Source organism: Streptomyces sp. XY006 (assembly GCF_002237655.1).
Taxonomy (GTDB): domain Bacteria; phylum Actinomycetota; class Actinomycetes; order Streptomycetales; family Streptomycetaceae; genus Streptomyces; species Streptomyces levis.
On the sequence record NZ_NOKT01000035.1, the window covers coordinates 1 to 55,786 of the forward strand.

At 72.7% G+C, this 55,786-nt stretch carries 54 protein-coding genes and 1 pseudogene (1 of these 55 cut by a window edge); 16 read left to right on the plus strand and 39 right to left on the minus strand.

Translation table 11 applies throughout. The features are described 5' to 3' along the window. The 7 genes and pseudogenes from CHR28_RS31700 to CHR28_RS31730 form a co-directional block, all read right to left on the minus strand. A pseudogene (locus tag CHR28_RS31700) lies at window positions 1–810 on the minus strand (nicotinate-nucleotide--dimethylbenzimidazole phosphoribosyltransferase); the annotation flags it as partial. 367 nt (window positions 811–1,177) lie between these two features. Continuing rightward, a complete protein-coding gene (cbiE, locus tag CHR28_RS31705) occupies window positions 1,178–2,398 on the minus strand; it encodes a precorrin-6y C5,15-methyltransferase (decarboxylating) subunit CbiE (protein ID WP_094057164.1) in 1,221 nt (406 codons plus the stop codon). Between the two features lie 145 nt (window positions 2,399–2,543). Continuing rightward, window positions 2,544–3,176, minus strand: coding sequence for a GNAT family N-acetyltransferase (locus CHR28_RS31710; protein WP_094057165.1), 633 nt, complete (start codon window positions 3,174–3,176; stop codon window positions 2,544–2,546). Between the two features lie 139 nt (window positions 3,177–3,315). Further along, window positions 3,316–4,137 carry a MetQ/NlpA family ABC transporter substrate-binding protein gene (locus tag CHR28_RS31715; protein ID WP_094057166.1) on the minus strand — a complete coding sequence of 274 codons (822 nt, stop codon included), beginning with the start codon at window positions 4,135–4,137 and terminating at the stop codon, window positions 3,316–3,318. 61 nt (window positions 4,138–4,198) lie between these two features. Next, entirely contained in the window at window positions 4,199–4,906 is a 708-nt protein-coding gene (locus tag CHR28_RS31720) for a methionine ABC transporter permease (protein ID WP_094057167.1), read from the minus strand. Then, complete coding sequence (locus CHR28_RS31725; protein ID WP_094057168.1) at window positions 4,903–5,937, minus strand: methionine ABC transporter ATP-binding protein; 1,035 nt, start codon at window positions 5,935–5,937, stop codon at window positions 4,903–4,905. Before CHR28_RS31725 ends, CHR28_RS31720 begins: the two co-directional genes overlap by 4 nt. A 373-nt stretch (window positions 5,938–6,310) precedes the next feature. Further along, window positions 6,311–6,961, minus strand: a complete 651-nt coding sequence (locus CHR28_RS31730) for an HAD-IA family hydrolase (protein ID WP_094057169.1) — start codon at window positions 6,959–6,961, stop codon at window positions 6,311–6,313. 69 nt (window positions 6,962–7,030) lie between these two features. Here CHR28_RS31730 and CHR28_RS31735 point away from each other — a divergent pair, with 69 nt between their 5' ends. Both CHR28_RS31735 and CHR28_RS31740 read left to right on the plus strand, forming a co-directional pair. Continuing rightward, on the plus strand, window positions 7,031–7,390 hold the full coding sequence (locus CHR28_RS31735) for a hypothetical protein (RefSeq protein ID WP_094057170.1): 360 nt from the start codon (window positions 7,031–7,033) through the stop codon (window positions 7,388–7,390). Next, a complete protein-coding gene (locus CHR28_RS31740) occupies window positions 7,371–7,802 on the plus strand; it encodes a hypothetical protein (RefSeq protein ID WP_094057171.1) in 432 nt (143 codons plus the stop codon). Before CHR28_RS31735 ends, CHR28_RS31740 begins: the two co-directional genes overlap by 20 nt. A gap of 67 nt (window positions 7,803–7,869) precedes the next feature. Here CHR28_RS31740 and CHR28_RS31745 read toward each other — a convergent pair whose 3' ends face one another. From CHR28_RS31745 to CHR28_RS31755, 3 genes are all read right to left on the minus strand, one after another. After that, on the minus strand, window positions 7,870–8,367 hold the full coding sequence (locus CHR28_RS31745) for a GNAT family N-acetyltransferase (RefSeq protein WP_094057172.1): 498 nt from the start codon (window positions 8,365–8,367) through the stop codon (window positions 7,870–7,872). A 57-nt stretch (window positions 8,368–8,424) separates the two neighbouring features. Next, on the minus strand, window positions 8,425–8,919 hold the full coding sequence (locus tag CHR28_RS31750) for an RNA polymerase sigma factor (RefSeq protein WP_094057173.1): 495 nt from the start codon (window positions 8,917–8,919) through the stop codon (window positions 8,425–8,427). An 88-nt stretch (window positions 8,920–9,007) separates the two neighbouring features. Then, the gene (locus CHR28_RS31755) at window positions 9,008–10,198 is read right to left on the minus strand and encodes a glycerophosphodiester phosphodiesterase (RefSeq protein ID WP_094057174.1); all 1,191 of its coding nucleotides are present in this window, start codon (window positions 10,196–10,198) and stop codon (window positions 9,008–9,010) included. Window positions 10,199–10,585: 387 nt separating this feature from the next. Here CHR28_RS31755 and CHR28_RS31760 point away from each other — a divergent pair, with 387 nt between their 5' ends. After that, entirely contained in the window at window positions 10,586–11,260 is a 675-nt protein-coding gene (locus CHR28_RS31760) for a lysophospholipid acyltransferase family protein (protein ID WP_094057175.1), read from the plus strand. 202 nt (window positions 11,261–11,462) lie between these two features. On the opposite strand, the gene CHR28_RS31765 is transcribed toward CHR28_RS31760, so the two are convergent. The 4 genes from CHR28_RS31765 to argH form a co-directional block, all read right to left on the minus strand. Continuing rightward, window positions 11,463–12,998 carry an MFS transporter gene (locus CHR28_RS31765; protein ID WP_094057176.1) on the minus strand — a complete coding sequence of 512 codons (1,536 nt, stop codon included), beginning with the start codon at window positions 12,996–12,998 and terminating at the stop codon, window positions 11,463–11,465. Next, window positions 12,995–13,546 carry a TetR/AcrR family transcriptional regulator gene (locus CHR28_RS31770; protein ID WP_179272623.1) on the minus strand — a complete coding sequence of 184 codons (552 nt, stop codon included), beginning with the start codon at window positions 13,544–13,546 and terminating at the stop codon, window positions 12,995–12,997. The genes CHR28_RS31765 and CHR28_RS31770 overlap by 4 nt, the downstream gene beginning before the upstream one ends. Before the next feature lie 85 nt (window positions 13,547–13,631). Continuing rightward, on the minus strand, window positions 13,632–14,603 hold the full coding sequence (locus CHR28_RS31775) for an aldo/keto reductase (protein ID WP_094057178.1): 972 nt from the start codon (window positions 14,601–14,603) through the stop codon (window positions 13,632–13,634). Window positions 14,604–14,776: 173 nt separating this feature from the next. Next, entirely contained in the window at window positions 14,777–16,210 is a 1,434-nt protein-coding gene (argH, locus tag CHR28_RS31780; protein ID WP_094057179.1) for an argininosuccinate lyase, read from the minus strand. A 291-nt stretch (window positions 16,211–16,501) separates the two neighbouring features. Between argH and CHR28_RS31785 the strand changes: the two genes are divergently transcribed. From CHR28_RS31785 to CHR28_RS31810, 6 genes are all read left to right on the plus strand, one after another. After that, the gene (locus CHR28_RS31785) at window positions 16,502–17,446 is read left to right on the plus strand and encodes a hypothetical protein (protein WP_094057180.1); all 945 of its coding nucleotides are present in this window, start codon (window positions 16,502–16,504) and stop codon (window positions 17,444–17,446) included. A gap of 132 nt (window positions 17,447–17,578) precedes the next feature. Beyond that, window positions 17,579–18,166, plus strand: coding sequence for a pyridoxamine 5'-phosphate oxidase family protein (locus CHR28_RS31790; protein ID WP_094057181.1), 588 nt, complete (start codon window positions 17,579–17,581; stop codon window positions 18,164–18,166). 3 nt (window positions 18,167–18,169) lie between these two features. Continuing rightward, complete coding sequence (locus CHR28_RS31795; protein ID WP_094057182.1) at window positions 18,170–18,865, plus strand: L,D-transpeptidase family protein; 696 nt, start codon at window positions 18,170–18,172, stop codon at window positions 18,863–18,865. 128 nt (window positions 18,866–18,993) lie between these two features. Next, the gene (locus tag CHR28_RS31800; protein ID WP_179272624.1) at window positions 18,994–20,376 is read left to right on the plus strand and encodes a ferredoxin reductase family protein; all 1,383 of its coding nucleotides are present in this window, start codon (window positions 18,994–18,996) and stop codon (window positions 20,374–20,376) included. 40 nt (window positions 20,377–20,416) lie between these two features. Then, on the plus strand, window positions 20,417–21,487 hold the full coding sequence (locus CHR28_RS31805; RefSeq protein WP_094057183.1) for an FMN-binding protein: 1,071 nt from the start codon (window positions 20,417–20,419) through the stop codon (window positions 21,485–21,487). After that, complete coding sequence (locus CHR28_RS31810) at window positions 21,480–22,283, plus strand: FAD:protein FMN transferase (RefSeq protein ID WP_256984516.1); 804 nt, start codon at window positions 21,480–21,482, stop codon at window positions 22,281–22,283. Before CHR28_RS31805 ends, CHR28_RS31810 begins: the two co-directional genes overlap by 8 nt. A 174-nt stretch (window positions 22,284–22,457) precedes the next feature. On the opposite strand, the gene CHR28_RS31815 is transcribed toward CHR28_RS31810, so the two are convergent. From CHR28_RS31815 to CHR28_RS31840, 6 genes are all read right to left on the minus strand, one after another. Next, window positions 22,458–23,003 (minus strand): arginine repressor, encoded by a 546-nt coding sequence (locus tag CHR28_RS31815; RefSeq protein ID WP_031114708.1) that lies wholly within the window; start codon window positions 23,001–23,003, stop codon window positions 22,458–22,460. A gap of 7 nt (window positions 23,004–23,010) precedes the next feature. After that, window positions 23,011–24,210, minus strand: coding sequence for an acetylornithine transaminase (locus CHR28_RS31820; protein ID WP_094057184.1), 1,200 nt, complete (start codon window positions 24,208–24,210; stop codon window positions 23,011–23,013). Then, complete coding sequence (argB, locus tag CHR28_RS31825; RefSeq protein ID WP_094057185.1) at window positions 24,207–25,118, minus strand: acetylglutamate kinase; 912 nt, start codon at window positions 25,116–25,118, stop codon at window positions 24,207–24,209. The genes CHR28_RS31820 and argB overlap by 4 nt, the downstream gene beginning before the upstream one ends. After that, window positions 25,115–26,266, minus strand: coding sequence for a bifunctional glutamate N-acetyltransferase/amino-acid acetyltransferase ArgJ (gene argJ, locus CHR28_RS31830; protein ID WP_094057186.1), 1,152 nt, complete (start codon window positions 26,264–26,266; stop codon window positions 25,115–25,117). The genes argB and argJ overlap by 4 nt, the downstream gene beginning before the upstream one ends. Next, a complete protein-coding gene (gene argC / locus CHR28_RS31835) occupies window positions 26,263–27,291 on the minus strand; it encodes an N-acetyl-gamma-glutamyl-phosphate reductase (protein WP_094057187.1) in 1,029 nt (342 codons plus the stop codon). Before argC ends, argJ begins: the two co-directional genes overlap by 4 nt. Before the next feature lie 130 nt (window positions 27,292–27,421). Further along, the gene (locus tag CHR28_RS31840) at window positions 27,422–29,905 is read right to left on the minus strand and encodes an alpha-L-arabinofuranosidase C-terminal domain-containing protein (RefSeq protein ID WP_094057188.1); all 2,484 of its coding nucleotides are present in this window, start codon (window positions 29,903–29,905) and stop codon (window positions 27,422–27,424) included. A gap of 137 nt (window positions 29,906–30,042) precedes the next feature. On the opposite strand from CHR28_RS31840, the gene CHR28_RS31845 reads away from it, so the two are divergent. Then, window positions 30,043–30,483, plus strand: coding sequence for a DUF6314 family protein (locus CHR28_RS31845; protein WP_094057189.1), 441 nt, complete (start codon window positions 30,043–30,045; stop codon window positions 30,481–30,483). Window positions 30,484–30,538: 55 nt separating this feature from the next. On the opposite strand, the gene CHR28_RS31850 is transcribed toward CHR28_RS31845, so the two are convergent. The 3 genes from CHR28_RS31850 to CHR28_RS31860 all read right to left on the minus strand — a co-directional run bounded on the left by CHR28_RS31850 (window position 30,539) and on the right by CHR28_RS31860 (window position 33,123). Then, complete coding sequence (locus CHR28_RS31850) at window positions 30,539–31,132, minus strand: histidine phosphatase family protein (protein ID WP_094057190.1); 594 nt, start codon at window positions 31,130–31,132, stop codon at window positions 30,539–30,541. Window positions 31,133–31,205: 73 nt separating this feature from the next. Then, window positions 31,206–31,646, minus strand: coding sequence for a GNAT family N-acetyltransferase (locus CHR28_RS31855; RefSeq protein WP_094057191.1), 441 nt, complete (start codon window positions 31,644–31,646; stop codon window positions 31,206–31,208). A 40-nt stretch (window positions 31,647–31,686) separates the two neighbouring features. Next, window positions 31,687–33,123, minus strand: a complete 1,437-nt coding sequence (locus CHR28_RS31860) for an aminotransferase-like domain-containing protein (protein ID WP_094057192.1) — start codon at window positions 33,121–33,123, stop codon at window positions 31,687–31,689. On the opposite strand from CHR28_RS31860, the gene CHR28_RS31865 reads away from it, so the two are divergent. Beyond that, the gene (locus CHR28_RS31865; RefSeq protein WP_094057193.1) at window positions 33,122–34,042 is read left to right on the plus strand and encodes a DMT family transporter; all 921 of its coding nucleotides are present in this window, start codon (window positions 33,122–33,124) and stop codon (window positions 34,040–34,042) included. The genes CHR28_RS31860 and CHR28_RS31865 overlap by 2 nt on opposite strands. A 92-nt stretch (window positions 34,043–34,134) precedes the next feature. After that, complete coding sequence (locus tag CHR28_RS31870; RefSeq protein ID WP_010045242.1) at window positions 34,135–34,335, plus strand: DUF1918 domain-containing protein; 201 nt, start codon at window positions 34,135–34,137, stop codon at window positions 34,333–34,335. Between the two features lies 1 nt (window position 34,336). On the opposite strand, the gene CHR28_RS31875 is transcribed toward CHR28_RS31870, so the two are convergent. Beyond that, window positions 34,337–35,566: a glycoside hydrolase family 10 protein gene (locus CHR28_RS31875; RefSeq protein ID WP_094057194.1), complete on the minus strand. Its 1,230-nt coding sequence runs from the start codon at window positions 35,564–35,566 to the stop codon at window positions 34,337–34,339. Between the two features lie 179 nt (window positions 35,567–35,745). Between CHR28_RS31875 and CHR28_RS31880 the strand changes: the two genes are divergently transcribed. Together CHR28_RS31880 and CHR28_RS31885 are read left to right on the plus strand one after the other, a co-directional pair. Continuing rightward, a complete protein-coding gene (locus CHR28_RS31880; protein WP_094057195.1) occupies window positions 35,746–36,621 on the plus strand; it encodes a 3-hydroxybutyryl-CoA dehydrogenase in 876 nt (291 codons plus the stop codon). A gap of 291 nt (window positions 36,622–36,912) precedes the next feature. Continuing rightward, window positions 36,913–37,170, plus strand: a complete 258-nt coding sequence (locus CHR28_RS31885; RefSeq protein ID WP_094057196.1) for a hypothetical protein — start codon at window positions 36,913–36,915, stop codon at window positions 37,168–37,170. Between the two features lie 14 nt (window positions 37,171–37,184). Here the strand turns inward: CHR28_RS31885 and CHR28_RS31890 are convergent, their stop codons facing one another. The 10 genes from CHR28_RS31890 to infC all read right to left on the minus strand — a co-directional run bounded on the left by CHR28_RS31890 (window position 37,185) and on the right by infC (window position 48,061). Then, window positions 37,185–37,730 (minus strand): NUDIX hydrolase, encoded by a 546-nt coding sequence (locus CHR28_RS31890; protein ID WP_094057197.1) that lies wholly within the window; start codon window positions 37,728–37,730, stop codon window positions 37,185–37,187. A 106-nt stretch (window positions 37,731–37,836) separates the two neighbouring features. Next, the gene (locus CHR28_RS31895; RefSeq protein ID WP_094057198.1) at window positions 37,837–39,177 is read right to left on the minus strand and encodes a transcriptional regulator; all 1,341 of its coding nucleotides are present in this window, start codon (window positions 39,175–39,177) and stop codon (window positions 37,837–37,839) included. A 295-nt stretch (window positions 39,178–39,472) separates the two neighbouring features. Then, window positions 39,473–40,468 carry a PP2C family protein-serine/threonine phosphatase gene (locus tag CHR28_RS31900; protein WP_373453408.1) on the minus strand — a complete coding sequence of 332 codons (996 nt, stop codon included), beginning with the start codon at window positions 40,466–40,468 and terminating at the stop codon, window positions 39,473–39,475. 233 nt (window positions 40,469–40,701) lie between these two features. Further along, window positions 40,702–43,215 carry a phenylalanine--tRNA ligase subunit beta gene (pheT, locus tag CHR28_RS31905; RefSeq protein ID WP_094057200.1) on the minus strand — a complete coding sequence of 838 codons (2,514 nt, stop codon included), beginning with the start codon at window positions 43,213–43,215 and terminating at the stop codon, window positions 40,702–40,704. Beyond that, complete coding sequence (gene pheS, locus CHR28_RS31910; RefSeq protein ID WP_094057201.1) at window positions 43,215–44,342, minus strand: phenylalanine--tRNA ligase subunit alpha; 1,128 nt, start codon at window positions 44,340–44,342, stop codon at window positions 43,215–43,217. Before pheS ends, pheT begins: the two co-directional genes overlap by 1 nt. A 154-nt stretch (window positions 44,343–44,496) precedes the next feature. Next, window positions 44,497–45,639, minus strand: a complete 1,143-nt coding sequence (locus tag CHR28_RS31915; RefSeq protein WP_094057202.1) for a sensor histidine kinase — start codon at window positions 45,637–45,639, stop codon at window positions 44,497–44,499. A 53-nt stretch (window positions 45,640–45,692) separates the two neighbouring features. Next, window positions 45,693–46,553 (minus strand): TrmH family RNA methyltransferase, encoded by an 861-nt coding sequence (locus CHR28_RS31920; RefSeq protein ID WP_094057203.1) that lies wholly within the window; start codon window positions 46,551–46,553, stop codon window positions 45,693–45,695. Window positions 46,554–46,641: 88 nt separating this feature from the next. After that, window positions 46,642–47,025 (minus strand): 50S ribosomal protein L20, encoded by a 384-nt coding sequence (gene rplT / locus CHR28_RS31925; protein ID WP_010045263.1) that lies wholly within the window; start codon window positions 47,023–47,025, stop codon window positions 46,642–46,644. 94 nt (window positions 47,026–47,119) lie between these two features. Beyond that, window positions 47,120–47,314 (minus strand): 50S ribosomal protein L35, encoded by a 195-nt coding sequence (gene rpmI, locus CHR28_RS31930; protein WP_003977225.1) that lies wholly within the window; start codon window positions 47,312–47,314, stop codon window positions 47,120–47,122. Between the two features lie 108 nt (window positions 47,315–47,422). After that, window positions 47,423–48,061 carry a translation initiation factor IF-3 gene (gene infC, locus CHR28_RS31935; protein ID WP_218829481.1) on the minus strand — a complete coding sequence of 213 codons (639 nt, stop codon included), beginning with the start codon at window positions 48,059–48,061 and terminating at the stop codon, window positions 47,423–47,425. A gap of 396 nt (window positions 48,062–48,457) precedes the next feature. On the opposite strand from infC, the gene CHR28_RS31940 reads away from it, so the two are divergent. Then, complete coding sequence (locus CHR28_RS31940) at window positions 48,458–48,814, plus strand: DUF1844 domain-containing protein (protein WP_094057204.1); 357 nt, start codon at window positions 48,458–48,460, stop codon at window positions 48,812–48,814. 4 nt (window positions 48,815–48,818) lie between these two features. Here CHR28_RS31940 and CHR28_RS31945 read toward each other — a convergent pair whose 3' ends face one another. The 3 genes from CHR28_RS31945 to CHR28_RS31955 all read right to left on the minus strand — a co-directional run bounded on the left by CHR28_RS31945 (window position 48,819) and on the right by CHR28_RS31955 (window position 51,732). Further along, entirely contained in the window at window positions 48,819–49,547 is a 729-nt protein-coding gene (locus tag CHR28_RS31945; protein ID WP_094057205.1) for an SseB family protein, read from the minus strand. A gap of 102 nt (window positions 49,548–49,649) precedes the next feature. After that, entirely contained in the window at window positions 49,650–50,828 is a 1,179-nt protein-coding gene (mycP, locus tag CHR28_RS31950; protein WP_094057206.1) for a type VII secretion-associated serine protease mycosin, read from the minus strand. 16 nt (window positions 50,829–50,844) lie between these two features. Further along, on the minus strand, window positions 50,845–51,732 hold the full coding sequence (locus tag CHR28_RS31955) for a hypothetical protein (RefSeq protein ID WP_256984521.1): 888 nt from the start codon (window positions 51,730–51,732) through the stop codon (window positions 50,845–50,847). 1,422 nt (window positions 51,733–53,154) lie between these two features. On the opposite strand from CHR28_RS31955, the gene CHR28_RS31960 reads away from it, so the two are divergent. After that, window positions 53,155–54,357 carry an amino acid deaminase/aldolase gene (locus CHR28_RS31960; RefSeq protein WP_094057207.1) on the plus strand — a complete coding sequence of 401 codons (1,203 nt, stop codon included), beginning with the start codon at window positions 53,155–53,157 and terminating at the stop codon, window positions 54,355–54,357. 12 nt (window positions 54,358–54,369) lie between these two features. Here the strand turns inward: CHR28_RS31960 and CHR28_RS31965 are convergent, their stop codons facing one another. Continuing rightward, window positions 54,370–55,278, minus strand: a complete 909-nt coding sequence (locus CHR28_RS31965) for a DUF2510 domain-containing protein (protein WP_094057208.1) — start codon at window positions 55,276–55,278, stop codon at window positions 54,370–54,372. Between the two features lie 47 nt (window positions 55,279–55,325). Further along, on the minus strand, window positions 55,326–55,786 hold the 3' portion of the coding sequence (locus tag CHR28_RS31970) for a 3-oxoacyl-ACP reductase (protein ID WP_094057209.1). The gene runs 325 nt beyond the window's last position; the window shows 461 of its 786 coding nt (coding positions 326–786); its start codon lies beyond the right edge, outside the window — the gene reads right to left on this strand; it ends in the stop codon at window positions 55,326–55,328.

The following is a 55,786-nucleotide window of genomic DNA, read 5'->3' on the forward strand; positions in this document are numbered from 1 at the left end:
CGCAGCGGCCGGGGCCGCCTCGGGCACCTGCGCGTGCGCCACCGGGCCGGCCCCCGGCGCCTGCGCCTGCGCCGCCAGGTCGGCCCCGGGCGCCTGCGCGGTCACCGCCGGGTCGGCCCCCGCCGCCTGCGCGTGCGCCGCCACCTCGGCCTCGGCCTCGGGCGCCGTCAGGCCGGTCTCGGGTGCCTGCGCCGGGATCGTCTGGGCCGCCTCGGACGCCACCCGGGTCACCACGGCCTGGGCCGCTCCCACCGGTTCCGGAGTCGGAACAACCGTTTCGGCAGGCGCCGCCCCGGCGCTCGACTGGGGGTGCGGTACGGGCTGTGCGCCCCAGGGCGCCGCCGGGGCCGACGGCATCTCCGCGCCGCGCGCGGCGTCGAGGTACTCGGGGCCGGGCGACGGCACGGGCTGGCGCACCGGCGCGTCCGCGGGGCCGCGGTCGGCCAGCGAGCGGACCGGGCTGGCCGAGCTGTCGGGCAGCGGCGGCCCGAGGTGCAGCGGGCGGCGCGGGGTGATGGGCGGGATCGGCGGCGGGTCGGGCAGGCGGACGCCGCTGAGGTCGACCGAGCCGCTGTCGCGGCCGGAGAGCTCGTGCGGGCCCGGCTGGTGCGCGGTCTCGACGACCGGCTCCGGCGCGGGCGGGGCGACCTCGTGACCCCAGGCGCCCTGGGCGCCCGGCAGCAGGAGGTCTTCGTCCTCGGCAGCGGGTTCGGAGAGGTAGGTGTACGAGCCGTGCGCGGCGCCCGGCTCTTCCACCATGCCTGAGTTCTCCGGCAGTCCCTCGCCCGGGACCTGGCCGGTGTCGGTCATGCGTACCCCTCGCCCATCGGTTAGTGCTCCTACGACCAGCTCACCCGGAACGGCGCACCGACCGCCCCACAGTGAAGAACGAGCGTGCGTCCCCAGCGGCACGAGCGGCTCGCCTCGAAAAGGCGACAAAGCCATTCACTGGCATTGTTGCGGCCGTGGCACCCTCACGGCAGCTTGATCCGCGACGGTTCCGCTGTGGACTGCGCCACGTTGCGCCTCCTCCGGTTCTGCCGTACCACACCCACCCCAAAAGGGGCGGGTTTTCCGGACATTGGCCGACGAACTGCCGGACGTCCGCGTGCGGTGCAGCGATCGGCCAGCCTACCGCGCGCAGTACGACAAACCGATCACGGGGACGGTCGCGGAGTCAGCCGCCGCGCTTGGGCAGAACGCCGCTGAGCAGGAACGCGACGCTCCGTTCCTTCTCCGACCAGGCCCTGGTGTCGAGTTCGACGGACTGCAGCAGGGCGCACTCGACGCCGTAGCCGTGCTCGGTCAGGTCGCGGCCGATGAGTTCGGCGGCGTCGCGGGTGGCGGCGTGCGTGACGATGCGCTGCGGGCGCCGGTCGGCGACCGCCGAGACGACCGCCGCTCCCCCGCCGCCGACGCGCACGACGTCCGGTTCGGGGAGGTTCTCCAGGACGTGCGGGGCGGTGCCGTGCACGATCTGGAGCTGGACGCCGAGGCGGCGGGCGGCGGCGTCGGTGCGGGCGCAGGCGGCCGGGTCGCTGTCGACGGCGAGGACGGCGGCGCCGGCGCGTGCCGCCTCGACGGCGAAGGCGCCGCTGCCGCAGCCGATGTCCCACACGAGGTCGCCGACGCGGGGCCCGAGGCGGGCGAGTTGGGAGGCGCGCAGCAGCTGGGTCTCGCCCTCGCCGAGGTCGCCGCCGTAGGCCTCGGCGGGCAGGGACCAGCCGCGCGGCCCGGCGGAGGGGTCGCGGCCGGCGAGCCAGCCGCCGGTCTCCCCGGCCGTGTCGGGCCGGGTCGGGCCGCCGAGGACGATGACGACGTTGGGGTCGCGCCAGGTGTGGTCGGCGGCCCGGTCGGAGGTGACGATGGTGACGCGCTCGTGGTCGGTGCCGAGTTCCTCGCAGATGACGAAGGAGCGGTGGACTCCTTCGAGGAGCAGACCGAGTTCGGCGGGGCCGGCGCCGGGTGAGGTGAGCACCGCCACCTTGGGGTGGGCGCGGCACACGTTCACGGCGCGGCGCAGCGTGCGCGGGTGTGCGACGACCACTTCCGCGTCGTCCCAGGGCATGCCGGCGCGTGCGAAGGCGGTGGCGACGGAGGAGACGGCGGGGACGACCTCCACCTCCAGGCCGAACTCGGGCGCGCGCAGGGTGCGTACGACGCCGAAGAAGCCGGGGTCGCCGTCGGCGAGCACGACGGCCGTGCCGCGGTGGGCGGCGATGCGGCGGGCGGCGAGGGCGACGCTGCCGAGGCGGATGCGCTCGGCGCCCGCGGGTACCTCGGGCAGTGCCAGGTGGTGGGCGGCGCCCGCCACGAGTGTCGCGGCGCCCAGGGCGGAGCGTGCCGCGGCGGTCAGCGGCGAGCCGTCCCAGCCGATCACCGTGACCCGGTCGGCCATCGTCGTCAGTCTCCAGGGGTTTGCGCAGGTCGTCTGTGTGTCGTGTCGGGGTGCAGCCCGCGGGCGGGCTCCGTGAGGGTACCCGGTGGAGGTTGCGGCGGGGGCGCCGGTGGGGGCGTCGCCGTCGCCCGCCGGGGGGTTCCGGTCAGTTCCAGTCGCCGAAGGAGGTGAATCCGCCGGGCAGCTGGTCGCCGACGCCCTCCAGGTCCTCCGGGAGCAGGCTCCACACGATGAGGTCGGTGCGCACCTCGGTCCACTCGCCGTTGTCGGTGCGGGTCCGCGCTATCCAGGCGCCGCGCAGCACGCCCTCGCTGATACAGCCGATCTTCTGGGCGACCTGCTGGGAGGCGGTGTTGTCGGCGGCGGTGCGCAGTTCCAGGCGCTCGAACTTCTGGTCGTTGAACAGCCAGCGCGCGGTGACGAGCGCGGCCTCGGAGGCGTAGCCCTCACCCCGGGCCCACGGGGCGATGACGTAGGAGATCTCGCTGGAGCGGATGCGCCAGTCGGTGTTCTTGAGGTGGACGATGCCGACCAGGCGCTGGGTGAGGAACTCGGTGACGGCGAAGACGATGCCGCGGCCCTCGGTCCGTTCGGCGGGGGCCTGTTCGGTGATCCAGGAGCGGGCGTGGGCCTCGGTGTAGGGGTGCGGGACGGAGGTCCAGGCGGTGACGAGCTCGTCGTTCATCATGTCGGCGAACGCCGGGATGTCCGGCTCCTCGAAGGGGCGCAGGACCAACCGCTCCGTGTTGATGGAGACGTTGGGGAAGGTGCTCGTCATGCGCCGCTCCGTAACCTTCGGGAACCTTCGGGGCCTGCTGAACTGCCCAGCATGCAGCATGAAAGCACTGATCCGCACCACGGGGTCCTCCCCCACCGGGTGAGGGAGGACCCCGAGTTCACGGCTGCCGGGCGGGGGCTCAGAAGGAGGCGAGCACCGAGCCGGCGTACTTGTCCTGGATGAACTTCTTCACCTCGGGCGAGGTGAGGAGCTTCGCGAGCTTCTTCACGCGCGGGTCGTCCTCGTTGCCCTTCTTCACGGCGAGGAAGTTGCCGTAGGGGTTGTTCTTCGGCGACTCCAGGACGAGGGCGTCCTGCGCGGGCTTGAGGTCGGACTCGATGGCGTAGTTGCCGTTGACGACGGCGGCGTCCACGTCGTCCAGGGAGCGCGGGGTCTGGGCCGCCTCCAGCTCCTTGAACTTGAGGTTCTTGGGGTTCTTGGTGATGTCGGAGGGGGTCGCCTCGTTGCCGACGCCCGCCTTGAGGGTGATGAGCCCGTTGGCGGCGAGGAGCTTGAGGGCGCGGGCCTCGTTGACGGTGTCGTTGGGGATGGCGACGGTCGCACCGCTCTTCAGGTCGTCGGTCTTCTTCACCTTGTGGGAGTAGAGGCCGAGCGGCTCCAGGTGCACCGTGACGACGGGCACGATGTCCGTGCCGTTCTTCTTGTTGAAGTCGTCGAGGTACGGCTTGTTCTGGAAGTAGTTGGCGCCGACGGAGCCGTCCTGCGTCGCCGTGTTCGGCGTGACGTAGTCGGTGAACTCCTTGACCTCGAGGTCCAGGCCCTCCTTCTTCGCCAGGTTGTCCTTCACGTAGGTGAGGATCTCGGCGTGCGGGACGGGGCTGGCGGCGACGATCAGAGGGCCGTCGGTGGAGGAGGAGCTGTCGCCGCCGCAGGCGGTGAGCCCGAGGGTGAGGGCTCCGGCGGCGAGGACGGCAGTGGTGATCTTGGCGGTGTTACGCACGAAAAGTGCCTTTCCTTATGGCCTTGCGAGGGTGCGACCCCGTTGTGGGTGAACGGGGGGTCTAGGAGGCGGCTTTGAGCAGCCGCAGTCGCGGGGCGGGTCCCGAGTGGGCGCCGCGGCGGTGCAGGGAGCGGGCCGCGTAGTCGCCGGCGAACTGGATGAGGGAGATGACGACGGCGAGGATCGCGACGGTGATCCACATCAGCCCGGTCTCGAAGCGCTGGTAGCCGTAGCGGATGGCGATGTCGCCGAGGCCGCCGGCGCCGACCGTGCCCGCCATGGCCGAGTAGCCGATGAGGGCGACGACCGTGGTGGTGGTGCTGGAGATCAGCGACGGCAGGGACTCGGGGACGAGGACCTTGCGCACGATCGTCCAGGTGTTGCCGCCCATGGCCTGCACGGCCTCGACGAGCCCGTGGTCCACCTCGCGCACGGCCGTCTCGACCAGCCGCGCGAAGAACGGGATGGCGCCGACGGCGAGCGGCACGATGGCGGCCTCGCGGCCGATGGTCGTGCCGGTGATCCAGCGGGTGAAGGACATCAGCGCGACCATCAGGATGATGAACGGCAGGGAGCGCGCGATGTTCACGATCTGCCCGATGACCTTGTTGGCGGCGAGGTTCTGCAGTAGGCCGCCGCGGTCGGTCAGGACCAGCAGGATGCCGAGCGGGAGGCCGCCGACGACGGCGATGAGCGTGGACCAGCCGACCATGTAGAGCGTGTCCCAACACGCCTGCTCCAGCAGCGGCTGCATCTCGGACCAGGTCACTTGGCACCTTCCTTCACCAGCGCGGACTCGTGGCCCGGGACGTCGATCTGCAGGCCCTTCTCGCGCAGGAAGCCGATCGGCACGACGTTGTCCTCGTAGCGGCCGGGCAGTTCGATGCGCATCCGGCCGACCTGGAGGCCGCCGACGGTGTCGATGGCGGCACCGAGGATCGATATGTCGATGTTGTAGGTGCGGGCGAGCTGCGAGATGACGGGCTGGGTGGCGCTCTCGCCCTGGAAGGTGACGTCGACGACCGTGCGGTCGGCGCCGGAGGCCTCGCCGTCGAGCGGGAACAGCGCGGCGGCCAGTTCGGAGCCGGGGGTGGCCAGGAGGTCGCTGACCGTGCCCGACTCGACGATGCGGCCGTTCTCCATGAGGGCGGCCGAGTCGCAGACCGACTTCACGACGTCCATCTCGTGCGTGATGAGCAGCACGGTCAGGCCGAGCTGCCGGTTCAGGTCGCGCAGCAGGGCCAGGATGGAGCGGGTGGTCTCCGGGTCGAGGGCGCTGGTCGCCTCGTCGGAGAGCAGCACCTTGGGGTCGCCGGCGAGGGCGCGGGCGATGCCGACGCGCTGCTTCTGCCCGCCGGAGAGCTGCGCCGGGTAGGCCTTGGCCTGGTCGGCGAGGCCGACGAGGTCGAGCAGTTCCAGGGCCTTGCGGGAGCGCTCCTTGCCGGTCTTGCCGAGGATCTCCAGGGGCAGTTCGACGTTGTCCTGGACGGTCCGGGAGGACAGCAGGTTGAAGTGCTGGAAGACCATGCCGATCCGGCTGCGCGCCCGGCGCAGTTCCTTCCCGGCGCGCGGGCCGCGGCCGGCCAGGGCGGTGAGGTCCTGCCCGTCGACGCTCACGGTGCCGGAGGTGGGGCGTTCCAGCAGGTTGACGCAGCGGATGAGCGAGGACTTGCCGGCGCCGGACTGGCCGATGACGCCGTACACCTCGCCTTCGCGGACGTGCAGGTCGACGCCGTCCAGGGCGGTGACCTCGCGGCCGCGTGCACGGTAGACCTTGGTGAGGTCCGTGGTGGTGATCACGTGGGTTTCCGTCACAGTCGAGTGCGCGGGCGTGGGTGGTCCCGGGCACGGGTGCGTTCGTTCGGGGACGCAGCACGGTTCTCGCTGGAGCGTGGAACCGGAGAACATGTGCGCGGGCGGCTCGGTGTCGCGCGGCGCTCAGAGCGCGCGGACAGGCCGCGGTCTCGCTTCGGGGCGCGAGCTCAGGGTGGTGCGGGGGCCCTCTAGCAGGCGCACATTCGACACATACAACGAGCACCGGGCGTCATGGTCGCCTCGGTCGCCGGAATGCGGTCGCTCGTCGTGGTCATGCGGTCAGTAAAACACGCGTACGGTCCTGACCGGCCGCCGCTGTCCGGATGCTGGACAGCGGTGGGACGGGAGCTGTGGTGCGTCAGGGGCGCGGGGCGATCTCCACGCCCTGCTCGGTGACCAGTGCGGACAAGGCCGACAGGTCCTTCACCACCAGGTCGGCGTGGAGTTCGTCGGCCCGGTGGGTTGTGGTCAACGCCACGGTGGTCATGCCGGCGGCGCGGCCGGCCGCGAGACCGGCGGGGGCGTCCTCGAAGACGACGCAGTCGGCGGGATCGACGCCGAGCGAGCGGGCGGCGAGCAGGTAGGGCTCGGGGTCGGGCTTGCCGCGCGTGACGTCGTCGGCGGCGACGAGCGTCTTGGGCAGGATGCCGACGGCCTCCAGCCGGGCCTCGGCGAGGCGCCGGGTGGCGGAGGTGACGACGGCCCAGCGCTCGGCGGGCAGGGAGTCGAGGAAGGCGCGGGTGCCGGGCAGCAGCTCGACCCCGCCGCCGGGGACGTCGTCGACCTCCAGGTCCTCGATGCGCGCGACGGCCTCCGGGACGATGCCGGGGGGCAGCAGGTCGGCGGCTATCTCGGCGGCCGGACGGCCGTGCAGCTCGACCCGCGCGAAGGCCTCGGGCGTGATCCCGTACTCGGCGGCCCACCGGGCCCAGCAGCGGTCCACCGAGGCGAGGGAGGAGACCAGGGTTCCGTCGTTGTCGAACAGCAGGGCGTGCGCGCGGATCTTCATGTCCTCGACCCTACGGTGCGGGCCAGGGGCGGAGGCATCGGGCCTTTTCGGCCGTAATAAGGTCGCTGCATGCTCACTGTCCTGACGCTGGTGACCGGCGTCGCCGCGCTGCTGCTCGCCGCCTGGTGCGGCTGGGCGGCCTACCGTGACCAGCCGACGAAGGACTGGCACTTCATCGGGATGGCCGTGGTCACGCTGCTGTCGCTGATCCAGCTGGTGACCGGGATCGTGCTGCTGGCGCGGGGCGAGCAGCCGGAGCAGGGCACGACGATCTTCGTGGCGTATCTGCTGGGGGCGTTCGCGTGTGTGCCGGCGGCGGGGTTCATGTCGCTGGCCGAGCGCACCCGGTGGGGTTCGGTGACGGTCGCCGCGGGCGGCGTGGTGCTGGCGGTGCTGGAGGTGCGGCTCTATGACATCTGGGCGGGCTGAGGTGAGCCGGCGGCGCCTGGCGTCCGGTCCGGGGACGCTGCTGGTGTGGCTCTACGGCGTGATGGTCGTGGGCGCGGTGTCGCGGTCGGCGTACCAGATCGCGACGGAGTTCGACCGGGCGCCGCTGGCCTACTCGCTGTCGGCCGTGGCCGGGGTGGTGTACGGGTTCATCACGTACTCGCTGGTGCGGGGCGGGGAGACGGCGCGCAGGGCGGCACTGGCGTGTTGTGTCGCCGAGCTGGTGGGCGTGCTGACGGTGGGGACGTGGACCTTGATCGAACCCTCGGCGTTCCCGGACGCGACCGTGTGGTCGGACTTCGGGATGGGGTATCTGTTCATCCCGGTGCTGTTGCCGGTGACCGCGATCTACTGGCTCCGGCGGTCGCGTGCGCGACAGGGGGATGCGGGCTGAGGGGCGCCGGCGCCTGCGGGTGCGTCGTGGTTGTCCGCGCAGTTCCCCGCGCCCCTGAGGGCGTGGCTCAAGCCGTCGCCGCGTAGGTGCCCGCCGGCTTTTCCAGGACGATCATCGGTACGCCGTCCGCGCCCTGGGACGTGCCCACCGTCTCGTAGCCGACCTTGCGGTAGAGGCGGAGGTTGCCCTCGCTGCGGTGGCCCGTGTGCAGGCGGAAACGGGTGGCGCCGTGCTGGTCGGCCAGGGCCGACTCGGCCGCGCGGAGCAGCCGGGCGCCGATGCCGTGGCCCTGGAGGCGGGGGTGGACGCAGAGCTTGCCGATCGCGGCCGCGCCGTCCTCGGTGACCGAGCCGCGCACCGAGCCGACGACCTCCTCGCCGAGCCGGGCGACGAAGACGCAGTCCCGCGCGACTTCCTCGCGGACCGAGTCGAGGGTTTGGACGAGCGGGTCGATGCGGTAGTTCCCGTACAGCGCCGCCTCCGTCTGGAAGCACAGGTACTGCAGCCTGAAGATCTGCTCCGCGTCCTGCTCGGTCGCCGCAGAGATGGTCACGCTCATGCCCATGTGCGCACGCCTCCCGCTCATCTGATCACCGGTGGTCCCTCACTCCTATCCCCGTCCTCAGCGGGCCGCAACCTCCGGTGTGAGCAATCTGCGCAGACATCCCAGGCATCTGGAACGTTCCGGGCCAAGACTCCCCTGTGAGATACCCAACTCCCCTGCGATTTCCCGGTATGTCAGGTCCTCGGGCGACAGCAGGGCCTCCATCAGCCGGGGGCAGCGGCCCGGGAGGCGGCGGACGGCCGCGCGCAGGGCCCGGCCGCGGGCCGCGGCCAGGGCCAGCTCCTCGGGGTCGCCGCCGCCGTCGTCCACCGGTTCGAGGGCGTACGGCCGTTCGAGGCGGCTGGCGCGGCGGCTGCGGCGCGCCTCGGAGCGGACGGCCCGGCGCAGCCACTCCTCGGGGTCGACCGGCGGCCGGTCGGCGTCGAGGCGCTCCAGCAGGCGGAGCCAGACCGCCTGCTCCAGATCGCCGGGCTCGGTTCCGGCGGCATATGCCTCGGCCGAGGCCTCGGCGGTGAGCAGGGGGCGCAGGGCGGTGACCAGGTCGTGCGTCATATGCGGAGCGACGCAGCCGCCCGGGCGGCGGGTTGCCCGGGCGGCCGAACCTCACTCGAACGGCGGGGGCGCGCTCGCGTATTGACGCTCAGCCGTTGCGGAAGTCCTCCCGGGCCAGCAGCCCGGTGTCGGGCTGGTCGGTGAAGACGCCGTCGATGCCGGTCGCGAAGTACGTCCGGTAGGCGCCGAAGACGTCGCCGTAGGCGTCCGCGTCCGTGCCCTTGCGGAAGTCCGCCGGCAGGAAGGGGTTCTCGTTGCGCAGGGTGTACGGGTGCAGGATCAGCCCGACCTTGTGGGCGTCGGCGACGAGCGTGGTCGGCCGGGTGAGGTTGCCCTGGGCGTCACGCGGGATGACCAGGTCCAGGGTCGGTCCGATGCCCTGCGCGTAGGAGGCGATCTCCCGCAGGCCGGCCGGCTTGACCAGGTCGGCCACCGTGCGCGGGTCGCCGGTCTCGACGAAGTCCCAGGGGCGCGAGTCCGCCGACGACAGCAGCACCACCAGCGGGTTGTCGACGAGCTTGTTCAGCCGCTCGATGCTGGTCGGCTCGAACGACTGCAGGATGACCGGGGAGGTGCGCCGGTCCTTGCGGTACTTGCGCAGCAGCTTGGCGACGCGCTCCTCCAGGGCGAGGCCCTGCTTGCGGAAGTAGGTGGGGTGCTTGAGCTCGGGGTAGATCCACACCTGCTTGCCGCGCTTGCGGGTCTGCTCGTCCTGCCAGCGCAGCACCTCTTCGAAGGTGGGGATCTCCCAGCGCCCGTTGTACAGGGTGTTGTGCGGGCGGTTGGCCGGGATGCGCTCGATCGCGCGCAGGGTCTTCAGCTCGGCGAGGGTGAAGTCCTCGGTGAACCAGCCGGTGGTGGAGACGCCGTCGAGGACCTTGGTCTTCCTGCGGCCGGCGAACTCGGGGTGGGCGGCGACGTCGGTGGTACCGCCGATCTCCGGCTCGTGGCGGCAGACCAGGTGGCCGTCCTTCGTCGGGACCAGGTCGCCCGCCTCGACGATGTCGGCGCCCATGTCGAGGGCCAGCTGGTAGGAGCCGAGGGTGTGCTCCGGGCGGTAGCCGCTGGCGCCGCGGTGGCCGATGATCGTCGGCTTGGGCAGGCTGCCGACTCCCCCGCCGCCGTGCCGGGCGCCGTCGGCCCGGGCCGGGCCGGCCATGCCGAGGACCGCTCCGCCGGCGCCGAGCACCGCCGCGCCGAGCAGGGCCCGCCGTCCGGCCCCACCCGTCGTTCCGCCCGCGATTCCGCCCGTAATTGCGTTCGACTCCTGCGTTCCCATGAGCGCCCTCCCTGCCGTCGGCTCGTCAGTGCGGGCCGATCGTAGGGGCGCGTACATGACCGGCGGGAGACCGCGGGCGGAACACGCGGGTGACTGGGAATGTCACTAGTGGCTGGTGAGGCCGCTGAACTGACGGTTCATCGCCTCCCGCCGGATTCGGCGCGGCGGTTGCGGGAACGCGTCCGGCAGGCGCCTCAGGCGATGTGTGTCACACCATGTCGACCGCGTTACGGACCGTCGGCGGCGTGCCACCGCAGGTAAACACGCGTCAACAGTGCGTAAGGCCTCGGTGAAGTCGCCGTGCCCGATGTGCGCGATCCCGGGGCCCGCGAGTATCGTCCTCACCTGCACAGACTCATAGTGAATCCCTTGACACCGGAGGGCCCGTTGTCCCGCTTCGCGCTCATCAAGGCAGTGCTCGGCCCGGTCATGCGCCTGATGTTCCGCCCACAGGTGGAGGGCGCGGAGCACATTCCCGGCGACGGTCCCGTCATCCTGGCCGGCAATCACCTGACCTTCATCGACTCGATGATCCTGCCGCTGGTCTGCGACCGTCAGGTCTTCTTCATCGGCAAGGACGAGTACGTGACCGGCAAGGGCCTCAAGGGCCGGCTGATGGCCTGGTTCTTCACCGGCGTCGGCATGATCCCGGTGGACCGGGACGGCGGCCGGGGCGGCGTCGCCGCGCTGATGACCGGGCGCCGGGTGCTGGAGGAGGGGCGGGTGTTCGGCATCTACCCCGAGGGCACGCGCTCGCCCGACGGCCGGCTGTACCGGGGGCGGACGGGGATCGCCCGGCTGACCCTGATGACGGGGGCGCCGGTGGTGCCGTTCGCCATGATCGGCACGGACAAGCTGCAGCCGGGCGGGGCGGGTCTGCCCCGGCCGGGCAAGGTCACGGTGCGCTTCGGCGAGGCCATGGAGTTCTCCCGCTACGAGGGGATGGACCGGGACCGGTACGTGCTGCGGGCGGTGACCGACTCGGTGATGGCCGAGGTCATGCGGCTGTCCGGGCAGGAGTACGTCGACATGTACGCGAGCAAGGCGAAGGAAGCGGCTTAGGTTCTGCCGGGGCGCCGCGGGCTCGGAGGGCCGTGGAGCGTCGGCGGCTCGGGGGGCCGTGGAGCGTCGGCGGCCGCGGGTTGTGGTGGGCTTGTCGCGTAGTTCCCCGCGCCCCTGAGGGCATGACCCCCGGGGGCGTTCGGCGTGTGGGCCCCGTGCCCCTGAGGGCGTGACCCCCAGGGGCGTTTCCTGGCTCGGCGTGTCACGGCTGTTTCGTCGGGCCGCCTTCCAGGCTCTGGCCTCGTAGCAGGAACCATGCCGCCACCGCCGCCGCCAGCAGGACGGCCGCGCCGGCGCCCGCCGCGAGCGCCAGCCCGTCGACGAAGGCCGTGCGGGCCACGTCCAGCATCGCGGCGGCACTGTGCGCCGGCAGGGCCTCGGCCGCCTCGACGGCGCCGCCCAGCGACTCGTGCGCGGCGTCCGGCGTGCCGGCGGGGCCGGTGAAGCCGCGGTAGACGCCGGTGACGATCGAGCCGAGTACGGCGATCCCGAGGGCCGCGCCGAGTTCGTAGGCCGTCTCGGACACGGCGGACGCGGAGCCCGCCTGTTCCTTGGGCACGCTGGAGAGGATCACGTCGGCGGTCACGGTGAAGGACAGGCCGGCGCCGACGCCGACCACCAGCAGCGCGGCCCCGAGGAGCGGGTAGCCGGTGGACTGGCCGATCACCGTGAGCGCGGCCAGCGCGAGGCCGATCGCCGCGAGCCCGCCGGAGACGACGACGCGCACCGAGAAGCGGCGGGCCGCACGTCCCGCGATCAGACCGGCCACCACCGCGCCGATCGCGGCGGGCAGTTCGGCCAGACCCGCCTCGAACGGGCGCCTGCCCTGGACGAGTTGCAGGTACTGCGAGAGGAAGAACACCAGGCCGGACAGGCCGAGGATGGTCAGCAGGTCGGCGAGCACCGCCCCGCTGAAGCCGCGGTTGCGGAACAGCCGCATGTCCAGCAGCGGGGCCGGGAGCCGCAGCTGACGGCGGACGAACCCGTACAGGGCCGCCGCGCCCAGCAGACCGGCGGCCAGGGTGCTCCAGGCGAAGCCGTGGGTCGCCGCCTCCTTGACGGCGTACACGATGCCGATCATGCCGAGCAGTGACAGCACCACGCTGACCAGGTCCCAGGGGCCGGGGTTCGCGGTGCGCGACTCGGGCAGCAGCCTGCTCCCGACGAGCACCAGCACGATCATCACGGGCAGGTTGATCAGGAAGACCGAGCCCCACCAGAAGTGCTCCAGCAGGAATCCGCCGACGATCGGCCCGACGGCCGTACCGGCGGAGGCGGTGGCGCCCCAGATGCCGACGGCGAGACTGCGCTCGCGCGGGTCGTGGAAGAGGTTGCGGATCAGCGCGAGGGTGGCCGGCATCAGGGTCGCGCCGGCGACGCCGAGCAGCGCCCGGGCGACGATCATCATCTCGGGCGTGGTGGCGTAGGCGTTGAGGACGGATATCGCGCCGAACGCCGTGGCGCCCACGAGCAGGATCCGCTTGCGGCCGATGCGGTCGCCGAGGCTGCCCATGGAGACGAGCAGGCCGGCGATGACGAACGAGTAGACGTCGCCGATCCACAGCAGCTGCGTGCCGGACGGCTTGAGGTCCTCGCTGATGTAGGGGGTCGCGAGACCGAGGACGGTCGCGTCGACGGCCACCAGCAGCACGGCGAGCACGAGGACGCCGAGCGCGAGCCAGCGGCCCGGGCGCTTCACCGCCTCGGTCGTGGTCGTCGGCTGCAGGGTGCTGGTCATGTTTCCTCTCTCCTGAGTGCGCCGCCGAGCAGCAGCTCGACGATCATGTGCGGGAAGTCCTTGGGGGCGCCCTTGCCGCTCTGCACCAGCCAGGCGCCGGAGGCCAGCAGGCCGTACAGCGCCTCGGTGAGCCAGGCGGGCGTGAGGTCGATGCGGAACTCGCCGTCGAGCTGGCCGCGCCGGAACACGGCGGAGATCCGCTCGTCGATCAGCGCCCAGCCGGCGTTCTGCTCCTCGCCCTCGAACAGCTGGTTCTCGGTGTAGAGGAAGGCGAGCAGTCCGGCGGCGGGCTCGATGGCGCCGACGAGCCGGCGTACGGCGTCGCTCGCCGTGCCCTCGTCCAGCCGTGCCGCGTCCAGCGCGGCCTCGCACTCGGCGATGCCGAGCGACTCCAGCGCGCGGACGAGCGCGTCCCGTCCGGCGAACTGCCGGTGCAGCGTGGCCCGGCTGATCCCGGCGGCCTTGGCGACCTCGTCCATGGTCGCGGTGGATTTGCGGGTCAGCAGGGCCGCGGCGGAGCGCAGCACGTGGTCACGATCGACAGCCATGAGACAACGGTACCCCATGTGAGACATCAATGTCTCACTCTGGGCATGCGTGACTCACGGCTGTCGGGTCAGGAGGGGTGAGAGATCAGTGCCAGGGCAGCTGTCCGCGCCGCTCCCAGTAGGCGCGCGGGTCCTCGGCCAGGGTGGCGAGCCGGGTCAGCTGGGCGTCGTCGAGGTCGACGACGGCGGCGTGCAGGTTCGAGGCCAGCTGCTGGGTGGTGGCGGCACCGGAGAGGACGACACCGGCCCAGGGCTGCCGCAGGACGACGGCCAGGGCGACGGCGTCGCAGCCCAGGCCGGTCTGCCCGGCGATCTCCTTCAGGACGTCCGGGGCGTGCGGCCCGGCGAGGCGCCCGTTGGCCATGCCCTCCTTGACGATCACGGTGAGCCCGGCGTCGTGCGCCTCGGCGAGGGCGGGGCCGGCGGAGGTCTCCAGCGCGTTGTACGTGGACTGCACGGTGCGGAAGAGGGGTTCGCCGTCAACCGTCACGGCGAGGGCGGCGCGGATCGCGTCGGCCTGGGCCGGGCCGCTGGTGGAGAAGCCGACGGTCAGGCCCCGGGCGGCGGCCTCCGCGAGCTTCGCGTGCAGTTCCTTGTCGGTGAGGGCCGGGCTGTCCGGGGTCACCGAGTGGATCTGGTAGAGGTCGAGGCGGTCGCCGAGCAGGGCGTCGGTCTCGGCGCGCTGCCGCTCGTAGGTGGCGAGGGTGTGGTCCTTGACCTCGTGCGTGTCGGCGTCGGTGGACCAGTCGGCGGTGTAGGTGTAGCCCCACTTGCTGCCGACGACGATGTCGTCCAGGCCGGGCCGGTTCTTCAGCCAGTCGGCGAGGAACTCCTCCGAGCGGCCGTAGGAGCGGGCCGCGTCGAAGTAGCGGACGCCCTGGGCGTAGGCGGCGTCGAGCAGTTCGTGGGTGCGGGCGCGGAGGGCGTGGACGCTGCGGTCCTCCCCGAGGTCCTCGTCCCGGTTGAGGTTGATGTAGCCGGGGCGTCCGACCGCGGCGAGGCCGAGACCGATGTGGCAGGTGGGGGTGGTCGCTGAGGCCAGGCGGGCGAAGGGCATCGGGGGCTCCGTTCGGTCGGCTCCGGTTCGGCTCCGGTAGGGCTCCGGTTCGGCTCCGACCCAACGTAACCCGCGATGACCTTCGCCTCAGGCTCGGGACGGGCGGTGTTCCGGCGGGTGCGGGAGGTGTGCGGCTGGTCGCGCGGTCCCCGCACACCTGAGGGGCGTACCCCTCAGGTCCGCTGCCCGGCCACCGCCCACTCGTGCTGGGCCGCCACGTCGGCCTTCACCTCGGCCAGCTGGACGGCCACCGCGCTCGGGGCCGTGCCGCCCCGGCCGTCGCGGGAGGCCAGGGCCCCGGGGACGTTCAGGACGGAGCGGACCTCGGGCGTCAGGTGGGACGAGATCTTCGCGAACTGTTCGTCCGTCAGCTCGTCCAGCTCCTTGCCCTCGGCCTCGGCGGCCTTCACGCACTCGCCGGCGACCTCGTGGGCCACGCGGAACGGCACGCCCTGCTTCACCAGCCACTCGGCGATGTCGGTGGCGAGGGAGAAGCCGGCCGGGGCCAGTTCCTCCATGCGCTCACGGTGGACGGTGAGGGTGGCCATCATGCCGGTGAAGGCGGGCAGCAGGACCTCCAGCTGGTCGATGGAGTCGAAGACCGGCTCCTTGTCCTCCTGGAGATCGCGGTTGTAGGCGAGCGGGAGGGCCTTGAGGGTGGCCAGCAGGCCCGTCAGGTTGCCGATCAGGCGGCCGGACTTGCCGCGGGCCAGCTCCGCGATGTCCGGGTTCTTCTTCTGCGGCATGATCGACGAGCCGGTCGAGAAGGCGTCGTGCAGGGTCACGAAGGAGAACTCCTTCGTGTTCCAGAGGATGACCTCCTCGGCGATCCGGGAGAGGTTGACCCCGATCATCGCCGTGATGAACGCGAACTCGGCGACGAAGTCCCGGGAGGCCGTGCCGTCGATCGAGTTGGCCACCGAACCCCCTTCGAACCCGAGGTCCTTCGCCACGGCCTCCGGGTCCAGCCCGAGGGAGGAACCGGCCAGGGCGCCCGAGCCGTACGGCGACACGGCCGTGCGCGTGTCCCACTGGCGCAGCCGCTCGGCGTCCCGGGAGAGGGACTGGACGTGGGCGAGGACGTGGTGCGCGAACAGGACCGGCTGGGCGTGCTGCAGGTGCGTGCGGCCGGGCATCGCCACGTCGGGGTGGGCCTCGGCGAGGCCGATCAGCGCGTCCTGGAGCTCGGCGATCAGGCCGCCGATGACCCGGGCGTGGTCGCGCAGGTACATCCGGAAGAGCGTGGCGACCTGGTCGTTGCGGGAGCGGCCCGCGCGGAGCTTGCCGCCGAGGTCGGGGCCGAGGCGCTCCAGCAGACCCCGCTCCAGCGCCGTGTGGACGTCCTCGTCGGCGATCGTGCCCGTGAAGGAGCCGTCGGCGACGTCCGCCTCCAGCCGGTCGAGGCCGGCGATCATCCGGGTCAGCTCGGCGTCCGTGAGGAGGCCGGCCTGGTGCAGCACGCGCGCGTGGGCACGCGAACCGGCGATGTCGTACGGCGCGAGCCGCCAGTCGAAGTGGACGGACGCGGACAGCTTCGCCAGGGCCTCGGCGGGACCGTCGGCGAAACGGCCGCCCCAGAGCCGGACGTCACCGCTGTTGCTGCTCACCTGCTGCGCTCCTCACTGGGTGGGATGGGCACCGCCACGGGCAGTGTACTGCATGATTATGCAGAGTTCTGCATGATTCGTCAATCGAGGGGATCGAGGCCTGAACCAAGGGCGCGGACGAGGGTGCGGACGAGGGTGCGGACCGAGGCCGCACCCGGGATCGGTTTCCGGCCAGAGCAGGGGAATTCGCGGGCCCGTTGAACGCGGGAAACCGCTTACCCGTACCTCTCGCCGAACGCAGGCGCCGCGTTTGTACACCCACGACCCACCGACCCCTAGTGAGGCACCCCCATGTCCAGGGCTCTTCCGAAGTACAACAAGCGCCGCGTCGCGTTCATCGGCGGCGCGGCCGCGGTGGCGCTGTCCGGCACGGCGATCGCCGGCTTCGCGCTCGCCGGGGAGACGTCCGAGAACGGCGGGACGAACGCCCGGACGCTGGCGGGCCCCGGCACCATCACCTGCCCCGACGTCACCCCGCAGCTGCCCGACATCCCCGCCTCGGCCCGGGCGGAGGTCGACAGCAACCTCGCCCAGCTGAACACCCAGATCCAGGAGGCCAACAAACGCCTCGTCGACACGGTCGGGCAGGGCGGGCCCAACTTCGTCCAGAACGCCATCCTCGGCCCGCTGGAGGACAAGCGCGTCGCCGCCCTCAACCGCATCGAGACCGCGATCGGACGGGCCGCCGCCAAGCCCGAGGGCCTGGAGGCCTTCGCGGCCTGTCAGCTCAGCGCCGACGGCGGTGCGGGAGCGGGCGAGGCGGGCGCCGGGGCCGGAGGTGACGCCGGGGCGGAGGAAGGCGCCGGCGCGGAGGAAGGCGCCGGAGGCGAGGCCGGTGCGGGTGCCGGTGCCGGTGCCGGTGCCGGAGAGGGTGGCGCGGGCGCCGAGGAAGGGGGCGCGGGTGCCGAAGAGGGCGGTGCGGGTGAGGCGGGCGGGGCCGGTGCCGGCGCGATCAGCTGCCCCGACGTCGCCTCGCGGCTGCCCGCGATCCCGGCCTCCGCCCAGGCCGAGGTCGACCGCAACCTGCGTCAGCTGGACACCCAGATCCAGGAGGCCGACAAGCGCCTCGTCGACACGGTCGGACAGGGCGGGCCCAACTTCGTCCAGAACGCCATCCTCGGCCCGCTGGAGGACAAGCGCGTCGCGGCCATCAACCGCATCGCCACCGCCATCGGCCGCACCGCCGAGCGGCCGGCCGGTCTGGACTCCCTGGCCGCCTGCACGCTCACCAAGTGACGTGACAGGCGCCGTGGCCGCCCCGTGGGAGCGCCGGCCGGGGCGGCCACGGTCCGGGCGGGATCCGGCAGAGGTGACCGGATCCCGCAATTCCTTAGACAGTCAAAAGACTTGCTCCCATAATCGTTAGACATGGGAAAGACTTATGAGGGGATAGACGGCCGGCTCCGCTCGTTCATCGAGGCACAGCCGGTCTTCTTCACCGCCACCGCGCCCCTGTCCGCCGACGGCACGATCAACCTCTCCCCCAAGGGCCTCAAGGGCTCCTTCGCGGTGCTCGACGAACACACCGTGGCCTATCTGGACTTCGCCGGCTCCAACGCCGAGACCATCGCCCATGTGCGTGAGAACGGGCGGATTACCCTGATGTGGTGCGCCTTCCAGGGCCCGCCCACCATCGTGCGCGTGCACGGCAGGGGCGAGCCGGTCTTCCGCGACGACCCCCGGTTCGCGGAACTGCTCGCCCGTTTCCCGGACATCGACCCCGCCCCGCACGGCCTGCGCGCGATCATCGTCGTCACCGCCGAACTGGTCCGCGACACCTGTGGCTACGCGGTGCCCTTCATGGCCTACGAGGAGGACCGGGACCTGCACGGCAAGCGGTTCGCCCGGGAGGACGACGCCTCGCTCGGGGCGTACTTCGCCAAGAAGGAGCACGTCGCCACCAGCCTGGACGGACTACCCGGGCTGCCGTTGCCGCTGCCGCCCTCTACGGTCTGAGGCATGCGCCCCGGTGCCGTCGCCCTCGCCGTCTGTGCCCTTCTGCTGCTCGGCGCCGGGCCGCCCGCGCCGCCGCTGCCGGCCCGGATGGCGGACACCGGCGGCGGCACCCAGCTCATCACCGCGGTGGCCCCGCGGAAGAACGCGACGACGGGCATGGTCACCTGGTGGAACCGGACCGGGGGCGGCCGGTGGGTGAAGGCGGGTTCCGCACCGGCGCGCTTCGGGGCGAACGGGCTGGTCGACGGCGGCGCCCGCGAGCAGGGCACCGAGACCACGCCGACGGGTCTGTACGACCTGCCGTACGCGTTCGGCATCGATGCGGCGCCGCGCGGGACGGCGTATCCGTACCGCCGGGTGCGGCAGGACTCCTGGTGGTGCCAGGACAACGACTCGCGCTCCTACAACCGCTGGAGCGAGCCCCGTGCCGCCGACTGCCGGGCCGCCGAGTCCGAGCATCTGATCACCTACCGGACGCAGTACGCGCACGCGCTGGTCATCGGCTTCAACTACGAGCGTCCCGTGCGGGGACGCGGCGCGGGCATCTTCCTCCATGTCCACGGACGGGGCCCGACGGCCGGCTGCGTGTCCGTCTCCCGGGCCGCGATGCGGCGGATCCTGGCCTGGGCGGATCCCGAGCGGCGGCCGCACATCGCCGTCGGAACGGAGAGCGGGAGCACGGCTGTCACCCGCTGGTGAACAGTCGCGGGACGAGCCGGGGTTACCACCGGTCACGGCTGGTTCGCACACGACTCGGTGCACGGCTGAACACTCCCGTGTCCCGGCACGTATCTGTGGGCCAAGGGTCAAGTCCCCACGGAGGAACCGTGACCACCACGCTCGCAGGCGGCCGTGCCGCCCGCCGCCAGACGATGCGCCGCATCCGCCCGCGCCGCTCCCCGGCCGTTCCGCTGCTGATCGCCCTGTGGGCGGGAGCGGCGGCCGTGCTGTGGCTGTGGTGGGACAACACACCGTCCCTCGCGGACACCACGAGCAAGATCGTGGCGGCCGGCCGGATCACGGGCCTGCTCGCCGGCTATCTGATGGCGCTGGTGGTGCTCCAGATGGCGCGCGTGCCGGCCCTGGAGCGACGGGTGGGCACCGACCGGGTCGCGCGCTGGCACGCCATGACCGGCCGCTACACCCTCTGCCTGGTCCTCGCCCACGTCTTCCTCATCATGTGGGGCTACGCCCTGCAGGCGGGCAAGGGGCTCGGCGACGTCGTGCAGCAGACCGTAGACTCCGTCAACCAGCTGCCGGACATGGGCAAGGCGGCCATCGGCACCGGTCTGCTGTTCCTCATCGGGATCCTGTCGATCGGCGGCGTGCGCCGGCTGATCGGGTACGACACCTGGTACCACGTGCACCTGCTCACCTACGCGGCGGTGTACCTGACGTTCTGGCACCAGATCACCACGGGCAACGAGTTCGCCGTCGAGCCCACCGCCAAGACCTTCTGGTACGGGCTGTACGGCGTGGTGACGGCGCTGGTGGTCTGGTACCGGATCCTCACCCCGATCCGGCTGAACCTGCGGCACCGCATGCGCGTCGAGGCGGTCATCGAGGAGACCCCGGGCATCGTGTCCGTACTGATCGGCGGCCGCAAGCTGCACCGGATGGGCGCCGAGGCCGGGCACTTCTTCCGCTGGCGGTTCATGGCGCCGGGCATGCGCTTCAGCTCCCACCCGTACTCCCTGTCGGCGGCGCCGCGCCCGGACATGCTGCGGATCACCGTCAAGGCGATCGGCGACCACACCGAGCGGCTGCGCGATCTGACACCCGGCACCCGGGTCTGGGCGGAGGGCCCCTACGGCGCGATGACCGCGCAGCGCCGCAGCCGGGGCAAGGTGCTGCTGGTGGCGGGCGGTGTCGGGATCACCCCGATGCGGGCGCTGTTCGAGACGCTGCCCGGCGCGTCCGGTGACATCACGCTGCTCTACCGCGCCAACAGCACCCAGGACCTGGCCCTGTGGGGCGAGCTCGCCAAGATCGCCGACGAGCGCGGCGCGCGGCTGATGTACGCGGTCAACAGCCCGGACGGGGAACGCCCCGACATCTCCGCCGAGTCCCTCCAGCGGAAGATCCCGGACATCGGCGACCACGACGTCTTCATGTGCGGGCCGCCCGGCTTCGCGCAGTCCGTCTACGAGGCACTGCGCGGCGCGGGAGTCCCCGCCCGCCGTATCCATCACGAGTCGTTCGAGATGTGAGCGACGGGACATCAACGGCCCTTCAGGAGTTTGGGAAACGATGAGGAAGTCTCACCCCGTCCGGCGTGCCGTGCTCGCCGGCGCAGCCACCGTCTCCGGCATCGTGCTGCTGCTGTCGCTGAAGCCCGCCTCCGACCCGGGATCCGCCCAGGCGGCGGGCGGCCAGCTCCCGCCGGCGGCGGCCGGGCAGGCCCCGCAGGGCGGCGTGAACGGCGCGGTCACCGGTGACGCGGCCCAGACGCAGTACGGTCCGGTCCAGGTCCGCGTGACCATGAGCAACGGCAAGATCACCAAGGCCGAGGCGGTCCAGACCCCCAAGGGCGGCCAGAGCGACCAGATCACCGCCAACGCCGTGCCGCGCCTCAACCAGGCGGCCGTCGCGGCGCAGAGCGCGGACATCGACGCCGTGTCCGGGGCGACGTACACCAGCGCCGGCTACAAGAAGTCACTGCAGTCCGCCCTGGACAAGGCGAAGGCCTCGGCGGGCGCCGCGCAGGGCGGGGGCGCGGGCACGGCCCGGACCGTGACGGGCGATGTCGCGCAGACGCAGTACGGGCCGGTCCAGGTCCGGATCACCGTCGCCGGCGGGAAGATCACCAAGGCCGAGGCGGTCCAGGCCCCCAAGGGCGGCCGCAGCGACCAGATCACCTCCAGCTCCGTCCCCCGCCTCAACCAGGCCGCCGTCGCCACCGGCACCGCACAGATCGACTCCGTCTCCGGAGCCACCTACACCAGCGCCGGCTACAAGAAGTCCCTCCAGTCCGCCCTGGACAAGGCCCCGTCCGGGGGCGGCTCCTCGCAGGCCGCAGGTGAGGGAGGCGGCCGGGAGCAGACCGGGACCGGGACGTTCACCGGCAGCGTGGCGCAGACCGAGTACGGGCCGGTGCAGGTCCGGATCACCGTCGCCGGCGGGAAGATCACCAAGGCCGAGGCGGTCCAGGCCCCCAAGGGCGGCCGCAGCGACCAGATCACCTCCAGCTCGGTCCCCCGCCTCAACCAGGCCGCCGTCGCCACCGGCACCGCACAGATCGACTCCGTCTCCGGAGCCACCTACACCAGCGCCGGCTACAAGAAGTCCCTCCAGTCGGCGCTGGACCAGGCCGGTGGCTGACACGGTGGCCGACTCCGCGCAGGCTCCCGCCGCGGTGCGTCACGTGGAGGAGACGATGGGGACCGTCTTCTCCCTCGACGTCCGCGGCGGGGATCCGGCCGCCGTGCGCGCGGCCCTGGACGAGGTCGTGGCCGGGCTGCACCGCGTCGACGAGGTGTTCAGCACCTACCGCGAGGACAGCCAGGTCTCCCGGCTGCAGCGCGGCGAGGTGAGCGTCGGGCAGTGCGATCCCGAGGTCGCCGAGGTGCTGGAGCTGGCGGCTCAGGCGGAGCGGGTGAGCGACGGCTGGTTCAGCATGTCGTACCAGGGCCGCCTCGATCCGACCGGCATCGTCAAGGGCTGGGCCGTCGAACGGGCGGCGCGGCGGCTGGCGGAGGTGCCCGGGGTGTGCGGGGTGAGCGTCAACGGCGGCGGAGACGTCCAGCTGCTGGGGACGCCGGAGCCGCAGCGGCCCTGGCGGGTCGGGGTGTCGGACCCCCTGCGCCCGGGCGGGCTGGCGGCGGTCGTCTCCGCGGCCGGGGTGCGGGAGCTGTCGGTGGCGACGTCCGGTACGGCGGAGCGGGGCGCGCACATCGTCGACCCGCGCACGGGGCGTTCGGCCGTGACCGACCTGGTCGCCGTGACGGTGGTGGGGCCCCGGCTGACGTGGGCGGACTGCTGGGCGACGGCGGCGTTCGCGATGGGCTCGCGGGAGGGCCTGGCCTGGCTGGAGTCACTCCCGGAGGTGGAGGCGCTACTGATCACAGCCGGCGACGAGGTCCGCTGCACAGCCGGCCTGGCAGCCCGCCTAGGCTGAGGACGCCCCTCAGGACGCGCCCCTCAGGGGCGCGGGGAACTGCGCGAACAGCCACAACGCACCCCCACCCACCCACCACCTCAGGCACCACGCCGCCGAGGGGCGCGGGGAACTGCGCGAACGGCCACAACGCACCCGCACCCGCCCGCCCACCGTCACCCGTACGGCGGGCGCTCAGTGCCCGTTCTGCGCCAGCCGCAGCAAATGGTCGGCCAGGGCCTGCCCACCCGTAGGCTCCCGGCTGATCAGCAGCAGCGTGTCGTCCCCGGCGATCGTCCCCAGGATGTCGTGGAGCTCGGCCTGGTCGATCGCCGAGGCCAGGAACTGCGCGGCCCCCGGAGGGGTCCGCAGGACCACGAGGTTCGCCGAGGCCTCCGCGGAGATCAGCAGCTCCTGCGAGAGCCGCCGCATCCGCTCCTCCTTCGCCGACCCGCCCAGCGGCGCCCGCGGCGTGCGGAACCCGCCCTCGCTCGGCACCGCGTAGATCAGGTCCCCGTCGGTGTTGCGGATCTTGACCGCGTTCAGCTCGTCCAGGTCCCGGGAGAGCGTCGCCTGCGTGACGCTCAGCCCGTCGTCGGCGAGCAGCTTCGCCAGCTGGCTCTGCGAGCGGACCGGCTGCCGGTTGAGGATGTCCACGATCCGGCGGTGCCGTGCGGTGCGGGTCTGCGGCACGGCGGGCCCGTTCGCCCCCGGCTGCTCGTGGTCCTGCGCCTGGCTCATCGTCGTCTCATTCCCCGGATCGTCCGTCCCCGTTCACTGCCTGGAGGATGCCGGGAAGTGCCCCCAGGAACGCGTCCACCTCGGCGTCGCGGAGGTTCAGCGGCGGCATCAGCCGGACGACGTCGGGGGCGGGCGCGTTCACCAGGAAACCGGCCTCCTGAGCCGCCTGGCGCACCTGCGGCGCGAGCGGCTCGGTGAGCACGATACCCAGGAGGAGTCCCGCGCCCCGGACGGAATCGATCAACTGGTGGCCGAGGCCCTCGATTCCGTCCCGCAACTTCTCGCTCTGCCGCTTGACGTTCTCCAGCAACCCCTCGTTCTCGATGGTGTCGAGGACGGCGAGTCCGGCGGCGCAGGCGACGGGGTTGCCGCCGAAGGTCGTGCCGTGGTGGCCCGGCTGGAGCAGCTCCGCGGCGCGCCCGAAGGCGACGGTCGCGCCGAGCGGCAGCCCGCCGCCGAGCTGCTTGGCCAGGGTCACCACGTCGGGCAGGACGCCCTCGTGGGCCTGGTACTCGAACCAGTGCCCGGTCCGGCCGATGCCGGTCTGCACCTCGTCCAGGACGAGGAGCGCCCCGGTCGCGGCGGTGATGGCCCGGGCGGCCTTGAGATATCCGGCGGGCGGGACGACCACGCCGAGCTCGCCCTGGATCGGCTCCAGGACGACGAGCGCGGTCTCATCCGTCACCGCCGCGGCCAGGGCCTGGGCGTCGCCGAACGGCACGTGGGTGACGTCGCCGGGCAGCGGCAGGAACGGTTCGCGCTTGCCCTGCTGGCCCGTGAGCGCCAGGGCGCCCATGGTCCGCCCGTGGAAGGCGCCCTCGGTGGCCACGATGTGGGTGCGCCCGGTCAGCCGGCCGATCTTGAAGGCGGCCTCGTTGGCCTCGGCGCCGGAGTTGCAGAAGAAGACCCGGCCGTCCCGGCCGAAGAGCCGCAGCAGCCGTTCGGCGAGCGTCACGGTCGGGTCGGCCATGAAGAAGTTGGAGATGTGGCCGAGGGAGCCGATCTGCCGGGTCACGGCCTCGACGATCGCCGGGTGGGCGTGGCCGAGGGCGTTGGTCGCGATGCCGCCGACGAAGTCCAGGTAGCGGGTGCCGTCGGCGTCCCAGACCGCGGTGCCCTCGCCGCGGACGAGGGGCAGCAACGGGGTGCCGTAGTTGTTCATGAGCGCGCCCCGCCACCGCTCGGCGAGTTCCTCGTTGGCGGTCATGCCGCATCCCCCTTCTCGTCGGGCACGACCATCGTGCCGATCCCCTCGTCGGTGAAGATCTCCAGCAGGATCGAGTGCTGGACCCGGCCGTCGATGACGCGGGCGGTGGTCACGCCGTTGCGCACCGCGTGCAGGCAGCCCTCCATCTTGGGCACCATGCCGGAGGACAGGTCCGGCAGCAGCCGCTCCAGCTCGGTGGCGGTGAGGCGGCTGATCACCTCGTCGCTGTGCGGCCAGTCCTCGTAGAGTCCCTCGACGTCCGTGAGGACCATGAGGGTTTCGGCGCCCAGTGCAGCAGCGAGTGCCGCAGCCGCCGTATCAGCATTGACGTTGTAGACATGTCCGTCGTCCTGGGAGCGGGCGATCGAGGAGACGACCGGGATGCGGCCGTCGGCGAGCAGGGCCTCGATGGCGCCCGTGTCGATCGCGGTGATCTCGCCGACCCGGCCGATGTCGACCAGTTCGCCGTCGATCTCCGGCTGGTGCTTGGTGGCGGTGATGGTGTGCGCGTCCTCGCCGGTCAGGCCGACGGCGAGCGGCCCGTGCCGGTTGAGCAGCCCGACCAGTTCGCGCTGGACCTGGCCGGCCAGCACCATGCGGACGACGTCCATGGCGTCCTCGGTGGTGACCCTGAGGCCCGCCTTGAACTCGCTGACGATGCCGTGCTGGTCGAGGGCGGCGCTGATCTGCGGGCCGCCGCCGTGCACGACGACGGGCTTGAGGCCGGCGTGGTGCAGGAAGACCACGTCCTGGGCGAAGGCGGCCTTGAGGTCCTCGTCGACCATGGCGTTGCCGCCGAACTTGATGACGACCGTCTTGCCGTTGTGCCGGACCAGCCAGGGCAGGGCCTCGATGAGGATCTGTGCCTTGGGCAGGGCGGTGTGCTTGCGCGTGGATCCGCTGCTCATGAGGAGTAGGCGCTGTTCTCGTGGACGTAGTCGGCGGTGAGGTCGTTGGTCCAGATGGTGGCGGTCTCGGACCCGGCGGCGAGGTCGGCGACGATGTGCACCTCGCGGTAGCGCATGTCGACCTTCTCGCGGTCCTCGCCGACGCCGCCGTTCTTGCAGACCCAGACGCCGTTGATGGCGACGTTGAGCCGGTCCGGCTCGAAGGCGGCCTTGGTCGTGCCGATGGCGGAGAGCACCCGGCCCCAGTTGGGGTCCTCGCCGTGGATGGCGCACTTGAGGAGGTTGTTGCGGGCGATGGAGCGGCCCACCTCGACGGCGTCGTCCTCGGTCGCGGCGCCCACCACCTCGACCTTGATGTCCTTGCTGGCGCCCTCGGCGTCCCGGATGAGCTGCTGGCCGAGGTCGTCGCAGACCTGCCGCACGGCCTCGGCGAACTCCTCGTACCCGGGGGTGATGCCGGAGGAGCCGGAGGCCAGCAGCAGCACGGTGTCGTTGGTGGACATGCAGCCGTCGGAGTCGACCCGGTCGAAGGTGACCTTCGTGGCGGCGCGCAGCGCCTTGTCCAGGCTCTCGTCGTCCAGGTCCGCGTCGGTGGTGAGCACGACGAGCATGGTGGCGAGGCCGGGGGCGAGCATGCCCGCGCCCTTGGCCATGCCGCCGACGGTCCAGCCGTCCTTGGTGACGACGGACGTCTTGTGGACGGTGTCGGTGGTCTTGATGGCGATGGCGGCCTTCTCGCCGCCGTGCTCGCTCAGGGCCGCCGCGGCCTGCTCCACGCCCGGGAGCAGCTTGTCCATGGGCAGCAGGACGCCGATGAGGCCGGTCGAGCAGACGGCGATCTCGATGGCGCCGCGCCCGAGGACCTCGGCGGCCTTCTCGGCGGTGGCGTGCGTGTCCTGGAAGCCCTTCGGGCCTGTGCAGGCGTTGGCGCCGCCGGAGTTGAGGACGACCGCGGACACCTGGCCGCTCTTGAGGACCTGTTCGGACCACAGGACGGGGGCGGCCTTCACCCGGTTGGAGGTGAAGACGCCGGCGGCGGCGCGGCGGGGCCCGGTGTTGACCACGAGGGCCAGGTCGGGATTGCCGTTCTCCTTGATCCCGGCGGCGATGCCCGCCGCCGTGAATCCCTTCGCTGCCGTCACGCTCACGGCGCAACTCCGATCGTCGTCAGTCCGGTGGTCTCGTCGAGACCCAGGGCGATGTTCATGCTCTGGACGGCACCGCCCGCGGTGCCCTTGGTGAGGTTGTCGATGGCGCTGATCACGATGATCCGGCCGGCGGCCTCGTCGTACGCGACCTGCAGCTGAACGGCGTTCGAACCGTGGACGGACGCCGTGGCGGGCCACTGCCCCTCGGGGAGCAGGTGCACGAAGGGCTCGTCCGCGTAGGCCTTCTCGTAGGCGGCGCGCAGCACCTCGCCGGTGACGCCGTCCGTCGCCTTGGCGCTGCAGGTGGCGAGGATGCCGCGCGGCATCGGCGCGAGGGTGGGCGTGAAGGACACGGAGACCGTCCCGCCCGCCGCCGCGCTGAGGTTCTGGGTGATCTCGGGGGTGTGCCGGTGCCCGCCACCGACGCCGTAGGGGGACATCGAGCCCATGACCTCGCTGCCCAGCAGGTGCGGTTTGGGCGCCTTGCCCGCGCCGGAGGTGCCGGACGCCGCGACGATCACCGCCTCGGGCCCGGCCAGACCCGCCGCGTAGGCCGGGACGAGGGCGAGGGAGACGGCCGTGGGGTAGCAGCCGGGTACCGCGATGCGCTTGGACCCCTCCAGCGCGGCGCGGGCACCCGGCAGTTCGGGAAGGCCGTAGGGCCAGGTCCCGGCGTGGGGCGAGCCGTAGAACTTCTCCCAGGCGGCGGCGTCGGTGAGGCGGAAGTCCGCGCCCATGTCGACGACCAGCACGTCCGGGCCGAGCCGCTCGGCGACGGCGGCGGACTGTCCGTGCGGCAGCGCCAGGAAGACCACGTCGTGGCCGTCGAGGACCTCCGGGGTCGTCTCCTGCAGCTCACGGCCGGCCAGCGGCAGCAGGTGCGGCTGGAGCGCGCCGAGCCGCTGGCCGGCGTTGGAGTTGCCGGTCAGGGCGCCGATCTCGACCTCGGGGTGGGCCAGGAGCAGACGCAGCAGTTCCCCGCCCGCGTATCCACTCGCTCCGGCCACTGCCGCTCGTACCGCCATGGAATCCTCCTCCTCAGAGAGCATGACTATACGTTTCGCTGCACGTTTATGCAATCCATGATGCAATCCTCTCCGCCGCGCGCGCGTGGGCCGCTGCCCGGAGGACAGCGGCCCACGAGGAGGTCGGGCGCTAACCCTGTCTGATCCGCAGGAACGTCACGGAGTTCGCCGGGAAGGTGTAGGTGAACTTCGGGGCCACGCCCCGGAAGGTCGACGTCACCGGAGTCACCGGTGCGTCCGTCTCGGTGTTCACCGCGTCCTGGTCGGCGGCCAGCGTGGTCACGCGGGCCGTGGAGGCGACCCTGGTCCCGCCGAGGTCGACGGCGGTGCGGGCCTCGGCCGGCTGGGCGTTGACCACCTTGACGATCAGGTCACCGGTCCGCGCGTCGCGGGTGACGACCTGGCGGAACGGCTCGGCCGGCTTGTCGTCGGTGAAGCGGCCCCACTCCTGGCCGTCGAGGAACAGGGTGACCTGGCGGCCACGCACCTCGATGCGGATGTCGTAGGCCCGGCCCGTCTCGATCGACCCGGCCTTGGTCAGCAGGGTGCTCTTGCCGCCGTCCACGGCCTGTTCGACCGCGGACTGGGTGTTGTTCCAGCCGCCCAGGTTCCACCAGTAGTAGTTGCCGGTGTCCTTGACGCCGAAGGCGACGAGGAAGCCCTCCTTGCCGGACTTCTTGGTGGCTTTCACCCGCAGGTCGTAGTCCTTCCAGGCCGGGTCGCCCGCCGTGACCATGGTGTTCTCGGCGGCGGTGTCGGTCTGGACGTACTGCCCGTCCTGGACGCTCCAGTCGCCGGCGCCGCTGTGCCGCCACTGCGCGGCGCCACCGGAGAAGTCGTCGCTCAGCAGCGTCGAGCCGTCCGCCGAGGTGACCTTCACGTCGTCGTACGCGGCGCTGGTCGCCCAGGTCGACAGGCCGACGGCGCCGGTGATCGGGCCGCTGACCTCCGGGGTGGTCGTGGCCTTCGAGGGGATCACGCGGTCGCCGACGTTGGTCATGAACAGCTTCTGGACCTCGTAGTTGGCCGAGTTCCAGGAGGCCCGGTTGTTGAACCAGATCATGTCGGGGCGCCACTGCACGTAGTCCTCGTTGGCGAGCAGCGGGGCGTACGAGGCCAGCTTCACGACGTCCGCGTTGCGCTCCAGGCCGGTCATGAAGGCGGCCTCGGCCAGGCCGTTCCTCCAGGCGTTGCCCTGGGAGGCGTACTCGCCGAGGAAGACCTTGGGGCCCGTGCGGTCGTAGGAGTCGTAGCGGTCGTTGTGCCGCAGGAACCAGTCGGGGCTGTTGTAGTAGTGCTCGTCGACCATGTCGACCCCGCCCTCGCGGTTGAGCTGCCAGGCGGTGTCGAAGATCGCGCCGGCGTCGTCCGGGCCCGAGTTGGAGATGACCGTGATGCCGGGGTACTTCGCCTTGATGGCGGCCCGGAACTTCTCGAAGCGGGCGAAGAACTCGCGCGGGAGGTTCTCCTCGTTGCCGACGCCGATGTGGGTCAGGTGGAAGGGCTTGGGGTGGCCCATCGCGGCGCGCACCTTGCCCCACTTCGAGGTCGCCGGGCCGTTGGCGAAATCGATCAGGTCGAGGGTGTCCTGGACGTGCCGCTGGAGCAGGGCGTCGTCCTCCGTGGCCTTGTTCTGGCCGCAGCCGGTCACCAGGGCCGGGACGACGGGCAGCGGCATCGCGCCGATGTCCTCGGAGAAGCGGAAGTACTCGTAGTAGCCGAGGCCGTAACTCTGGTTGTAGCCCCAGAAGTTGGCGTTGGTGGCGCGCTCCTCGACCGGTCCGACGGTGTCCTTCCACTGGTAGCTGCGCCTGCGCTGCCAGCCGCTCGCCTCGCTGTAGTCCTCCATGGACCCGGTGTTGACCAGGCAGCCGCCGGGGAAGCGCACGAAGCCGGGCTTCAGGGCGGCGATCTTCTCTGCGAGGTCCTTGCGCAGGCCGTTGGGCTGGTTCTTGTAGGTGTCGCGCGGGAACAGCGACACCTCGTCGAGCGCGGCGGCGTGCGCGGTGGCCACGGCGAGCCGGCCGCGGCTGCTGGTGCGGGTCGCGGTGAAGGTGCCCTTGTACTTGGTCCAGCCGCCCTCGACGGCGACCTGGCGGGCGGTCGCCAGGCTGCCCGCCGTGTCCTTCAGCGAGACCGTGAGCGTGCTGCCGCTCTCGGCGCGGGCCCACACGGAGAAGTCGTACTTCTTGCCCTGCTCGACCCGGATGCCGGTGTTGTAGCCGGCGTTGGTGACGGACGAACCGGCGCCCAGGGAGAGGTAGTTGCGGTTGCGCGCGTTGAGCCGCCCGGAGTCGTTCACCACCTGGGCCGTGCCGGCCGCCGTCCAGGAGGTCAGGGGCGTGTAGGCGCCGTTGTCGGCCGTGGAGTACTCGAAGGATCGGTTCTGCACGAGCTCGGCGTACAGACCGCCGTCGGCGGCCCGGTTGATGTCCTCGAAGAAGACGCCGTACATCGTGTCGTCGATCGTCGCGCCCCGGGCGGACGGGTCGACGGTGATCGCGTAGTCGGTGACGTCCTCGGCGTGGGCGGGGGCCGGTACGAGGGCTGCTGCCGTCAGGAGGGCGGTGGCCGTGAAGCCGGCTCTCCATCCGGTGCGGGCGGTGCGTGGCATGGATACTCCGCGGCTCTCTGGTAGAGGAGTGTTCGAAATATCAGACGCTGGTCAACACTTCGAACGGCAAGATAGGGAGGGGGCAGGTGCGCGTCAATGGGTCGCGCACCACCGGACGGGACGGAGAACGGGGCGCGATGGGCGAGTTCTGGCCAGTGCCGGACGTGCTGGCGTATCTGGCCGGGCACTGGCGCGTGACCCGGTCGGTGCGGGATCTCGCGAGCGGCGCGGAGGGCGAGTTCACGGGCAGCACAGTGTTCGAGGCCCGGGAGGACGGCGGGCTGCTGCACCGGGAGTCGGGCACGTTCGTCTGGCAGGGCGTGGCCCGGCCCGCCGAGCGGACGCTGCGGTTCCTGCCGGGCCCGGACGGCACGGCGGACGTACGGTTCGCCGACGGCCGGCCCTTCCACGACCTGGACCTGACGTCCGGACGGCACGTCGCCGACCACCCCTGCGCCGCGGACCTCTACCGCGGCGAGTTCGCGGCCCTCGACGCGGACCACTGGCACACGGTGTGGCGCGTCCGCGGCCCCGCGAAGGACCTGGTGCTGCGCACGGAGTACGCACGCGAGGCGTGAGCCGGAGGAAAGACACCGGCCACGGCACGGGCCCGCCGCGCGGCGAGCAGACGCACTAGGCGCGCGAACGCTGAGTCAGGCTCCCGTCGAAGCGCAGGTTCCAGCGCCCCCCGCGGCCCGTCACCGTCGTCGTCGACAGCGGGCGGACGTCGATGTTCCAGTACGTCGAGGGCGGCGCCTTCAGGGCGTACACCAGGGCGGCGCGGATCACGGACGGCTCGGCCACCGCCACCACCCGGCAGCCGTCCTCCACGGGCCGCGTGTCGAGCCAGCCGCCGATCCGGGTGATGAAGTCCATCAGGGACTCACCGCCGTGCGGCGTGGCCCGCGGATCGGCGAGCCACGCGTCCACGGCCTCGGGCTCCCGGGCCATCGCCTCGCCCAGGGTCAGCCCGCGCCACCGGCCCATGTCGCAGTCGCGCAGCCCCAGTTGCACCAGCGGCGCGTACCCGAGCCCCTCCCCCGTCGCCCGGCTGCGCGGGGCCGGCGAGCAGTAGCGCAGGTCGGCCGCCGCGAGCGGCAGCAGTTCATGGGCGGCGCGCTCCACCTCGCCCCAGCCGGCCTGGTCCAGCGGCCGGTCGTCCTCGAAACGTTCGGCGAGCAGCGAGGAGCTGCGCGCGGCGGCGACGAACGTGACCCGAAGTGACATGCGGCGATCGTGAGCGCCACAAGACCGCAGGTCAAGAGGTGTTACCTGGGAGTTACCGAGGGTGCGGTGCCCCTCACTGATCGAAGAGGAGCACCATCCAGTGCTCGGGCCGGGCCAGCGGCGCGAAGCCGATCTTCTCGTAGACGCCGTGCGCGTCGTGCGTGGCGAGCAGCACCCGCCGCACCCCGAACGACCGCACCTCCTCCCGCACGGCCGTCACGAGCGCGGTGCCGACGCCCTTGCCGCGCACCGACGGGTCGACGTACACGTCGCACAGCCACGCGAAGGTCGCCCGGTCGGTGACGACCCGGGCGTAGGCCACCTGCTCCCCCGAGGCGGTGTCGTACACGCCGAAGTTGAGCGAGCCCTCGATCGCCCGGTCCTGCTTCTCGCGGGCGCGGCCCAGTGCCCAGTACGCGTCGGTGGACAGCCAGCGGTGCACGCGCTCGGCGTCCACGCGCGACGGATCGGTGGATATCTCGTAGCCCTCGGGCAGGCGCGGCGTGTCGGTCATGACGGGATGCTCGCAAAATCACCTGCCCGGGGTCGAGCGGTTATCCCAGTACCTCCTCGCACGCGGTGCGCAGCCGCCGTACGCCTTCCGCGATCTCCCCGGTCCCGGCGACCGCCGCGAAGCTCAGCCGCAGGTGCGCGGCGGGCGGTTCGGCGCTGAAGTAGGGCCGCCCGGGCGTGACGGCGACGCCGGCGCGCAGGGCGGCCGCCGTCAGGGCCGTCTCGTCCGTGCCGTCGGGCAGGCGCGGCCACAGGTGGTAGCCGCCGGACGGGATGTGCGCGAGCTCCAGGTGGGGCAGGTGCAGCCCGAGCGCGCCGGTCATCGCCTGCCGGCGCGCCGTCAGCTCCGCGGAGACGGCCCGCAGGTGCCGGGGCCAGGCGGGTGATCCGACGAGTTCCAGCGCGGCCTCCTGGAGCGGGCGCGGCACGAAGAAGGTGTCGACGACCTGGATGGCGCGCAGCCGCTCCAGGACCGGCCCGCGGGCGGCCAGCGCGCTGACCCGGAAGCTCGGCGAGGTGGCCTTGGTGAGCGAGGAGACGTGGACGACGACGCCGTCGGGGTCGTCGGCGGCCAGCGGGCGCGGCAGCGGCCCGGCGTCCTCGTGCACCAGCCGCCGCACGAAGTCGTCCTCGACGACGAACGCGCCCGCCGCCCGGGCGATGCGCAGCACCTCGGCGCGCCGCTCGGGCGCGAGCACGGCACCGGTGGGGTTCTGGAAGAGCGGCTGGCAGACGAAGGCCGGGGCTCCGGTGGCCTTGAACGCGTCGGCGAGCAGGGCCGGTCTCACCCCGTCGGCGTCCACGGGGACGGGCACCGGGCGCAGGCCGGCCGCCCGGGCGATGGCGAGCATGCCGGGGTAGGTCGGCGACTCGACCAGCACGGGGGCGCCGGGCGGGGCGAGGGCGCGCAGGGCGGTGGTGAGCGCGGACTGGCCGCCCGCGGTCACCAGCACCTCGGCGGCCGTGACGGAACCGCCGATGGTCCGCGCGAACCACTCGCGCAGCTCCGGCAGTCCCTCCATGGGCGGCCGCCCCCAGGCACCGGGGCGGCGCCCGGCCCGTGACAGGGCGGCGGCCATCGCCCGCTCGGGCTGGAGCGAGGGGTGCAGATAGCCGCCGTTGAACTCGATCACGCCGGGCGGCGGCGCGGCCAGCGAGACCAGCACCCCGGAGGCGTCCACCGAGCGGGGCACGAGGTCGGCGGCGCCCTCGGCGCTGAGCGCGACCTCCTGCCAGGAGGTGTCGCCGGCGGGAGCCGGAGCCGGCCGGGACCGCGCCCGGAACGCGCCCGCGCCGGGGCGGGTGACCACGAGCCCCTCGGCGGCGAGCTGCGCCAGTGCCCGGGACACCGTCACCGGACTGACCCGGAACCGCTCGACCAGCGCCCGACTGGACGGCAGCTTTCCACCCGGTGAGTAGCGGTCGAGCTCCCGCCGCAGCTGTTCCGCCAGTTCAGCCACACTGCTACGCTCTTGCATGAGAGCACAGAGTAGCGCTACTGCCGCACCTCGGATAGCAGTCGCCGCCCCGGAGCGGGACCGCCCCGGCTTCGGCACCCTCCAGGCGGCCCTGGGCGTCATCGCCTTCTCCCTCACCTTCCCCGCCACCGCGTGGGGTCTCGAGGGGTTCGGGCCCTGGTCGCTCGTCGCCGTGCGCAGCGTCCTGGCCGCGCTGATCGCGGGCGGTGCTCTGCTGGTCCTGCGGGTGCCGCTGCCCGCCCGCCGGCACTGGCCGGGCCTGGCCGTCGTCGCGGCCGGTGTCGTCCTCGGCTTCCCGCTGCTGACGACGCTGGCGCTGCAGACCTCGACCACGGCGCACGCGGCCGTCGTGGTCGGGCTGCTCCCGCTGACCACCGCGCTCTGCTCCGCGCTGCGCGTCGGCACCCGGCCCTCGCGCACCTTCTGGGCCGCGGCCCTCGCGGGCGCGGCGGCGGTGGCCGCCTTCACCGTGCAGCAGAGCGGCGGCGCCCTGTCCACCGCCGACCTGTACCTCTTCGCGGCGCTGCTGGTGTGCGCGGCCGGCTACACCGAGGGCGGCCGGCTGGCCCGGGTCATGCCGGGCTGGCAGGTGATCGGCTGGGCGCTGGTGCTGTGCCTGCCGCTGACCGTGCCCGTGGCCGCCCTGGCGCTGGCCCAGGAGCCCTGGCAGCCGACCGCGCACAGCGTCGCCGGGCTGCTGTGGGTCGCGGCGGGCTCGCAGTTCCTCGGGCTGGTCGTCTGGTACCGGGGCATGGCGGCCATCGGCATCCCGAAGGCCAGCCAGTTGCAGCTCGCTCAGCCCCTGCTCACACTGGTGTGGTCGGTGCTGCTGCTGGGCGAGCACCTGACGGTGGCCGCCCCGCTGACGGCGGCGGCGGTGCTCGTCTGCATCGCCGTCACACAACGGGCGCGCGGCTGAGCAGGGCGGTGCACGGCCCCTGCCGACCCGCGTCCCCGGCCGTAGACTCAAGGCCACGGACCGCTGCTCCGCTCCCTGTGAGGAGGCCCCAGATGCGCGCAACCGTGGGCGACCAGCTTGTCCAGCACGGCAGGGTGGTCGGTCAGCACGACAAGGTGGGCGAGATCGTCGAGGTGCTCGGCCAGGAGGGCAACCCCCCGTACCGCGTCCGGTTCGAGGACGGGCACGAGGGCGTGTGCTCCCCGGGGCCCGACACCGAGATCCGCCACCGGGAGACCACCACCGGGCCGTGACTCAGCGCGGGGGGTCCGCCGGTTGCCCGTAGTGGTCGGCGACCACCCTCGCCATCGCCCCGACCCGGTCGGCCGCCACGTCCCTGGCGGCGAAGAACACGTGCCCGCGCACCTGCGTGTACTCCTTGGCGAGCGCCAGGTGCCGGGACAGTTCGGACGGTTCCTGCCAGGCCGCCGGCTGTGCGGGATCGCCCGCCTTGTACAGCGCCTCCCCCACGTAGAGCTGGGTGGAGCTGCCGCGTGCCACCTCCGCCCACCAGGGCAGCAGCTTGGCGTAGTCGGCGGCGGCGAAGCCGATGTTCCAGTACAGCTGCGGGACGATGTAGTCGATCCAGCCCTCCCGCACCCACTTGCGGGTGTCCGCGTGCAGATCGTCGTACGTCTCCACGCCGGCCCGGCTGTCCGAACCCGCCGGGTCCGTCGAGGCGTTGCGCCACACGCCGAAGGGGCTGATGCCGAAGCGGACGCCGGGCCGGATCTCCTTCACGCGGTCGGCGGTCTCGCGCACCAGCCGGTCGATGTTGTCCCGCCGCCAGGCGGCCCGGTCCGGGAAGCCGCCGCCGTGCTCCTCGTAGGCGTCGTCGTCGTCGAACGTCTCCCCCGCCACCGGGTAGGGATAGAAGTAGTCGTCGAAGTGCACGCCGTCGACGGGGTAGCGCGCCACCGCGTCCAGCATCGCGTCCTCGACGAAGGCCCGGACCTCGGGCAGCCCCGGGTTGTAGAAGAGTTTCCCGCCGTAGGCGACGACCCAGTCCGGGTTGCGGCGGGCGGGGTGCGAGGCCGCGAGACGGGTCGGGTCGGCGTGGGCGGCGACCCGGTAGGGGTTGAACCAGGCGTGCAGCTTCAGGCCCCGGGCGTGGGCTTCCTCCACGGCCGTGCCCAGCGGGTCCCAGCCGGGGTCCTTGCCCTGGGTGCCGGTGAGGTACTGCGACCACGGCTCGTACGGCGAGGGCCACAGGGCGTCCGCCGTGGGCCGGACCTGGAAGACGACGGTGTTGAGCCGGTTGCGGACCGCCGTGTCGAGATGGGTGAGGAGTTCGGCGCGCTGCTGCGACGCGGACAGGCCCGGCTTCGACGGCCAGTCCCGGTTGGCCACGGTCGCCAGCCACACCCCCCGCATCTCGGAGGCCGGCGCCCCGCCCCTGCGCCCGGGCGCGGCCGATGCCGTGGGTGTCATGGCGAAAGCCGACAGCGCCGCCACGGCGAACGCCCTGCGTGAGACTCGTCCCATGCGCGTGCCCCAAATGCCGTGGATCCGCCCGGTCGCGGATCGCCTGGCGCCCAGCATGCCCGAACCGGACCCGCCCCCCGCGATCGATCATCGATACTTGGCGGTAACGTGCACGAACGGAGCAGGCGCCGGGACCCGGCTGGCCTGCCCGGTCGTGGATCAGCAGCGAAAGGGACGATGTGACGGACATCCCAGCGGGAGACATTGCACGCGTCGGAGTCGTGGGCTGCGGTCAGATGGGCGCGGGGATCGCCGAGGTGTGCGCCCGGGCCGGCCTGGACGTCATGGTCGCCGAGACCACCGGCGAAGCCCTGGAGATCGGCCGCACCCGGCTGTTCGGCTCCCTGGCCAAGGCCGCCGAGCGCGGCAAGATCACCGAGGAGGAGCAGGAGGCCACGCTGGCCCGCCTGAGCTTCACCACGGACCTCGGCGAGTTCGCCGACCGTGACCTGGTGATCGAGGCGGTCGTCGAGAACGAGCAGGTCAAGACCGAGATCTTCCAGGTCCTGGACCAGGTCGTGACCCGGCCGGACGCCATCCTGGCCTCCAACACCTCGTCCATCCCGCTGGTGAAGCTGGCGGTGGCGACCTCGCGGCCGGACCAGGTCATCGGCGTCCACTTCTTCAACCCGGCGCCGGTGCAGAAGCTCGTCGAGCTGATCCCGGCGCTCACCACGTCCGAGGGCACGATCAGCCGGGCCCAGCTGTTCACCGAGAAGCTGCTCGGCAAGCACGCGATCCGTGCCCAGGACCGTTCCGGCTTCGTGGTCAACGCGCTGCTGATCCCGTACCTGCTCTCCGCGATCCGGATGTTCGAGACGGGCATCGCCAGCCGTGAGGACATCGACAACGGCATGGAGATGGGCTGCGCCCACCCGATGGGCCCGCTGAAGCTCTCCGACCTCATCGGCCTGGACACGGTCGCCTCGGTCGCGCAGTCGATGTACGAGGAGTACAAGGAGCCGCTGTACGCCGCTCCCCCGCTGCTGCAGCGCATGGTCGACGCGGGCCGGCTGGGCCGCAAGACGGGCTCGGGCTTCTACACGTACGGCTGACCGCCCGGGCGCGGTCCTCGTCCCGACGCCGCCGCTCCTCCGGCCACGGCCGGAAGCGGCGGCGTCCGCGTTCCGCCGCCTGTTCGTTGAGGCGGCTGGTTACAGACGGTCAGATTTCGGCCAAGCGGCGGGCCCGGCACCTGGGTTGGTGCCGGGCCCGCGGCATTCACACACCGTGTGCGCGCCGGGCTCGCATATGCCCCTCGCACACTCTCCCCAGGCGCCCACCAGGGGAGTTGACTCCTGTGCGCACACCAGGGATGTGACATGACTACGGAAAGGAGCGGACTCGTGACCGTCGATCCCGAGCATCCCGTCGTCCATGGAGAACTCGCAGAGTTACGGCGCCGCCTCGATGTGGCGTACGCCCGCGTCGAGGGCGGCCTGGCACTGCTCAGTCACCGCACCGAGGAGACCGCCAAGGAGATCGAGGAACTCAACACCCGGATCCACACACTGGAACACGCGCGCTGGCCGCTGCCCGCGGTCGCCGCCCTCACCGCCGTGGGTGCCCTCGTCGTGGCGATCTGGCAGGCGTTCGGACGGTAGAAGGCCACGTCGGGTCAGGGCAACGTGTCCTGTCCGAGCCTGAGATGGTGCAGCAGAAGTAACGCGGCCGCCATGTTGGCGGCCGGGACCTCGCCGCGGGCGACCAGGTCGGGGACGAGCTTGAGGGGCACCCACTCCCGGCGGTCCGACTCGAAGTCGTCCACGGGGTGCCCGACGTACTCGCCCCGGTCGGCCCAGTACACGTGGTGCCGGGCGTCGGTGAGCCCGTTGGACGGCTCCACGCTCATGAGGTGGTGCAGCGGTCCCGGCCGCCAGCCGGTCTCCTCCTCCAGTTCCCTGGCGGCCGCGCGGGCGATGTCCTCGCCGTCCTCGACGACGCCCGCCGCGAGTTCCCACCCCCAGCTGTCCGTGATGAAGCGGTGCCGCCACAGCAGCAGCACCTCGTTGGCCTCGTTGACCACCGTGGCCACGGCGACCGGCCGCAGTCGTATGAGGAAGTGGTCGAGGTGCCGGCCGTCCGGCAGTTCGACATCCGCGAGATTGACGCTGAACCAGCGGTTTGAGTACACAGTTTGTTCGTTGCGTTTCGTCCACTGCACGGTTCTGCCACCTTCCGTCGAGTAAGGGGCAATATCGCAGCAGGGACGTGGTGACAGCAGGCGCACAGGAAGCGGCTCGGGACAGGCGGGGGCCGCAGCCCGGGATCTACAACGGTACGCGCAGGGCCCCGTCGATGAGTTCGGCGGCCTCGGACGTACCGGCGCACCCGCTGCGCACCAGGTGTTCGCGCACCGCGCGCAGCCGGTCGCGCAACCGCTGGGACTCCATGCCACGGGCCTGCTCGGCCATCTGCACGGCGATGGCGACGGCCTTGTCGGCGTTGCCCTGGCGCAGCTCGATGGTGCTGAGCATCGCGAGCCGGTGCACACGCCCCCGGTCGTGCGCCGGGTTGTCGACGGCGGCCGCGGCATGCTCCCCGGCGGCTGCGATCTCCCCGAGGCTGAGCAGCGCCTCCGCCACCTGGACGTTGACCAGGCCCGGCTGGACATAGCCGGTCTCGTCGGGCTCGTAGCCGCGCCGGATGCGCTCGGCCGCCTGCTCGGCGCGCCGGATGCAGGACAGGGCGCTGCCGCCGTCGCCGAGATGCGCGTACGCCTTGGCCTGCATCGCGTAGAGGTCGGAGGCGAGCGCCGGGGTGATGTGCTTGCCGGCGGCGCGCAGCGCGGCCTCGGCGAAGGCGACGGCCTGCCGGTACTCCCGCATGAACAGCGACTGGTTGACCAGCAGGGCGATGACGTACGCCCCGAGCCCCCGGTCCCCGCTGGCCTTGGCCAGGCGCAGCGCCTGGTGGAAGTAGCGCTGGGCGAGCCCGTGGGCGTCGGAGTCGTAGGCGCAGATGCCGGCGACGGCGACCAGCCCGCCGGTGGCGCGGTGCAGTTGGCGGCCGGTCTCGTCGGTGTAGCTGCCGCGCAGCAGCGGGGCGGCCTCGGCGTTGAGGAAGCCGACGATCCGGGCGCGCGTCGCGATGCCCCCGGCCTTGCGGTACATCTGCTCGTAGTGCGTGCGGGCGGCCCGCAGCATCTCCAGGTCGCCCGGGGTGACCCGGTGTCTGCCGCCCCGGGAGACGTCGACGTCCTCGGGCGGGTTCTCCCACTCCCACACGGGCATGACGGCGGGTGTGCCGGTGAGGGCGGGGGCGCCCAGGATGTGCGGGCGCTGCTGCTGGTCGGAGCGCCACAGGGCGGTGGCCCGCTCGACGAACCCGGAGAGCGAGCCGGTGTGCGGGGCGGACGGCTCGCCGGGCACGCCGAGTCCGATGTCGTCGAGGGTGACCTGCCGTTGCAGCCGGGCGGCCAGCACCTCGCAGATGAGGTCGGGCACCTGCCCGCGCGGGCGCTGCCCCTTCAACCACCGGGCAACGGCGGTGTGTTCGTAGCGCAGGGACAGGCCTCGTGCCCGTCCCGCCTGATTCACGTGTGCGGCCAGCCCCGCGTGCGAGATCCCCGCCTCGTCCAGGATCGCGTCGAGCAGAGTATTGGGCTGCATGTGGGCCCCCCGGGTGGCTCGGTGCGGACAGGTTAGTGGTTCCGGGTTCACACGGGGTGTGAACGGAGTGCTCGAATCCGCGCTGTGTGCGCGCTGTCGCTCTGCGTCGCCGGCCGGTTGACTGAAATGCCTCGCAAGAGGCCGGCCGGGCCGCCGGCTCCCCCTCGTACAGTGCGGCGGCCCGCTTCCGCCGTCCGCCCGGCCGCCTGCCCGACACTCCGTGGCGGGGCGGACGGCATCGCCGGCCGTGCGTCGTGCGTCGCGGTGCCTAGGGTGCCGTGGTGGTCCGCGGTGCTCAGGGTGCCGTGGTGGTCCGCGGGTGCGTTGTGGTCGTTCGCGCCGTTCCCTGCGCCCCCCGGTGGGCCGGCCGTCCGTTCCTCAGGACGAGCAGCGCGATGTCGTCCGGCGGTGTGCCCCGGATGTGGTGCCGCAGCGCGGTCGAGATCCTGCCGACGACGCCCTGCGCGGAGAGCGGCCCGTCCGCCGCCGCCCCCGTCAGCGCCGTCGCCAGCGGGAAGAACGCGCCACGGGTGTCCCGGGCGTCCTGCGCACCGTCCGTGAAGAGGAACAGCGCGTCATCGGGTTCGAGGCGGCCGAGCCCGACCGTCGGCAGAACCGGCGGCAGCGGGAAGAGGCCCAGCGGCGGATGCGGGTCGCCGGCGGCGAGTTGTTCCGCCCGTGTGCCGCTCAGCCGGTACGGCCAGGGATGGCCGCAGTTCAGCGCGAGCATCTCGCCGTCGGCCCGGATCTCCACGAGGAGCAGGGTCACGAACTCCTCGATGTCGCCGGCGGGATGCTCCAGACGCAGATGCCGGTCCAGGGCGCGCTCCAGCCGGCGCAGCACATCCCCGAGGTCCTTCTCGTCGTGCGCGGCCTCGCGGAAGCAGCCGAGCACGGCGGCGACCGTGCCGAACGCGCCGATCCCGTGGCCGCGGACGTCGCCCATCACGGCCCGCACACCGTGCTCCGTGGCCACGACCTCGTACAGGTCGCCGCCGATCGCGGCCCCGCGCTCCGCCGCCACCTGGACGGCGGCGACGTCCAGCCCGTCGACGCGGGACGGCGGCGGACGCAGCAGCGCGCTCTGTGCGGCGCCCGCGACCCGGCGCAGCTGCCGCAGCTCGCGCGTCAGCGACCGCCGTACGTGGAGGATCAGCCCGGTGCCGACCGCGAAGAACACGGCGCTGGTGAGGATGCGCGCGGGGAGATCGTTCTGCTGGGCGAGCGGACAGGCCAGCTTGTACGTGACAGCCGCCGCGCCCCACACCGTCGGCAGTCCGAGCCAACGCACCCGACCACGGACGCGGATCATGCCGATGGCCCCCCATCAGGCCCCTGACACACAGAATCGGACCGGCCCGAGAAGGCCGGTCCGATTCTGTGGGACAGTCCGCCCGAAAAGGCAGGATCAGCCACCTTTACCACTCAAAAGAGTGAGGTGACCCGCCCCGCCAGGGGCGCGGGGAACTGCGCGACCAGCCACAGCGGACCCGCAGCCGGAGTCACCGCGCAGCCCCCACGGCGCTAACTCCGCAGCTCGGCTCCCACCCGCTCACCAGCGAGAGCGACGGCCGCGTCCCGGGCCGCGGACGCCTCGTCCACGGTCAGCGTCCGGTCGGCCGCCCGGAACCGCAGCGCGTAGGCGAGCGACTTCCGGCCCTCACCGAGCTGCTCGGCGTTCTCGTACACGTCGAACAGCCGGATGGACTCCAGCAGTTCACCGGCCCCGTCCCGCAACGCCGCCTCGACGTCCGCGGCCGGCACGAACGCGTCGACGACCAGGGCGACGTCCTGCGTGGCGACGGGGAACGTGGAGATCCGCGGCGCCGACACCGTGGCGTCACCCGCCGACTCCACGGCGTCCAGGTCGAGTTCCATCGCGCAGGTGCGCGCGGGCAGCCCCAGCGCCTTCACGACCCGCGGGTGCAGCTCACCGGCGTGCCCCACGACCCGCTCGGCACCATCCACGGTGACGGCCAGCTCGGCGCAGCGGCCCGGGTGCCACGGCCCGTACTGACCCTTGCGGATGATCAGCTCGGCACCGGCCTCGCGGGCGACGGACCGCGCCGCCTCGACCGCGTCGGCCCAGTCCGCCGGACGGCCCTTGCCCCACCAGCCGGCCTGCTCGCGCGCACCGGCGAGCACGACGGCGACGTGCCGCGGCTGCTCGGGCAGTGCCGCGTTCAGCTCGGCGAGCTCCTCGTCGGTGGGGCGGCGGTCGACGGGCAGCACCGCGGCGATCCGCTGCTCCTCGCGCGGCCGGAAGACCAGGCCCGTCTCGAACAGCGCGAGGTCGTGCGAGCCCCGGCCGTCGTTGCGGCGCAGCGCGGCGAGCAGCCCCGGCAGCAGCGTCGTGCGCAGCGCGGGCTCCTCGTCGCTCAGCGGGTTGCTGAGCTTCACGACACGGCGGGCCGGGTCGTCCTTGTCCAGGGCGAGCTGGTCGAAGACCGGTTCGCCGATGAACGGGTAGTTCGGCGCCTCGACGTATCCGGCGCCGGCCAGGGCGCGGCCGACGCGCCGGTGCAGCCGCTGCCGGTCCGTGAGGCCCAGGCCGGCCGGCGGCTTGGGCAGCGTGGAGGGCAGGTTCTCGTAGCCCTCCAGGCGGATGACCTCTTCGGCCAGGTCGTTCGGGTCGGTCAGGTCCGGCCGCCAGGACGGCACGGTGACCAGGAGCTCGTCCTGCCCGTAGACGTCGCAGCCGATCTCCTGGAGCCGCCGGACGACGGTCTCGCGGCCGTAGGCGACGCCCGCGACCTTGTCCGGGTGGTCGGCCGGGATGGTGATGGTGCGCGGTGCGGTCGGGGCGAGGACCTCGGTGACACCGGCCTCGGCCGTGCCGCCGGCGAGGAGGACCAGCAGGTCGACCGTGCGCTGCGCGGCAGCGGCGGCGGCCTGCGGGTCGACACCGCGCTCGAAGCGCCGGGACGCCTCGGAGGAGAGCTTGTGCCGGCGGGCCGTGCGCGCGATCGACACCGCGTCGAAGTGGGCCGCCTCGATGACCACGTCGGCCGTGGCGTTCTCCACGTCGTCGTGGTCGGCGATCTCCGTGTTGGCGCCGCCCATGACACCGGCGAGACCGATCGGCCCGCGGTCGTCGGTGATCACCAGGTCCTCGGCGTCCAGGGTGCGCTCGACGCCGTCGAGGGTGGTGAGCTTCTCGCCCGGCTCGGCCCGGCGCACGCCGATGGTGCCCTGGACCAGGCCGCGGTCGTAGGCGTGCAGCGGCTGGCCGAGCTCCATCATCACGTAGTTGGTGACGTCGACGGCGAGCGAGATCGGGCGCATGCCGACCTTCTGCAGCCTGCGCTGCAGCCAGATCGGGGAGCGGGCCTCGGCGCTCAGGCCGGTCACCGTACGGGCGGTGAAGCGGTCGCAGCCGGTGGGGTCGGAGATCCGCACCGGGTAGCCGTAGGCGTTCGGGCCGGGCACGTCGATCAGCGCCGGGTCGCGCAGCGGCAGGCCGTAGGCGATGGCCGTCTCGCGGGCGACGCCGCGGATGGACAGGCAGTAGCCGCGGTCGGGCGTGACGGCGATGTCGAGGACCTCGTCGACCAGCTCGAGCAGCTCGACGGCGTCCTTGCCGACCTCGGTCTCCGGCGGCAGCACGATGATGCCCTTGGTGCCGTCGTCGCCCATGTTCAGCTCGTCGCTGGAGCAGATCATGCCGCGCGACATCTTGCCGTAGGTCTTGCGCTCGGCGATCTGGAAGTCACCGGGCAGGACCGAGCCGGGCAGGGCCACGACGACCTTGTCGCCGACGGCGAAGTTGCGGGCGCCGCAGACGATCTCCTGGGGCTCGCCCGTGCCGTTGGCCCGGCCGACGTCGACGGTGCAGAAGCGGATCGGCTTCTTGAACTCCGTCAGCTCCTCGATGGTCAGCACCTGGCCGACCACCAGCGGGCCCTTGAGGTCGGCGCCGAGCCGCTCGACGGTCTCGACCTCCAGACCGGCCGAAATGAGCTTGGCCTGGACGTCCCGGCCGGTCTCCGTCGCCGGCAGGTCGACGTACTCCCGCAGCCAAGAAAGCGGGACCCGCATCAGATCTCCATCCCGAACGGCCGGGTGAACCGGACGTCACCCTCGACCATGTCTCGCATGTCCTCGACGTTGTGGCGGAACATCAGCATCCGCTCGATGCCGAACCCGAAGGCGAAGCCGCTGTACTTCTCCGGGTCGACACCGCAGGCCCGCAGCACGCGGGGGTTGACCATGCCGCAGCCGCCGAGCTCGATCCAGCCCTCGGACGAGCAGGTGCGGCAGGAACGGTCGGGGTTGCCGACGGACTCGCCCTTGCAGACGTAGCAGAGCATGTCCATCTCGGCGCTGGGCTCGGTGAACGGGAAGTAGTTCGGCCGCAGCCGGGTCTTCATGTCCGCGCCGAACAGCGACTGGACCATGTGGTCCAGGGTGCCCTTGAGGTCGGCCATCGTCAGGCCCTCGTCCACCGCGAGCAGCTCGATCTGGTGGAAGACCGGCGTGTGGGTGGCGTCCAGCTCGTCGGTGCGGAACACCCGGCCGGGGCAGACGATGTACACGGGCAGCTCACGGTCGAGCAGGGCGCGCGCCTGGACCGGGGAGGTGTGCGTGCGCAGCACGACGCCGGAGCCGGACTCCTCGGTGCCCTCGGGGCCCTGCACGAAGAAGGTGTCCTGCATCTGCCGGGCCGGGTGGTCGGGCAGGAAGTTGAGCGCGTCGAAGTTGAACCACTCCGCCTCGGCCTCCGGCCCCTCGGCGACCTCGTAGCCCATGGCCACGAAGACGTCCGCGACCCGCTCCATCATGGTCGTGAGCGGGTGCCGGGCGCCGGACGGTACGCGGTCGTAGGGCAGCGTGACGTCCACCGCCTCCTCGACCAGCACCCGCGCGTCGCGCTCGGCCTCCAGCTCGGCCTGGCGCGCGGCGAGCCCCTTGTTGACGGCGCCGCGGGCCTGGCCGACGCGCTTGCCGGCCTCGGCCTTGGCGTGCGGGGGCAGGGCGCCGATCTCGCGGTTGGCGAGGGCCAGCGGCGAGGCGGGGCCGGTGTGGGCGACCTTGGCCTCGTGGAGCGCGTCGAGGGAGTCCGCGGCGGCGAAGGCGGCGAGCGCCTCGTCCCGCATGCGCTCGATCTCTTCCGGTTTCAACGTCTCGACCTCGACCGGGTCGTACGACTTATTCGGTGCCGACATCTCTTCCCGTGCTTCCGATTGTCCCCCAGCTGTCGCTGGGAGGTGCCCCGAGGCTGAAGGTCCCCGTCACCGGCTCCGACGGCCGTCCGCGGGACACAAAGGTGCCAGGGGCCGAGTCTAACGGGGTGGAGGTGGACGAATGCGCCCGTGGTCCTCAGGCGAGATACGCCGGAGCCGCCACGGGCAACGTAAATCGGAACTCGGCGCCGGCGCCGGGGGCGCGGCCGACCGTGATGGTGCCGCCGTGGGCCTCGACGATGCCCTTGACGATGTACAGCCCGAGACCCGTGCCGCCGCGCTTGCTGCCCCGCCAGAAGCGGGTGAAGACGCGGTTCATGGACTCCTCCGGGATGCCGGGCCCCTCGTCGCTCACTGTGACCGACGTGCCGGTGTCCTCGCCCTCGCGGGGGGACGCCGTGGCCGTGATGTCGATCGTGACAGTTCCCTCGCCGTGCCGCACGGCATTTTCGAGCAGGTTGCTGAGCACCTGGTCGATCTTGTCGGGGTCGGCCCACAGGGCGGGCAGCGGCTGCTGGACGCGCAGCAGGAAGCGGTCGGCGGGCTGCCCGGCCGCGACGTAGGCCTGGATGTGCCGTCCTACGGCGGCGCCCATGTCGACGGGCTGGCGGCGCACCTCCAGGCGGCCGGAGTCGATCCGGGAGATGTCGAGCAGCTCGGCGATGAGCCGGGTGACGCGGTCGGCGTCGGCGTCGACGGTCTCCAGCATCAGCCGCTTCTGGTCGTCCGTGAACCGTTCCCACTTGGCCAGCAGCGTGGCGGTGAAGCCCTTGACGGAGGTGAGCGGGGAGCGCAGCTCGTGGGCGACGGTGGCGATCAGCTCGGCGTGGCTGCGCTCGGTGCGGCGCCGGGCCTCGGTGTCGCGCAGGGTGACGACCAGACGCCGCACGGGTCCGGTGGGGCGGGTGCGGACGTAGCGCGCGGAGACCAGCACCTCGCGCCCGCCGGGCAGCAGGAGGTTGCGCTCGGGCTGGCCGACCCGGATGGCGAGGCCGCCGTAGGGGTCGGTCAGCTGCCACCAGCGGCGCCCTTCGAGGTCCTCTAACGGCAGCGCCTTCTCCAGCCGCTGCCCGAGGGCGTCCCGGGCGCGCACGGCGGTGATGCGCTCGGCTGCGGCGTTGAAGCAGATGACGCGGCCCTGCTCGTCGGCGACGACCAGCCCGTCGGGCAGCTGGTCCGGGTCGATGCCGAGGCCGGCGAGGTCACCGGACGGCCGGGACGCGGCGGGTGGGCTCCCGGCGTCCCGGGCTCCCGGTGCGCTGCTCGTGCCGACGCTCATCCCCGTACCCCACCTCTCAGGCTCCGCGGAGGGTCCCTGAGCTGGTCACCCTACTAGTTCCCGGTGACGGAGCGGCACCCTCCGGGGGCGCGCTGTGCACGCGCCGACGCATAGAGACATACGGCGGCGGCGGTGGCGAGGTTCAGGCTCTCGGCCTTCCCGTGGATCGGGACCCGCACGACGGCGTCGGTGAGGGCGCGGGTCTCCTCGGGCAGGCCCCAGGCCTCGTTGCCGAAGACCCAGGCGGTGGGTCCGCCCATGGTGCCCTTGTCGAGCTCCTCGTCGAGGTCCCGGTCGCCGGCCCCGTCGGCGGCGAGCACGCGGACACCGGCGCCGCGCAGCGCCCCGACGGCCTGCTCCACGGGGACACCGACGGCGACGGGCAGGTGGAACAGGGAGCCGACGGAGGCGCGGACGGCCTTGGGGTTGTACACGTCGACGGAGGCGTCGGTCAGCACGACGGCCTCGGCGCCGGCGGCGTCGGCGCAGCGCAGCACGGTGCCGGCGTTGCCGGGGTCGCGGACGTTGGCGAGGAGGGCGACGAGCCGCGGGCGGGCGGCGAGCACCTCCTCGAAGGGTGTGTCGAGGAACCGGCAGACCCCGACGAGTCCCTGCGGGGTGACGGTGGTGGAGATGTCGGCGATGACCTGCTCGGCGGCGAGGTGCACCCGGGCTCCGGCGTCCCGGGCGGCACCGACGATGTCGGCGTACCGCTCGGCGGCCTCCAGCGTGGCGAACAGCTCCACCAGCGTGGCCGCACCGCCGGACCGGTGTCCGGCCGCCTCCCGCACCGCCTGCGGCCCCTCCGCGAGGAACAGCCGCTCCTTCCCCCGGAAGTTCCGCTTGGCCAGCCGGCGTGCCGCCAGGACACGGGAGGAGCGGGGGGAGATGAGCTCGGGGGTGGCAGGGGACATCCTGTTCGCTTTCTCGGTAGCTGCACAGCAGGACCCGCAGGCCGTTCGGCCTGCGGGTCCTGTCAGTCACATCGGCTCGAAGCCGGCGTCAGGCCGCCTTGGGGGCGTTGACGTCGCTCGGCAGCGCCTTCTGGGCGACCTCGACGAGCGCGGCGAACGCACCGGCGTCGTTGACGGCCAGCTCGGCCAGGATCTTGCGGTCGACCTCGATGTTCGCGGCCTTCAGACCCTGGATGAAGCGGTTGTAGGTCATGCCGTTGGCGCGGGCAGCGGCGTTGATGCGCTGGATCCACAGCTGGCGGAAGTCACCCTTGCGCTTCTTGCGGTCGTTGTAGTTGTAGACCAGCGAGTGGGTGACCTGCTCCTTGGCCTTGCGGTACAGGCGCGAACGCTGACCGCGGTAGCCGGAGGCCTGCTCGAGGATCGCCCGGCGCTTCTTGTGGGCGTTGACTGCCCGCTTGACGCGTGCCACTTCTTAACTCCTTGTAGCGGGGCCGCGGTGATCCTCACACGGCCCGAATTCGATTGGGTCCCGGTCCTGACGTACGGCGCTCACGCGCCGGGCGTCACTTGCCGAGAAGCTTCTTGATCTTCGCGGCGTCGCCCGGGGCCATCTCGGCGTTGCCGGTGAGGCGACGCGTCACACGGGACGACTTGTGCTCGAGCAGGTGGCGCTTGCCGGCGCGCTCGCGGAGCACCTTGCCGGAGCCGGTGATCTTGAAGCGCTTGCTGGCACCGCTGTGCGACTTGTTCTTCGGCATAGCGCCGTTCTCTCCTCGTCGGTGGCGCTCCGGTGCCCGGTCGTGAAACCGGGCACGGTGGAGCGTCGTCTTGTATCGGTTGCTTCCTGGGACTGGCGTCCCGGGGAGTCACGCCTCGGCGGGCTCCTCAGCCGGCGCCTCGGTCTCCGCGGCGTTCTGCGACTTGCCGGGGTTGGCCTTCGCGTCCGCCTTGCGGGCTTCCTGCGCCTGGCGAGCCTCGGCCATCGCCTCGGTCTTCTTCTTGTGCGGACCGAGGACCATGATCATGTTCCGGCCGTCCTGCTTCGGGTTCGACTCGACGAAACCGAGGTCCTGGACGTCCTCCGCGAGACGCTGCAGCAGCCGGTAGCCCAGCTCGGGCCGGGACTGCTCGCGACCACGGAACATGATCGTGATCTTGACCTTGTCGCCCTGCTTGAGGAACCGAACGACGTGACCCTTCTTGGTGTCATAGTCGTGCGGGTCGATCTTCGGCCGGAGCTTCATCTCCTTGATGACCGTGTGCGCCTGGTTCTTGCGCGCCTCACGGGCCTTCATGGCCGACTCGTACTTGAACTTCCCGTAGTCCATGAGCTTGCACACGGGCGGACGGGCGTTCGCCGCGACCTCGACCAGGTCCAGGTCGTACTCCTGCGCAAGCTCCAGTGCCTTGGCCAGGGGGACGATGCCCACCTGCTCGCCACTGGGACCGACAAGTCGCACCTCGGGAACGCGAATCCGGTCGTTGATGCGGGGCTCGGCGCTGATGGATCCTCCTCGGTAGCACCACGCGACGGTCTGGCGGACGGCCGCGTAACGTCTCTGTTCGATAGACCTAACCGCGCCGAAGCACAAAAAATGCCCCGGACGATTCCCAGGCGGGGCTCCTCGAACTACCGGAGCACCGCCGCGGGAAGCCGCGGGGCGCGCTTTCGGACGGATCGCCGACGCTGGGACGGGACCGTCTGACCGGTGACCCGACGCCCTGAGGGCGGTCAGGTGGGAGTTCGAAAGCCTCCACTTGTGGGTCGGGCTCGCGGGCCGTGAGGCATACGGGTCCGACCGGTCGTTACACGAGGTTACCAGCAATGGCCAGGAAGGGCTAATTGGGGCGCGTCGGGGCCTGGTGCGGCACGCGCCCGTGCTGCGCCTATCGTGTGGGGCATGAGTGAGACCCCTCCTGAGTCCCCCGACTTCGACGCCATGGCCCGCGACATCGCGGAGGTCCCGGCGGTCGAGGTGATCGTGACCGTCGCCGTCAACCTGATGAGCGCGGCCGCCGTGAAGCTCGGTCTGACCGAGGAGGGCGAGAAGCACAAGGACCTGGACGAGGCCCGCAAGCTGGTGCACGCGCTGGCCGGCCTGCTGGACGCGTCCACGACCGAGATCAGCTCGTTCCACGCGGCTCCCCTGCGCGACGGCCTGAAGTCGCTGCAGCTGGCGTTCCGCGAGGCCTCCCTCGTCCCGGACGAGCCCGGCCAGGGCCCGGGCGAGAAGTACACGGGCCCGGTCTACGGCTAGCGGGTCACCGTACGAAGAGGGGCTCGCCCGGGGGCGTCGCCTCGGCCGGCAGCAGTGCCAGGTCGAGACCGCGCACCAGGCGGGCCCTCAGTGTTTCGTCGGCGGCCAGGCGCTCGGCGACGGCCCGTGCGGCCTCGGCCCGGTCCGCGGCCGGGTCGAGCACCAGGGCCAGGGTGCCGTCGGCCCGTCCGGGTCCGAGGTGGGCCCGCAGCACGGCCGGCTCGGCGGCCACGGCCTCGCGTACGGCGCCGACGACGGCCGGGTCGGCGAGCGGGTCGGTGGTGGTGCGGCCCTCCGCCAGGGCGAGCAGGGCGGGGCCGGTCAGCTCGAACGGCACGGGTCCGGCCAGGTCCAGCACGACCGTGTCGGCCTTCTCGTGCGCGGCGGCCTGCAGGGCCTGGTGCAGCGGTACGGCGACGGGGCGTGCCTCGGGATCCCAGCGGGCGAGGGAGTCCGTGGAGGTGAAGGCGGGCAGGGCGGTGCGGTTCCCGGCCTTGAGGGTCGGTACGGCCATGTCGCTGGTCTTCTCGCGGCGCAGTCCCCGCTCGTCCTCCTCGACCTCGCCGAGCACGGCCACGACGGGGACGAGCAGCCGGGCGCCCTTGAGCGCCTCCAGGACCGGCCCCACGGCGGTGCGGTCGGCGGACCAGGCGGCGAGGGCCGCGCTCAGCCGGGGGTCTGCGGAGCCGTCGTCGTCGGAGAAGCCGGGGTCGGGGATGTTCTTGTTCGCCACGGTCGTCGACCCTATCGGCCGAGCGCCGCGCCCCGGGCGGCGGCTCGGAAGTCCTGAGGGCCGGAGCGAAGGCTCAGAAATCCCGGGGGCCGGTGCGAGGGCTCAGAAGTCCTGAGGGCCGGTGCGGCGGCCGCGCCACAGGACGACGGCCGCGACCAGCAGCACGCCGCCGGCGCCGCCCGCGAGGGGGGCGGCCCAGTCGGCGGTGTCGTCGCCGGAGGAGGCGGCGTCCGGGCCGCTGCCGAAGTACTTCTCGCCGTAGGACGCCGACCGCAGGCCCTCGGGCTTCAGGCGGGCGGCGGCCCTGATGGCGGCGGCCGGGTCGACGAAGCCGAAGCCGCGGGAGTCGTCGCGGCCGCCGACGGGGGCGTTGCGGGCGGTGTCCTCCAGAAGCGTCTTGATCTGGGCCGGGGTCAGACCGGGGTGAGCGGCCTTGACCAGGGCGGCGGCTCCGGAGACGAACGCGGCGGCGGCACTGGTGCCCCAGCCCTCGTAGTACTTGTGGTCCGGGTCGGCGATGACGACGTCGACGCCGGGTGCGCTGACGGTGGCGTACCAGCGGCGGGTGGAGAAGGAGGCGCGGGTTCCGGCGCGGTCGACGGCGGTGGCGGCGATGACGCCCGGGTAGGCGGCCGGGTAGGAGATGCGGTCGCCCTTCTCGCCGCCGTTGCCGGCCGAGGCGACGACGACCACGCCCTTCTTCAGGGCGTACTGGATCGCCTGGTCCTCGGTGGGCTCGGGGTGGGCGGAGGCGGAGTCGTCGCCGAGGGAGAGGTTGATGACGTCGGCGCCGTGGTCGGCGGCCCAGCGGATGCCCTCGGCGAGGGCGTTGCCGCGGGTGCTGCGGGCCTTGGCGCGGGAGGGGTCGCCGTCCTCCAGGATCACGCGCACGGGGAGGATCTTCGCCTCGGGGGCGATGCCGAGGACGCCGTCGGCGTTGCCCGGCCCGTGTCCGTGCCCGGCGATGATGCCGGCCATGGCGGTGCCGTGGCGAGCCCAGGCGCGGTCGCCGGGTTCGGCCCCGAAGCGGACCAGGTCCTTGCCGGGCAGGACGTTGCCGGCCAGGTCGGGGTGGTCGGCCTCGACGCCGGTGTCCAGGACGGCGACGGTGACGCCCGCGCCCTTCGTGGTCTGCCAGGCCTCCGTGGTGTGCATGGCCTCCAGGGCCCACTGCTGGGCGCGGATGCCGTCGGCGTGGGCGGGGGCGGCCGGGACCAGGGTCAGGCCGGCGGCGAGGAGCACGCTCAGGAGTCCGCCCGCGCGGGAGGTGAGGGCTTTCACGACGGCTGCTCCGTTTTCACGACGGCCGCTCCGTGGCCGAGCGGGCGTTCTTGCGGAGGTCGCGTTCGACGCGGTCGGCGAGGCCCTTGGCCTCGTGGCCGAGGCCGGCCTGGGCGGGGGGCGTGGCAGCGCCGGATTCCATCGCGTCCTCGGCGGGCTGGGGATCGTCGACGGTACGGCCGTCGGCCCAGCCGGAGACGGCGTAGACCACGACCGGGGCCTCGGTGAGCACCGAGACGGTCCAGGAGGCCCGCTGTTTCGCCCCGAAGTCCGCGGCGGGGGTGTCCTTCGCGGCGTACGGCAGGGGCATCAGGTCGGCGCGGCGGTCCAGGCGTTCGTTGCGGAAACGGTTCGCGAGGGCGGTCATGGCCGGGGCGTCGGCCGTGGTGAAGAGCAGGCCGACGGTGGTCACGTGGCTCTCGGTGGCGTCGGTGTAGGTGGCGCGCAGGAGGCGTGCGCAGCCGACGGGCGCGAGGGCCTTGCGCAGCAGGGGGTCGAAGGCGTCCTTGCAGCCGCTGTCCGGGGCGACGGCTATCCGGGTCCAGGTGCGGTCGGCTCCGCCGGGACCGGCGCCCCGGCCCTGCACGGTACGGGGGAACAGCTGGTCGACCGGGACGCTGTGCCAGAGGCTCCCGGCGGCGCTGAACGTGCTGCGCGCGCCCTCCCCGCCGGAGTCCCCCACGAGCCAGCTCCCGGTGACCGCGCCCGAGATCAGCCCGAGCCCGAGCACCAGGCAGACGGCGGCTGCGGCAGCCTGCGACGCCCGCCGCCGCCCGAGCGGCCGGGGCCGGGCGTCGCCGTCGTAGCCCTCGGGCTCCCCGAACGACACGAAGGGGCGCGAGGCGCCGGGGACGGCACCGGGGCTGAGCGGGGCGCTCCAGGAGAGCGCGGGGTCGGGGAACACAGGGTCCGGCTCCGCGCCCGGCGGGGCGGAAGGTGCGGGGCGGTGGCCGGGACCGGGCGGCATGGGCCGACCCGCGGGCCGCGGCGGCGTGGTGCCGCGCGGGGGCGCCGTGTCGCGCGGGGACGTGGTGTCGCGCGGGGCCGTGGTGTCCCGCGGGGGCTCGGTGGGAGCGGGCGGAGTCGGAGCGGACGAGGTGGGCCGACCCCCGGGCCGCTGCGGGGGCGTGGTGCCGCGCGAGGGCTCGATGGAAGCGGGCGGGGTGGGGGGCCGGCCGACACCGGGACCGGCCCCGGTGTCGCCACCGGCCCGTGCGGCACTGCCGGTACCGGCGTCGTGCCGCGGCTCGTACGTCGGGCGCGGCGGGGTGTCGGAGCGGGCGGACGCAGAGGGGGCGGAGGGGGCGGAGGGGGCTGCTGAGGTTTGGGGGGTCGCGGACGAGGCCTGCGCGACGGGGCGGCGACCGGCGGACCCGGCGGCACCTGAGGAGTCGGCGGACCGAGGGGCGTCGGCGGGTGAAGGCTCCCCGGGGGCCGGGCGCAGGCGGGCGGTGGTCTCCGACGACGGTTCGCCGGGGGCCCGGGCAGGGCGGGACGGCGGCGTCTGAGTGCCGCCCCGCGCGGTCAGGCGGAAGGGGCGGGCCGGGGTCTCCCGGGCGGGAGCGCGGTCGGCGTTGCCGCTGGGCGGGGTGTCCGGGAGGCGGGAGGACGCGCGGGGCGGCGGCGGTGAGGCCGGCTCGGGGCGCCGGGGCGCAGGCGCCCCGAAGCTCGGAAAGCGTGGGTGGCCGTGCGGGCTGCGGTCGTCCGTGCCGGAGCCGCTGTGACCGGCAGAGCCCGCCGTGCCGTCCGTGCCGGAGCCGCTGCCTTCCGCCGCCGACGCGTCTCCGGCGGCAATGGCGCCACGGCCCTCCGTAGCGGCAAAGGCGCCACGGCCCTCCCTGACGGCGAGGCCGTCTCGGTTCTCCGGGGCGGGGAAGGCGCCTCGGCCCTCCCCGGCGGCGAAAGCGCCACGGCCCTCCGTAGCGGCGAAGGCGTCACGGCCCTCCCCGGCGGCGAAGGCGTCGCGGTTCTCCGGGGCGGACGCTGTGTCCGGGGCGTCCGTCGGGGTCGGTGGGTGGGTGGGGCGTGGGGGGAAGGAGGCGCGTCGCGCTTCCGTGCTCATGCACCCCCCGTTTCCCCGGCCCGGGCCGCTTCGCGCGCGGGCCGGTGTCGTTCTGCCCGAGGCCCGGCACCGACTCGTCCGGGCACACATACCCGTACGGACGGAGCGTCATCCCGGCACGGCTGCGCGGCCGGCGGCGTCCGCCGTACGTGCGCGTCACTCTACGGCTTGTCCGTGGGCGAACGGGAACCAGTCCACGAGCCCGGGGCATCTGCCCGGAACGTCCCCCTACCCTGCGGTAATCCGGTCTGGCAGGCTGCGTTCATGACTGCGCGCGCCGCCGACCGGGCCCGTTACGACCGGGCCACCGCCCATCTCGACGCCCCTCTCGCGATCGTGGATCTGGACGCCTTCGACGCCAACGCCGACGACCTGGTCCGCCGCGCCGGGGGCAAGCCGATCCGGGTCGCCAGCAAGTCCGTGCGGTGCCGGGCGCTGCTGGAACGCGTCCTGGCCCGGGACGGCTTCGCGGGGATCATGTCGTTCACGCTCGCCGAGTCGCTGTGGCTGGCCCGGTCGGGGTTCGAGGACGTGCTGCTGGCCTACCCGTCCGCGGACCGCGCCGCGTACGCCGAGCTCGCCGGTGATCCCAAGCTGGCCGCCGCCGTGACCGTCATGGTCGACGACGTGGCCCAGCTGGACCTGATCGACGCCTCCCGCGGCGGCGGGCGCGAAGTGGTGCGCGTGTGCCTGGAGTTGGACACGTCCCTGAAGCTGCTCGGCGGCCGGGTGCGGGTCGGGGCCCGGCGCTCGCCGCTGCACTCCCCCGCCGAGGTCGCCGACGTGGCCCGCGCGGTGGTCCGGCGGCCGGGTTTCGAGGTCGTGGGGATCATGGCGTACGAGGGTCATGTCGCCGGGGTCGGGGACGCCGTGGCGGGGCGGCCGCTGCGCTCGCGCGCCATCCGGCTGATGCAGGCCGCCGCCAGGCGCGAACTGGCCGAGCGGCGCGCGGAGGTGGTGCGGGCGGTGCGGGCCGTGGTGCCGGCGCTGGAGTTCGTCAACGGCGGGGGCACCGGCTCGGTGCAGCACACGGCCGCCGAGGACGCCGTCACCGAGATCGCGGCCGGGTCGGGGCTGTACGTACCGCGGCTGTTCGACAACTACACGTCGTTCCGCGGCAGGCCGGCCGCCCTCTTCGCGCAGCCCGTGGTGCGACGCCCGGGGGTCGGGGTCGTGACGGTGCTCGGCGGCGGCTACCCCGCCTCCGGCGTGGCCGGGCCGGACCGGTCGCCCGTGCCGTATCTGCCCGAGGGGCTGCGCTACGACCCGCAGGAGGGGGCCGGTGAGGTGCAGACGCCGCTGCTCGGCTCGCCCGCCGACGATCTGCTGATCGGCGACAAGGTGTGGTTCCGGCACGCGAAGGCCGGTGAGCTGTGCGAGCGGTTCGACGCGCTGCACCTGGTGGAGGGCGACGCGGTCACGGCGACCGTGCCGACCTACCGGGGCGAGGGCCACACGTTCCTGTAGCCGGGCCGCGGGTCAGCCGGTCGGGCCGATGCTGCTGCCCACGCCGCCGCCGGTGCCCGCGTCGCCGACCGGGCGGATGCCCTTGGTGATGCGGTCCATGTCGGCGAGCGGGGGCCCGTCCGCGCCCGCGTCGAAGACGAACCGGACCAGGACCGGCGACTCGGTGCCGACGCTGGAGGGGAAGACGAGCGACTGGACGTAGCCGCCCGGGCCCTTGGCGGTGTGCACCCGCCAGCGCACGTAGTACCCGGCGCGGCCCGCCACCGCGACCGGCCCCTGCTTCACGAGCTCGTGGGACTCCATGCCCCCGTAGGGCTTCTGGCCGATCGCGTCGCGGTCGTAGGCGTCCTCGGCCGCGTCGGAGATGTCCGCCTTGGCCAGGGCCTCGGGGGAGGTCTCGTCGTTCGCGGTCACGGTGCGGGAGACGACCAGGCCGTGGCGGCAGACGGTGCCGTCGCCGGGGCAGTCGTACGTGCCGTCCGTGGTCATGACGACGTCGTCCTGGGCGACGTACTGGGGGCGGACCCAGCCGTCGACGAGCGGGAAGGTGACGCCGTTGAGCTGGTCCTCGACGACCGAGGGGTCGTCCGCGGACGGCTCGGAGGCGGACTCCTCGGCGGTCGGTCCGGGTGGCTCGGGCGCGACGGAGGCGGTGGCCGTCGGGGCCGTCCTGGTCTTTGCCCCGCCGTCGTCTCCGCTGCCCAGGACCGCGGCGCCGGTGACGATCGCCGCGACCAGGACGGCCCCCGCCGCCACCAGGGCGACGGTCCTGGCCCGCCCGGTGCCGCCGCCCGGGGGCGTGGGCACCGGGACGGTGGGGGCCTCGGGCGTGCGGCGGTGCTCGGTCCAGGCCGCACCGTCCCACCAGCGCTGCAGATGCGGTGCGTGCGGGTCGGGATACCAGCCGGGCGGAGGCGTCATGCTCATCCCGGCACTGTAGGCCGCGGCCCGGGCCGAGCGGACACGGCCTACAGGGGTGTGACGTACGCCCCCGAGATTCCGCCGTCGACGAGGAAGTCGGTGGCGTTCACGAAGGAGGAGTCGTCGCTGGCGAGGAAGGCCACGGCGGCGGCGATCTCCTCGGCCTCGGCGAACCGGCCCAGCGGGATGTGCACCAGGCGGCGCGCGGCCCGCTCCGGGTCCTTGGCGAACAGCTCCTGCAGCAGCGGGGTGTTGACCGGGCCGGGGCACAGGGCGTTGACCCGGATGCCCTCACGGGCGAACTGCACGCCGAGCTCCCGGGACATGGCGAGGACGCCGCCCTTGGAGGCGGTGTAGGAGATCTGCGAGGTGGCCGCGCCCATCCGGGCCACGAAGGAGGCCGTGTTGATGATCGAGCCCTTGCCCTGGCGGCGCATGTAGGGGATGGCGGCCTTGCAGCACAGGTAGACGGAGGTGAGGTTGACCTCCTGGACGCGCTTCCAGGCCT

Coding starts and splice junctions, on each gene's coding strand:
- CHR28_RS31745 (WP_094057172.1), bottom strand. CDS start 8,367: ATGGGCATGAGCGTGACCATCTCTGCGGCGACCGAGCAGGACGCGGAG.
- CHR28_RS31895 (WP_094057198.1), bottom strand. CDS start 39,177: ATGCAGCCCAATACTCTGCTCGACGCGATCCTGGACGAGGCGGGGATC.
- CHR28_RS31790 (WP_094057181.1), top strand. CDS start 17,579: ATGGGAAAGACTTATGAGGGGATAGACGGCCGGCTCCGCTCGTTCATC.
- argB (WP_094057185.1), bottom strand. CDS start 25,118: ATGAGCAGCGGATCCACGCGCAAGCACACCGCCCTGCCCAAGGCACAG.
- CHR28_RS31765 (WP_094057176.1), bottom strand. CDS start 12,998: ATGACCAGCACCCTGCAGCCGACGACCACGACCGAGGCGGTGAAGCGC.
- CHR28_RS31805 (WP_094057183.1), top strand. CDS start 20,417: ATGAGGAAGTCTCACCCCGTCCGGCGTGCCGTGCTCGCCGGCGCAGCC.
- CHR28_RS31920 (WP_094057203.1), bottom strand. CDS start 46,553: ATGTCCCCTGCCACCCCCGAGCTCATCTCCCCCCGCTCCTCCCGTGTC.
- rpmI (WP_003977225.1), bottom strand. CDS start 47,314: ATGCCGAAGAACAAGTCGCACAGCGGTGCCAGCAAGCGCTTCAAGATC.
- CHR28_RS31860 (WP_094057192.1), bottom strand. CDS start 33,123: ATGCAAGAGCGTAGCAGTGTGGCTGAACTGGCGGAACAGCTGCGGCGG.
- CHR28_RS31820 (WP_094057184.1), bottom strand. CDS start 24,210: ATGACCGCCAACGAGGAACTCGCCGAGCGGTGGCGGGGCGCGCTCATG.
- CHR28_RS31815 (WP_031114708.1), bottom strand. CDS start 23,003: ATGAGCCAGGCGCAGGACCACGAGCAGCCGGGGGCGAACGGGCCCGCC.
- CHR28_RS31855 (WP_094057191.1), bottom strand. CDS start 31,646: ATGACCGACACGCCGCGCCTGCCCGAGGGCTACGAGATATCCACCGAT.
- CHR28_RS31940 (WP_094057204.1), top strand. CDS start 48,458: ATGAGTGAGACCCCTCCTGAGTCCCCCGACTTCGACGCCATGGCCCGC.
- CHR28_RS31785 (WP_094057180.1), top strand. CDS start 16,502: ATGTCCAGGGCTCTTCCGAAGTACAACAAGCGCCGCGTCGCGTTCATC.
- CHR28_RS31965 (WP_094057208.1), bottom strand. CDS start 55,278: ATGACGCCTCCGCCCGGCTGGTATCCCGACCCGCACGCACCGCATCTG.
- CHR28_RS31770 (WP_179272623.1), bottom strand. CDS start 13,546: ATGGCTGTCGATCGTGACCACGTGCTGCGCTCCGCCGCGGCCCTGCTG.
- CHR28_RS31710 (WP_094057165.1), bottom strand. CDS start 3,176: ATGACGAGCACCTTCCCCAACGTCTCCATCAACACGGAGCGGTTGGTC.
- CHR28_RS31750 (WP_094057173.1), bottom strand. CDS start 8,919: ATGACGCACGACCTGGTCACCGCCCTGCGCCCCCTGCTCACCGCCGAG.
- CHR28_RS31775 (WP_094057178.1), bottom strand. CDS start 14,603: ATGCCCTTCGCCCGCCTGGCCTCAGCGACCACCCCCACCTGCCACATC.
- CHR28_RS31840 (WP_094057188.1), bottom strand. CDS start 29,905: ATGCCACGCACCGCCCGCACCGGATGGAGAGCCGGCTTCACGGCCACC.
- CHR28_RS31755 (WP_094057174.1), bottom strand. CDS start 10,198: ATGGGAACGCAGGAGTCGAACGCAATTACGGGCGGAATCGCGGGCGGA.
- CHR28_RS31870 (WP_010045242.1), top strand. CDS start 34,135: ATGCGCGCAACCGTGGGCGACCAGCTTGTCCAGCACGGCAGGGTGGTC.
- cbiE (WP_094057164.1), bottom strand. CDS start 2,398: ATGGCCGACCGGGTCACGGTGATCGGCTGGGACGGCTCGCCGCTGACC.
- CHR28_RS31735 (WP_094057170.1), top strand. CDS start 7,031: ATGCTCACTGTCCTGACGCTGGTGACCGGCGTCGCCGCGCTGCTGCTC.
- CHR28_RS31875 (WP_094057194.1), bottom strand. CDS start 35,566: ATGGGACGAGTCTCACGCAGGGCGTTCGCCGTGGCGGCGCTGTCGGCT.
- CHR28_RS31740 (WP_094057171.1), top strand. CDS start 7,371: ATGACATCTGGGCGGGCTGAGGTGAGCCGGCGGCGCCTGGCGTCCGGT.
- CHR28_RS31960 (WP_094057207.1), top strand. CDS start 53,155: ATGACTGCGCGCGCCGCCGACCGGGCCCGTTACGACCGGGCCACCGCC.
- CHR28_RS31845 (WP_094057189.1), top strand. CDS start 30,043: ATGGGCGAGTTCTGGCCAGTGCCGGACGTGCTGGCGTATCTGGCCGGG.
- pheS (WP_094057201.1), bottom strand. CDS start 44,342: ATGTCGGCACCGAATAAGTCGTACGACCCGGTCGAGGTCGAGACGTTG.
- argC (WP_094057187.1), bottom strand. CDS start 27,291: ATGGCGGTACGAGCGGCAGTGGCCGGAGCGAGTGGATACGCGGGCGGG.
- CHR28_RS31865 (WP_094057193.1), top strand. CDS start 33,122: ATGAGAGCACAGAGTAGCGCTACTGCCGCACCTCGGATAGCAGTCGCC.
- CHR28_RS31730 (WP_094057169.1), bottom strand. CDS start 6,961: ATGAAGATCCGCGCGCACGCCCTGCTGTTCGACAACGACGGAACCCTG.
- CHR28_RS31915 (WP_094057202.1), bottom strand. CDS start 45,639: ATGAGCGTCGGCACGAGCAGCGCACCGGGAGCCCGGGACGCCGGGAGC.
- pheT (WP_094057200.1), bottom strand. CDS start 43,215: ATGCGGGTCCCGCTTTCTTGGCTGCGGGAGTACGTCGACCTGCCGGCG.
- CHR28_RS31850 (WP_094057190.1), bottom strand. CDS start 31,132: ATGTCACTTCGGGTCACGTTCGTCGCCGCCGCGCGCAGCTCCTCGCTG.
- CHR28_RS31795 (WP_094057182.1), top strand. CDS start 18,170: ATGCGCCCCGGTGCCGTCGCCCTCGCCGTCTGTGCCCTTCTGCTGCTC.